Source organism: Burkholderia sp. BCC0419 (assembly GCF_902830285.1).
In the GTDB taxonomy this organism is placed as follows: Bacteria; Pseudomonadota; Gammaproteobacteria; order Burkholderiales; family Burkholderiaceae; genus Burkholderia.
On the sequence record NZ_CADESR010000008.1, the window covers coordinates 228,467 to 284,336 of the forward strand.

Genomic DNA, 55,870 nt, shown 5'->3' on the forward strand with positions numbered 1-55,870 from the left:
CCGACGCAGCGCCCGCGGACGCCGATCCGCGGCCGAGCCATCGGCTGTAGCGGGCGGTGGCCGGGCGCCGCGACCGGCGCGCAGCATACCGTCGATTCCCCGCATCCTGACGATTCGCTGACAGTCGCCGGCGCCATTCGTCATACGTTTCATTGAATTGTCACAACGACCTCAAGTAAGCAGCGGGATTTGCCGTTTACCCGGTGAATTCGTCCACCGGGCGTTCCCGCTCCCTTACCGAGTCGTTGCCATGCTCTCGTCCATCCGCGCCCGCATCCTCGTCGCGTGCGTCGCCATCGTCGTATTCGCGCTCGTCGCCACGACGCTGATCAACTATTTCATCGCACGCTCGTACAACGACGACGCGATCGACCGCAACCTGACCTCGGTCGCCAGCGGCCACGTGGTCGGGATCGCCGACTGGGTCGCGACCCGCAGCCGGATGATCGCGTCGCTGCAGGATGCCGCGCTGACGCCCGATCCGCTGCCGGTGTTCAAGCAGATGGCGGCGGCCGGCGGCTTCACGAACGTCTATGCCGGCTACGCCGACAAGGCGTTCCACTTCTCCGACCCGACCGGCATCCCGCCCGACTACGATCCGACCGGCCGCCCGTGGTACAAGCAGGCCGCCCAGGCCGGCAAGCCGGTCGTCACGCCGCCGTACGTCGATGCCGGCACGGGCAACCTCGTCGTCACGTTCGCGGTACCGATCCTGCGCGACGGCGCGCTGAAGGGCGTGGTCGCCGCGGACCTGTCGATGGACAGCGTGATCGCCAACGTCAAGTCGATCCGCCCGACGCCGGCGAGCTTCGGGATGCTGGTCGACAGCAGCGGCCACGTCGTCGCGCACCCGGACGCGAAGCTCACGCTGAAGCCGGTTGCCGACGTATCGCCCGAACTCGGCTCGCTGGGCGTGGCATCGATCGCGGCGGCGAACGCGCCGGTCGAGGTCGGCGTCGGCGGCGACGCGAAGCTGGTGCGCGCGAAGCCCGTGCCGGGCACCGACTGGTACGCGCTGGTGCTGCTCGACAAGACCGAAGCGACGGCCGGCATGCGTTCGCTGCTGACCGCGTCGCTGATCACGCTGATCGTGATCGTCGGCGTGGCGTCGCTGATCATCGGCGCGATCACCGCGACCGCGTTCCGCCGCCTGTCGCAGGTGCGCCAGGCGATGGCCGCGATCGGCTCGGGCGCCGGCGACCTGACACGGCGGCTGCCGGCCGACGGCCGCGACGAAGTCGCCGACATCGCGCGCTCGTTCAACAGTTTCGTCGACAAGCTGAACGACGTGATGCGCCAGATCCGCGACGCGAGCGAATCGGTGCGCACGGCCGCGAACGAGATCGCGGCGGGCAACCAGGACCTGTCGTCGCGTACCGAATCGGCGGCGGCGAGCCTCGAGGAAACCGCGGCGTCGATGGAAGAGATCACCGCGACCGTCGGTCAGTCGGCGGCAGCCGCCGGCCAGGCCGACGAGCGCGCGGCGGCCGCGTCGCGGATCGCGTCGCACGGCGGCGTGGTCGTGTCGGACGTCGTCGCGACGATGGGGAAGATCGAGGAAGCGTCGGGCCGGATCGGCGACATCATCGGCGTGATCGACGGGATCGCGTTCCAGACCAACATTCTCGCGCTGAACGCGGCCGTCGAGGCGGCCCGCGCGGGCGAACAGGGCCGCGGCTTCGCGGTCGTCGCGCAGGAAGTGCGCAGCCTCGCGCAACGCAGCGCGCAGGCCGCGCGCGAAGTGAAGGTGCTGGTCGAATCGACGGTCGCGAGCGTGTCGGCCGGGTCCGGGCAGGTGCGCCAGGCCGGCGACACGATGCGCGAGATCGTGTCCAACGTGTCGAACGTGACGACCATCATCTCCGAGATCACGCACGCGGCGAACGAGCAGACGCGCGGCATCCAGGAAGTGAACCGCGCGGTCAGCCAGCTCGATGAAATGGTGCAGCAGAACGCGGCGCTCGTCGAACAGTCGACCGCGGCGGCTACCGCACTGCAGTCGCAGGCGAATGCGCTGGCGACGACGGTCGGGCAGTTCAAGGTCGCCTGACGCAGCCGTTGGCTGGCGGCCCGCGGCATGCGGGCCGCGATGCTCACGAGCCGCCCTGGTCGCGCATCAGCGCGAGCCGGTTGTAGAGCGTCTTCAGGCTGATGCCGAGGGCTTTGGCCGCCTGCGGCTTGTTGCCGTCGAAGTGACGCAGCGTCGCCGCGATGAAGCGCTGCTGCGCATGATGCAGCGTCGCGCCGAGCGGCAGCGCCATCGCGCCTTCCGACGTGCTGTCGGCCGCCGGCGTCGGCTGCTTCGGCAGCGCGACGTCGATGCCTTCGTCCGACAGGATGTACGCGCGCTCGATCGTGTTGTGCAGTTCGCGCACGTTGCCGGGCCACGAATACGCGCGCAACGCGGCGATCGCCGCGTCGGTCAGCCGCTTGTGCGAGCGATGCCGCGCGTTCAGCGTATCGACGAATTCCTGCGCGATCGTCTCGACGTCGCCGTCGCGCTGACGCAGCGGCGGCACGTAGATCGCGAACGCGGCGAGCCGGTAGAACAGGTCCTCGCGCAACCGGCCGTCGCGCACGGCGTCGGCCGGATTGTGGCGTGTGGCCGACACGAACCGCACGTCGAGCGGAATCGGTTCGGTGCCGCCCACGCGCATGATCGTGTTCGACTCGATCGCCCGCAGCAGCTTCACCTGCAGCGCCGCGGGCATTTCCGCGATCTCGTCGAGCAGCAGCGTGCCGCCGCGCGCGGCTTCGAAAAAACCTTCGCGCTGCGTGGTCGCGCCGGTAAAGCTGCCTTTCTCGTGCCCGAACAGTTGCGCCTCGGCAAGCTCGGGCGGAATCGCGCCGCAGTTGACGGGCACGAACGGGCCGTCATGCCGCCCGCTCAGATCGTGCAGCCGCCGCGCGACGATATCCTTGCCGACCCCGCTTTCGCCGGCAATCATCACGCTCGCGCGGGTCGGCGCGATTTTCTCGATACGACCGAGCAGCGTGCGCATCGCGGCGGACCGGCCGGACAGCCGGCGACCGTCTGCGCGCTGCTTCGTCCGGTTTGCGGATTCACCCATAGACGTTCGCGGCGCCGTTTTGAAAAACGGCATCACGCGTTCCGTTGATTGCAATATTTATCATCGACAGCGAAACGACCGCGAAGGTGCCGCTGAATAGAAAATTCCAATGTACGGGGCATGGGCGAAAGAGACAGGCCATCGGGCTTTTCGCGCGTCCTGACGCGACGCGACGTTCGCATGAGGACCGGCGCTTTTTTACAGAAACCCGATGAAAAAAAGCGGCCGGCGACACATTGCGGCGGTGTGCGCGGCGATGCCGGCAGCCACCCGCCCGGCCGCAGCCGGCGCGGGCGCAGGCCCCGGCCATCCGTTGCCTCGAACGCGGCCCCGGCCGCCGCCGGGTACGTTGTTTGCGGACCTCTTCACGCTCGCCCGGCGCGCTCGACGGGATGCTGGATGGCCGACACGCGGCATCCCCCGCACGACGGGAGCCGGCGCGATGCAAGGACGCAATGAGGACTCTGACCCGTGAGGTGTTTCGGCAGGGTGTATGGGTCGTGCTGGCCGTCGGGCTGGCGTCCGCGCTGCAGGCGTGGGCGATTCGGGCTGTCGGGGAGCACGCGCCCTTTGCGCCGCTGCCTTTTTATGCGGCCGTGGCGGCCGCCGCGTGGCTGACGTCGTTCGGCGGCGGCCTCGTCGCGACCGCCGCGAGCGTCGGCGTGATCGGCGCAGTGTGGTGGCGCGACGCGCCGCTGGCGACGCTGCTGGCGCAAGCCGGCGCGTTCGTCGCGATCAGTTTCGTCGAATGCGTGCTGGTAACGGCCGTGAAGCCGCTGCTCGCGAACGATCGTCTGCGCGAGATCGGTGACGACGACGGCGATCCGTACCCGCCGCACCGCGAGCCGTCGTCCGTCGCGGGCGGGTCCGACGACGGGCTGCTGCACCGCGTGGTCGATGCGTCGCCCGATGCGATCGTCGGGACCGACGCCGAGCGCCGGATCACCAGCTGGAATCCGGCCGCGGCAAGCATCTTCGGCATCGATACGGCACAGGCGACCGGACGCGACGTCGTCACGATGATCGCGCCGCGCTGGCTGCGCCGGCATGCGGTGCCCGCGTCGTTCGCGGACCTGCGTGCGCCGGTCGGGCCGCTCGACGTACTGTGCGTGCGCCGCGACGGCGGCCGTTTTCGTGCCACCTTCTCCGCGTCGCCGATCGTCGACGCGCAGGGCAACTGCGCGGGCCTGTCGCTGACGCTGCGCGAAGCGGGCGAACGCCGCCGCAACGAACGCTACAACCTTCGCTCGCTGCGCGGCGCGCGCGACGCGCGCCTGCAGGCCGACGCGTCGAACCGGCTGAAGGACCAGCTGCTGGCGACGGTGTCGCACGAACTGCGCACGCCGCTGAACGTGATCTACGGCTGGGTCGAGGTACTGCGCAACGCCGACGGGCAGGGCTTCGCGCAGCAGGCGGTCGACGCGATCGATCGCAGCGCGCGGTCGCTGTCGCACATGGTCGCCGACTTGCTCGACGCATCGTCCCTCGCGACCGGCCGGCTGCGCCTCGAACGCGTGCCGGTCGATCTCGTGCAGATCGTGCGCGACGCCACGCGCGAACTCGACGCGACGGCGCAGGCGAACGGGCTCGTGCTGTCGACGGCGTATGCGATGCCGGCCTGCGTGATCCAGGCGGACGGCGAGCGCCTGCGTCAGGTCCTGTCGAACCTGCTGTCGAACGCGATCAAGTTCACGCCGCCGGGCGGGCGCATCAACGTGTCGCTGACCCGTGCGGGCGAGCGCGTGCGGCTGTCGGTCTCCGACACCGGGCAAGGCATTGCGCCGGAATACCTGCCGCACTTGTTCGACACGTTCAGCCGGCCGGAAGGCGCGTTCACGTCGCCGAAGCGCGGCCTCGGGCTCGGCCTGTCGATCGTGCGCAACATCGCGCAGCTGCACGGCGGCGAGGTCGTCGCGACGAGCGCGGGTGCCGGGCGCGGCATGACCGTCACGGTGACGCTGCCGGCCGGCTGGGACGCCGACGACCCGGTGGAGCAGCCGTCGCGCGCGAAGGGCAGGTCCGATACGGTCGCGCTCGACGGCCAGCGCGTGCTGGTGGTCGACGACGACGCGACGTCGCGGACCAGCCTCGCGGCGGCGCTCGAAACGATGGGCGCGCAGGTATCGACCGCGCGCTCGGGGCACGATGCGCTCGACGCGGTGGAGCGGCAGCAGCCGAGCGTCGTGCTGTCGGATCTCGCGATGCCGGACGGCGACGGTTACTGGCTGCTGGACCGGATCCGGCGCAGGTCGAGCGGCGGCGGCTATCTGCCGGTCGTCGCGGTGACCGCGCACGCCGGCACGGCCGACCGGCGCCGCGTGATGGCCGCCGGGTTCGATGCGTATCTGTGCAAGCCGGTCGACATGCCGACGCTCGCGAGCGTGATCGTCGACGTCGTACCGGACGACGGGGGCGACGGGAAGCCGCGCAAGCGGTAGCGGCGCACACGCGGCGCGGCAGTCCGGCCGCCTGGCCGCCCGGTCGCATACGAGAAAGGAGACACGATGGACGCAACGGAAAGCATGCGGCGCGACGGTACGGGCGGCAAGCCGGCGCGCACCCGACGCAGGACGCCGGTCGTGCCGATCGCAAGCATACTGATGCTGTCGTGTGCATGGATCGCGACACCCCGCTACGCATCGGCCGAGGAGGGCACTCGTGCGAAGCTTGCGAGCCAGGCGTCGGCCGTCGGGGGCCAGATCCGCGATGCGACGCTCGCGTCCCGCGTCAGGGCCGCGCTCGTCGCCGAACGCGGCCTGGCCTCCGGCGACATCGACGTGCAGGTTCGCGGCCGCGTGGTCGAACTGACGGGCAACGTACCCGACGAGCGGCAACGCGCGACCGCGATCCGCGTCGCGCACGACGTCAGCGGTGTGAGCGGTGTGCACGACAAGCTGCAGATCCGCCGGAAGTAACGTGATGCGCGGGCCGGCGCCGGGCCGGTCGGGTGTCGCGCGCCCGCAGCCCTGCGCGTCACCGGGCAGGAGGTTCGACATGAACACCCTCATCGCGGGCCGTTTCTCGCGGCTCGAGCAGGGGGAGCGAGTTGCGCGGCCACGTGATGCATTGGGACGACGTGAAGGTCTTCTTTCTCAATCCGCCCGGACAGCACGCGCTGTTCTGGCTCGGCGGCGACGTCTATGCGGACTCCGCCGCGCGGCCGGCCCGCTCCGTTGCCCGATACGGAGGCCCGGATGACGAAAACGAACCGGATAAAGCAACGCAGGGGTCGGCCGGCGGCAATCGTACTGACTGCCACCGCCGGCGCGCTGACGTTCGCGCTCTCGCACGCGCAGGCGCCGCCCGCTTCGTCCGCGCAGGTCGCGCCGGGCGTCATTCGTCCCGGCCCGACCGCCGACGAGGCCGGCATGACGCAGCGGCCGACCGGCATCGACGCCGAGTTCGTCGACAAGGCAGGCATGATCGGGAAGGTGGAACGGCAAGCTGGCCAGCTCGCGCTCGATCGCTCGTCGAACGCAGACGTGAAGGCCTTCGCCCGCCGGATGGTCGACGATCACGCCCGTATCGTGAACGAATTGCGGCACATCGGTGCGCAAAAGGGCGTGCCGGTCCAGACGCGGATGCTGGTCGATCCGGCGGTGACGGCATTACGAGCGAAGGACGGGCGTGCGTTCGATACGGCGTATGTGGCGCTGGCGGGGCCACGCGCGCACGAAGCGGCGGTCCGGCTTTACGAAACCGAGGCGAAAGAGGGCCGCGACCCGCAGCTTCGCGCCTTCGCGGCCCGCACGCTGCCGACGCTGAATGCGCACCTGAGCGCCGCGCGGCAACTCGCGAAAACGGTGGCCGCCGCCCAGTGACCCACGCAGTGATCCGCTTTCCGGCCGCCAGGCTTCAGTGCTGCCGCGTGCCGTCTTCGGGGCCGCCCGGCGATGCCTCGTACGGCGGCGAATCGAGGGCCGTTTCGCCTTCCTCGATCAGCCAGTACGGCGAACGGCCGTAGTACGCATGCAGCGCTTCGGCCCATTCGGGGTCGGCCATCGTCGGCCACCGGCTCTTGTCGAAGCCGGGCGCCTCGCGCACACGCGCGGTGTCGACCGGCAGCACGAAGCATTGGCGCTCGGCATCGAGGACGAGCGCGCTCCATGGCACCGCGAGCAGCTTGTCGCCGATCCCGAGCAGGCCGCCCGACGACACGACCGCGTAAGCGATTCGTCCGGCGCGCACGTCGAGCATGATGTGAGCGACCTTGCCGATGTCGTCGCCGTCCATCGTCAACACGCGATCGCCTTCGAGCGTGCGCGCGGCCATCACGTCGGGCCCCGGCCCGCCGGCGGCTGGGCGCGGATTCGCGCCGCCGATGCGCGCGGCGTTGCGCGACGGTTTGTCCGTTGTCATCGAAAACCTCCTGGTCGAAGCGGCAACCCGGCCCGCGCGCAAATTCATTGCGCGGGTATTGCGCCGGGGCAGCAGGCCGCGCGGAATGATGGGGACGCCGGTCAGCGGCGGCGCGGCAACGATACGTCTTCGAGCGTATTGGCCAGCTCGTCGCGCGCCGGGCCGCCCGCGCGCGTCGCGATGTCGCCGAGCGACACCATGCCGACCAGCTTCAGATTGCGGTCGAGCACCGGCAAACGGTGCAACTGGACGTCGGCCATCCGCTGCTGGACATCGCCGACGCCGTCGTCCTCGACGCACCATTGCACGGGTCTGGATGCGATCGCCTGCACGGGCGTATCGGGCGAATGACCGTGCGACAGTGCCCGCACCGCGAGGTCGCGATCGGTCACGATCGCGACGAGTTCGGTGCCGTCGCAAACCGGCAGCACGCCGATATCGAAGCGCTGCATCAATTCGGCTGCATGGCGAATCGTGTCGGTCGGCGCGACGCATACGACGTCGCGCGACATGATTTCGTTGACGCGATACATGAACGCCTCCTTCGTGAGCGGGACGATACGGGAGCACCGCGCGTGCCGCGCGCGATGCGCGCACGCCGGGCCCCAGGGCCTGTTCACGCTAGTAACGGGCTTGCGCCGGACAGCCAGCGACGGAGAAATTTGCCAGCCTGCTTGTACATCTTCCACGGCGGCAGCCGCGGCCGTGGACGCGGGACGTCAGTGGCCGATGCCCGTCATCGAGACAATCACCAGGACCACCGCGCTTTCGATCGCGGCCAGCGCCGCGACGCCGGCCGCGCCGCTTATTTCATGCCATCTGCGTTCAAGGACTTTCATCAGATTGCTCCTGATTGGGCCGGCGCGCGGGTGCACGGTCATGCACCGCGCGCCGGCTGCCGCCGTCAGCCGTGATCGCGGGGCGGGGAAGGGGGGACGTGCGGCGCGCGACGTTCGTGCTTGCCGGACGGCTTGGCGGGGTCGATACGCGTCGCACCGCCGACGGCGGGCGGGTCGCTGGCCGGGAACGTCTCCTCGAGCCCTTCGTCGATGCGCTCCTCCGTCTTGTCTTCGGACGGCGGACGCGACGTGGCGAGCCGGAGCAGTCCGGCAGCCGGTGACACGGCGTCGCGGCGGCGGGGGGCGTGAACGGTCATGGTCGAACCTCCTTGTCGATGAGAAGGCGCAAGCGCCGTACCCGCGCCAGCCGCGGCACGGCGTTTGCAAGCCGGCGAGAACCGGCCGGGCATGCGGGTACGACGCGCACGCGTCCGGTATGGACGAGAGGACATCGTGATGAATGCAGTCAAGAAAAGGATACGTTACGACGCGAACGTATGCGGCGGCGATTTCGGCCACGTGCGAGAGCGTTTCGATACGTGGAAGCGCGAATCGCGGGTCTATCGGCCGGAGCGGCGCATGTTCGACGGCAAGGACGAGGTACGTGAACTGAACGACACCGTCTACGACGGGCCGGAGCGCGCGCAGCAGGCGCTCGTCGCGCAATGCGAACCGTCCGACCCGTTCGCGCTCGCCGTGCAACTGACCGCCGAGGGGCGCACGATGTGGCTCGTCATGGCGGCTTACGGCGACTGAACCCAACGGCCAACGGTCTCGGCGTGATAGCGGGCACGGCGCTTGCGAGGGCTCGCCTCGCCATCGAGATGCGCGCGCCGTCGCGCAGGAGTGACATGAAGACGCCATTCACGCTGCACCGTCCCGAACCGACGACACCCGACGTCGACCCGGACCCGCCGCCGCCCGGACATGACGACCCGGTCGATCCGCCCGTGCCCGACGGGCTGCCGCAGGGCGATCCGCCGTCGAACCCGCCGCCGATACGGATGCCGGGCGGGGGCAGTGCGCCACCACCGGCCGCGCGAACCTAGAAAAGGAGGACCGTCATGGACATTCACGTGCAATCACCCGACAAGCGCGCGATCGCTCAGGTACTGGGCCGCTATTTCGAATCGCGTTCGCTGCACTATCACATCGAGGAATTGCCGGGCGGCGTGCTGCAGATCGGCTTTCGCGCCAGTGGCCGCCCGGTCGCCGTCACCGTTTCGTTCGACGATGCCGCGTACGACACCTACACGCACTGGGACGCGAGCCAGAAGCAGCTCGCGCTCGGCCGGCTCGCCGACGGCTTCTCGCGGATGATGTCGACGCGCAGTCCCGCCGCGCTCGCCGGCGACTATCACGTCGAGCGTTTCTGATTCCGCAATCATCCGCCGGCGCATGCCGGATTCCGGCAAAGTGCCCGTGTAGAACGGGCGCTTTGCGTCTGCGCGCGTGTCGCGTAGGATGTCCGTTAATTCAGCGCACGCTACGTTCGCGCAGCAGGCTGCGGGCTGTTGCAGCCGATGAAGCGCGACGCGCTTTCCTTCAGGTTCGTTTCGCGCAACCGACGGAGACCACCTTGGCCACTGTTGCTCGCTTGTTGCTGTCCCCCGGCGCACGCCGGCTCGTATCCGGCCTGTCGGCATTCGCGGCGCTCGCCGCCGCCGGCGCCCGCGACGCGTCGGCCCAGACGCCTTCGCCGCTCGGCGAATGGCAATACACGGCGGGCGTACCGCTCCAGAAACTCTTCGATCCGACTATCCCCACCTGGCAGGTCAGTGTCGGCGCCGCGATGACGCTGCAGCCGCGCTACGCGGGCTCCGACCGCTATCGCGTGATGGGCGGCCCGAATTTCGATATCCGCTATCGCGACCTGTTCTTCCTGTCGACCGGCGAGGGGCTCGGCGCGAACGTGCTGCGCGGGCCGAACTGGCGCGTGAGTTTGTCGGTCGGCTATGACCTCGGGCGCCGCTCGGCCGACGATCTCGGCCACCTGAACGGCCTCGACAACATCAACGCGGCGCCCGTGATGAAGCTCGCGGCCGACTACGTGGTCTCGAAGGATTTCCCGCTCGTGCTGCGCGCGGACGTCCGGCGCAGCATCGGCGGGTCGAACGGCTGGACCGGCGATTTCTCCGCGTACATGCCGATGCCCGGCAGCAACGAGCACTTCTTCTGGTTCGCGGGGCCGACCGTGTCGTTCGCCGACTCCCGCTACATGAACAGCTGGTTCGGCGTGAACCAGGGGGCCGCCGCCCGCTCGGGGCTGCCGGCCTATTCGTCGGGGGCCGGGATCAAGTCGGCCGGCCTCGGCGTGACGATGGTGTGGTTCGTGAACAAGCACTGGTTCGTCACGATGGACGGCGCGATCGAGCAGCTCGTCGGCCGCGCGCGGCGCAGCCCGATCACGCAGCAGTCGACCAACGGCGTGTTCGACATGTCGGTGAATTACCAGTTCTGACCGGGCCGGGCAGCGGAAGGGCGATGCCGCGTGCGGCATTGCCCGTCACATTTGATATGATTGCGACCTGTACAAACGTACAGTGATCGATTCCCGTGACGCCTGCCTCGCCGACGCCTCCGGCGTTTTACTACCTGACCAATTTCGAACGCGCGCTGGCCTGGCTCGGCGAGCGTTACGACGACCTGTTCGACGCGCACGAGCACGCGTTCGTCCGGCAGTTCGCGACACTGCCGCAGGCGTCGCGCGCGCTGCTCGTGCGGATGCTGATGCGCAACGGGTCCGATTTCCGCGCGAGCAAGCTCGTGTACGACGAGATCGGCTGCACGCTCGACGCCGCCGCGCCGCTCGTCGTGCTCGGCTGGGTCGATCCGGCGCCGGCGCTCACGCTCGACGAGCTGTTCGCGCTGTCGACCAAGGCCGATCTGCTGCGCATCTTCCCGTCGCTCGCCGCGCATGCGGGCGAGCGCAAGGCCGACTGGCTCGACCGGCTGCGGCCCGCGCACGACGTCGCGCAACCGCTCGACGCCTGGTGCGCACAGTCCGGCGACCGGGTGCTGCGCGTGACGGTCGGCGCGCTGTGCGACCGGCTGCGGCTGATGTTCTTCGGCAATCTGCATCAGGACTGGAGCGAATTCGTGCTCGCCGATCTCGGCGTGTTCCAGTACGAAAGCGTGCCGATCGCGCCATCGTCGCGCGCGTTCCAGCAGCGCGGCGACGTCGACGCGTATCTCGCGCTGCAGATGTGCCGCGACGCGCTCGATGCATGGCCCGACGATTTGCCGTTCGACGACCTGATCCGCGCGCTGGACGCAGTCGACTGCGCACAGCCGTGGCTCGCGACGCGCCGTGCGAAGCTGCTGTTCGCGCTCGGCCAGGCGTGCGAACGCCGCGCCGACTGGTGCGCCGCACTCGACGCTTACGCGCGCAGCGCATGGCCCGGCAGCCGCCACCGGCGCATCCGCGTACTGGAACGCTGCGGGCGCGACGACGACGCGCTCGCACTGGCGCTCGACGCACGCGGCGGCTTCGAGAGCGACGAGGAGCGTCAGCGTGTCGAGCGCATGCTGCCGCGCCTGCTGCGCCGCGCCGGCCAGCGGGTCGAACGCGCGGCCGCCGCCGCGGACGTACCGCGAGAGACGCTCGTGCTCGCGCGTCCCGACGCGTCCGTCAGCGTCGAATTCGCGGTGCGCGACCATCTCGCGCAGCCGGCGTCGCCGGTCCACTACGTCGAAAACACGCTGATCAATTCGCTGTTCGGGCTGCTGTGCTGGGAGCCCGTGTTCGCGGCCGTGCCCGGCGCGTTCTTTCACCCGTTCCAGCGCGGCCCGGCCGACCTGCACGCACCCGATTTCGCCGTGCGCCGCGCGGCGACCTTCGACGCATGCTTCGCGCAGCTCGATTCGGGCGCGTACCGCGACACGATCCGCCGGCATTTCGCGACGAAGGCCGGGCTGCAATCGCCGTTCGTGTTCTGGGGCGTGCTGACCGACGCGCTGCTCGACGAAGCGCTTGCCTGCCTGCCGCCCGAGCACCTGCGGTTGTGGTTCACGCGCCTGCTCGCGGATATCCGCAGCAACCGGTCCGGCCTGCCCGACCTCGTCCGCTTCTGGCCCGACGAACGCCGCTACGAGCTGATCGAGGTGAAAGGCCCCGGCGACCGGCTGCAGGACAACCAGACGCGCTGGCTCGCCTACTGCCTCGCGCACCGCATGCCGGTGCGCGTCGTCGATGTCGAGTGGGCCGGCGAGAGCGTAGCGCACGCCGAGGCGGCGGGGTTGTCCGCATGAGTTACGTCGTCGCGGTGCGGGCGATGTGCGAGTTCACCGCGCGACGCGGCGATCTCGACCTGCGCTTCACGCCCGCACCGACCGCGCTCGAAGGCATCGCCGGCCACGGCGCGGTCACGTCGAAGCGCGGCGCGCGCTACGAAACCGAGATCGCGCTGACGGGGACGTGGGGCACGCTCACCGTGCGCGGACGCGCGGACGGCTACGATCCCGTGGCGAACCGGCTCGAGGAAATCAAGACCTATCGCGGCAGCCTCGACGCGATGCCGGCCAACCATCGCGCGCTGCACTGGGCGCAGGCGAAGGTCTATGCGCACCTGATGTGCGACGCGCGCGGCCTCAAGGAAATCGACGTCGCGCTCGTGTATTTCGACATCGTGTCCGAGCGCGAGACGGTGCTGACGGAAACGCTGGACGCCGGCACGCTCGCGACGTTCTTCGCCGAGCAGTGCGCGTGCTTCGTCGGCTGGGCCGAACGCGAGACGGCTCACCGCGCCGCGCGCGACGCGGCGCTGCGCGCGCTCGCGTTTCCGCACGGGCAGTTCCGCAGCGGCCAGCGCGAACTGGCGGTGGCCGTCTATCGCGCGGCACGCGACGAGCACTGCCTGATGGCGCAGGCGCCGACCGGCATCGGCAAGACGGTCGGCACCGTGTTCCCGCTGCTGAAGGCATGCGGCGAGGGCGAGCTCGACCACGTGTTTTTCCTGACCGCGAAAACGCCCGGCCGCGCGCTCGCGCTCGAAGCGGCGACGACGCTCGGCGCCGGCACGCCCGCGCTGCCGCTGCGGGTGCTGGAACTCGTCGCGCGCGACAAGGTGTGCGAGCATCCGGACCTCGCGTGCCACGGCGAATCGTGCCCGCTCGCGAAAGGTTTCTACGACCGGCTGCCGGCCGCGCGCGATGCGGCGATCAAGGCCGGGCTGCTCGATCGCGACACCGTGCGCACCGCCGCGCTCGCGCACGACGTCTGTCCGTACTATCTGGCGCAGGAGCTTGCGCGCTGGTCGGACATGATGATCGGCGACTACAACTACTACTACGACGGCAGCGCGATGCTGCACACGCTCGCGCAGCAGAACCAGTGGCGCGTCGGCGTGCTCGTCGACGAAGCGCACAACCTGCTCGACCGCGCCCGCAAGATGTACAGCGCGTCGCTCGATCCGTTCGCGTTCACGGCCGCGCGCGAAGCCGCGCCCGCGGCGCTGCGCAAGGCCTTCGACCGGCTCGCCCGCGCGTGGGGCACGCTCAATCGCGCGCAGGCCGAGCGCTATGCGGCCTATCCCGAGGTGCCGGGCCCGATCGTGTCGGCCGTGCAAAACCTCGTCGCGGCGATCGGCGAACACCTGACCGACGCGCCGCGCGCGAACGGCGACGCGCTGCTGCGCTTTCATTTCGAGGCGATCCAGTTCGGCGTGCTGGCCGAAGCGTTCGACAGCGCGTCGATCTTCGACGCGACGCTGCATGGCGAACCGATGCCGCGCCAGCCCGCGCTCGACGGCGTCGCGACGGCCGGCCGCCGGCGCCGCGTCCAGTCGACGCTGTGCGTGCGCAACGTGATCCCGGCCGCTTTCCTGGCGCCGCGCTACGAAGCCGCGCGCGCGACCGTGCTGTTCTCGGGCACGCTGAGCCCGTTCCATTTCTACCGCGACACGCTGGGGCTGCCCGGCGATACGGGTTGGCTCGACGTCGACGGACCGTTCCGCGCCGAACAGCTGACGGTGCGCGTCGCGAGCCACGTGTCGACGCGCTGGCGGGACCGCGATCGCTCGCTCGAGCCGATCGCCGACCTGATCGCCGCACAATACGCGGCGCGCCCCGGCAACTATCTCGGCTTCCTGAGCAGCTTCGACTACCTCGGGCGCGTGGTCGCGCTGATGCAGACCCGCCATCCGGACGTCCCCGTGTGGGCGCAGGCGCCCGGCATGGCCGAAAGCGAGCGCGACGCGTTTCTCGCGCGCTTCGACGCGGGCGGACGCGGCGTCGGTTTCGCGGTGCTGGGCGGGGCGTTCTCGGAAGGCGTCGACCTGGTCGGCGAGCGGCTGATCGGCGCGTTCATCGCGACGCTGGGGCTGCCGCAGGTCAACGACGTCAACGAGCAGATGCGGCGCGCGATGGACGCGCGCTTCGGCAACGGTTACGACTACATGTACCTGTATCCCGGGCTGCAGAAGGTCGTGCAGGCAGCCGGGCGCGTGATCCGCACCGAGCACGACGAGGGCGTCGTGCATCTGATCGACGACCGTTACCGACGGCGCGAAGTGCGCAACCTGCTGCCGCGGTGGTGGCGGATCGGGTGACGGCGGCGGCGCCGGTCGCTACAGCACGTTGAGCATCGCGAGCGCGGCTTCCTGGAGATGCGGCAGCACGCGCCGCACGGCCGCGTCGGCCGTCTCCGCGCCGATCGGCATGTTCGTGCTCAGCGCGGCGACGACTTCGCCGTGACGGTTCTTCAGCGGCACCGCGATCCCGCGTACGCCGACCTGCAGTTGCTGCTCGATCGCCGCGTAGCCGGCGTCGCGCGCCTGGTCGACCTGTTCGAGCAGCCGCGCCTTGTTGGTGATCGTGTGCGGCGTGAACGGCGGCAGCTCGGTCTCGTCGAGCCACGCGCGCACGGCTTCGCGATCCGGATGATGGGCGAGCAGCACGACACCCGGCGACGTCAGCGGCGCCGGCACGCGCGCGCCGAGCACGAAGCCCGTCGTCATCACGCGCGACACGCCGTTGCGGGCGATGAACACGAGCTCCCAGCCGTCGAGCACGCTGACGTACGCCGATTCGTTCAGCGACGCGCTCAGTTGCTGCAGGTAAGGCTGGACCGTGCGCGGCAGCCGCGCCGAATCGAAGTACGACCAGCCGACCCGCAGCACGCGCGGCGTGAGACCGTACAGCTTGCCGTCGGTGTACACGTAGCCGAGCGACTCGAGCGTCAGCAGGTAGCGCCGCGCGGCCGTGCGCGTGAGGCCGGTGCGCGCGGCGGCCTGCGTGGGCGTCATGCGCGCGTGCTGGCTGTCGAATGCCTCCAGGATCATCAGGCCTTTTTCGAGGCCGGCAATCCAGTCGCGTCGGTCGAGTTCAGGCTTTTTCGTCATCACGGGTGAGCAGTGGCGCGCGGTGTTCGCGCAGGAGTGGGCGATTATCGCGCGAGTCGGGGGGTAACGGGAGATCGGTTGATCCGCCATCCTTGCCCGTTGGATACGAGCAGATATAGAGTCGGCGACATCTATTCAAGGAGGTCGTATGCGGGTTGCAAAGTGGGGAAATAGCCTGGCCGTGCGCCTTCCGGCCGGTCTGGTTGACGAGTTGGGGCTGCGTGAGGGTGACGAAGTCGAAATCGTCGTTCACCGTGGCGGTGCTTTGGCCGAGAGCCGCAACGCGAGCCCCGAGGCGCTTCTGCTGCCGTTGAGGCGTTTCAGAGGCAAGCTGCCGGGCGATTTCAGGTTCAGGCGGAACGACGCAAACGAGTCGGATTGAGTCGACCCATTCAAGCGCCGGAACGCAACTGCGGCGCGGTCCAGCTTACTTGTGTTTGTGGCACAGCGCGGCAATACGCCATCGCGCGCCGGTCACGCACCACTGCTCGACGAAATCGAAGCGGGAATCGATTGCCGGGTTGATCCGTACCGACCCGATGCCCGTTATCGTCGCCCATTGTCCGCGCGTGACGATTTGCATGGTTTCGTCCCGATATGCGATATCCAGTCTGTCCGATGCGCGTTCGGCCGCTACGACGCGCATTCGCGCAAGAAATTGCGCCTTCGTGCGAATGCGAGCGTCGTGCTGGACAAAGAAGTGCGGGCTTGCGACGAAATCGAGTTGTTCGACGTCGGCGTGACGATACGCATCGATCCAGACGTCGCGCATCTGCGCCAGGGTGAACCGGGGTTCCATAGACTGTGCATTTCCTGCTGGAGCGCGGGTGCGCGGTTTTTGGCGGTATCCGCCAGGTCAGGAAGGCAGCCTGTGGCCGGGCTCACGTTTCGGCAATTGGACAAGTCTGAATCTGGTTTTCCGCGAGCGGGAAAAAGCCGGCGGGGCGCGGGAGTAGACGTCCCGATGACGCATCGTCGGGCTGGCGCCGACTGCGGGAAGAGGCGTGAAGCAGCACGCAGTATGCTGACGTGAACAGAGGGCAGCCGATGGCAGAACGCTGCGCGGCCGCCCATAGAGGCGGCCGATACGGCATGAAAAGCGAAGAAACCGGATGCGACGCGACCGTTACGCGCGCCGCATCCGTCATGACCTTACTCGCTGCTCGTCCACTCGACGTTCGCGCCGACCGAACGCAGGTTCTCGACGAAATGGGGATGCGCGCGGCGGATCGGCAGCGCGTTCATGATTTCCGAGCGGCCTTCGATGCTCGCGGCCACCATCAGCAGCGCGATCGCGACGCGAATGATGTACGGGCTCTCGACGCGCGCCGGCGTCAATTGCAGCCCGCCGAACGTGATCAACCGGTGCGGGTCGGACAGCAGCACGTGCGCGCCGAACTTCGACAGTTCGCCGGACCAGCCGAGCGCGCCGTCGTAGACCTTGTTCCAGAACATCGCGCTACCTTCCGCGCGCACGCCGAGCGCGATGAAGATCGGCAGCAGGTCGACCGGCAGGTACGGCCACGGCGCGGCTTCGACCTTGGTCAGGATGTTCTGCGTGAACGGCCGGCGCACGCGCAGCGGGCCGTCGCGTTCCGCGCGTGACCAGCCGTCGCGGTGCGTGACGGTGACGCCGAATTTCGCGAACGTGCGGTCGATCAGCGGGAAATGCTCGGGTGACGAATTGCGCACCGTGATGTCGCCGCCCGTGATCGCGCCGAGCGCGAGGAACGTCGCGATTTCATGGAAATCCTCGGCGAAGCGGAACTCGCCGCCACCGAGCTTGCCGCCGCCCGTCACGCAAAGCCGCGACGTGCCGATGCCCTCGATCGCGACGCCGATCATCGCGAGGAACTGGCAGAACTCCTGCACGTGCGGCTCGGATGCCGCGTTCATCAGCGTGGACGTGCCGCCCGCGGCCGTCGCGCACAGCGCGAAGTTCTCGGTGGTCGTCACCGATGCGTAGTCGAACCAGTGATCGTTGGCCGTCAGCGGCCCGTCGGTACGGACGATCAGCGAATCGGGCGTGCGCTCGATGTGTGCGCCGAAACGTTCGAACACCTCGACGTGCGGATCGATCTCGCGCACGCCGAGCGTACAGCCTTTCACGTCGTTCTCGAGGCGCGCGACGCCGAAGCGCGCGAGCAGCGGCGGAATCAGCATGATCGACGAACGCATCGCCTCGGGCAGCCGATGGACGGCCGGATCGAACTTCGTGTTGCGATGGTGAAGCTCGAGCAGACCCGTCGTGAAATCGACCGACACGTCGCTGCCGAGCGTGCGGAAGATGTCGAGGATCTTGCGCACGTCGGTGATGTCCGGCACGCCGACGAGTCGCAGCGGCTGATCGGTCAACAGGGTGGCGCACAGAATCGGCAGGACGGCGTTCTTGTTCGCGGACGGCTTGATGTCCCCGCGCAGCGGAGTGCCGCCGTGGACGATGAGATTCGACATGATATGGGGGCGTATCGGTGACTGACGTAGGCCCATATGATGCCATTGGTCGGCACGCGGCGTGGAATGTTCAGAGGGGGAAAAGGGGAATCGGCGCGCGTAACTGACAGTGTTTGACGTCGCGCCCGCGATGCAGCAGGTCGAATGCGGCCGGCATGGCTGAATGACCGGCCGCGTGGCCGGCCGCGAATCGGGCCGGCCATCCGGTCAGGCCGTCATTGCGCCGCCCGCATCCGCGCCGCGACCACCAGCGAGATCAGGCAGCCGACCGCCAGATAGCCGGCGACGAGGTGCCACGAACCGCCGGCCACGCTGACGAGGCCGACCGCGATGAACGGCGTGAACCCGCCGCCGACGACGCTCGCGAACTGGTAGCCGACGCCCGCGCCGCTGTAGCGGTATTCGGCGCCGAACAGTTCGGTGAACAGCGGCTGCTGGACGCTCACGACCATGTCGTGCGCGGCGTTCGCCAGCAGGATCGAGAAGATCACGATCCACGCGATCGAGCGCGACTCCAGCGCGACGAAGAACGGCACCGCGGATGCGAGGCCGATCAGCGCGCCGATCAGGTAGATGCGGCGCAGCCCGTAGCGGTCGGCCAGCCACGCGAAGCAGGGGATCGTCACGCAGCTCACCGCGCCCACCAGCAGGCCGATGTTCAGGAACAGGTCGCGCGACATGCCGAGGTTGGTCGTCGAATAGCTGAGCGCGAACGCGGTGACGATATACATCGTGAACAGTTCGGCGAGCCGCAGCGCGACGATCAGCAGGAACGCCTTCGGGTGGCGCGTCAGCGCTTCCAGCACCGGCAGGCGCAGCTTGCGGTTGCCGTGCTCGACCTTCTCGACGAACTCCTGCGATTCGTCCATGTTCTTGCGCACCCACAGCCCGATCAGCACCAGCACGATGCTGAACACGAACGGCAGGCGCCAGCCCCACGACTTGAACGCGGCCTCGCCGAGCGTATGGCTCAGGATCGAGACGATGCCGGTGGCCAGCACGAGCCCGACGCCGTAGCCGACCTGCACGCCGCTGCTGTAGAACGCCTTCTTCTGCTTCGGCGCGCTCTCGACGGCCATCAGCGCCGCGCCGCCCCATTCGCCGCCGACCGCGAACCCCTGGATCGCGCGCATCAGCACCAGCAGCACGGGCGCCCACCAGCCGATCGTCGAGAACCCCGGCAGCAGGCCGATCGCGACCGTCGACAGCCCCATCAGCATCACGGTCAGCACGAGCATCCGCTTGCGGCCGAGCCGGTCGCCGTAGTGGCCGAACACGATGCCGCCGAGCGGCCGGAACAGGAAGCCGACGCCGAAGGTGGCGAACGCCGCGAGCGTGCCCATCGTCGGGCTGACTTTCGGGAAAAACTCGGAATTGAACACCAGCGCGGCGACGATCCCGTACAGCAGGAAGTCGTACCAGTCGACGACGGCGCCGACGAAGCTGCCGATCGCGGCCTTGCGGGCCTGGCTGCGTGCACGGGCGCCGGCGGCGGCGTCGAGGGTGTCGAAGGTGGGGGTCATGGCGATGTCTCCTGGCACGGCGCATCGTGGAATCGTGGCGGCGCCGCGTCCGATGCTGCATTGAAGTCGATGGGTGAACGGAGAATAGGGCGCGGACCGCATGGCGGCAATTGGCCAATCGGATAATGTGCGCGATTATCGTTCAATTCCGTGCGATTATCGAACGATTTTCGGGTTTGCACTAAGCAGCGCGACGATATCCCGTTCGGCCGGGGTGTGCCGCCGTGAACGATCTGGTTAAAATCTGCAGCATCGACAACTCGCCCGTTCGGGGCGGAGGCGAGGCCGCCGCATCGGCCGCGCATGCCGCACGCGACAGGCACCATCCCCCATCGACCGCATGCCCCCGGAGACTGGAATGCCCGGCAATTCCCACCCCTTGTCCAGCGATACGCCGCCCGTTGCCGATCCGGCCGCCAATCCGCTCGGGATGGCCGGCCTCGAATTCGTCGAATTCGCGGCGCCCGTGCCGGAAGCGCTCGCGCAACGCTTCGAGCAGTTCGGGTTCAAGGCGATCGCGCGGCACGTCAGCAAGAACGTCACGCTGTACCGGCAAGGGCAGATGCATTTCCTGATCAACGCCGAGCCCGATTCGTTCGCCGCGCGCTATGCGGAGGAGTACGGAATGGGCGTCTGCGCGATCGGGTTGCGCGTGGCGAACGCCCGGCGCGCGTTCGAGCGCGCGATCCAGCTCGGGGCGTGGGCGTTCGAAGGCGAAAAGGTCGGCGTCGGCGAGCTGAAGATTCCGGCGATCCAGGGCATCGGCGATTCGCACCTGTATTTCGTCGACCGCTGGCGCGGGCGGGACGGCCAGCGCGGCGGCGTCGGCGACATCTCGATCTTCGACATCGATTTCCGGCCGATCGACATCGCGACCGCGCATACCGATCTCGATTGCGCGGGCGTCGGCCTGCAGCAGGTCGACCACTTCACGCAAACGGTCGGCGCGGGCCGCATGCAGGAGTGGCTGGATTTCTACCACGACCTGCTGCATTTTCGCGAGATCCACCAGATCGACGCGCACTGGCATGTGTCGGAGGAATCGCGCGTGATGGTGTCGCCGTGCGGCGCGGTGCGGATTCCGGTCTACGAGGAAGGCACGCGGCGCACCGAGCTGATGCATGCGTACCTGCCCGACCATCCGGGCGAGGGTGTGCAGCACGTCGCACTGGCCACCGACGACATCCTGTCGTGCGTCGATGCGCTGCGTGCGAACGGCGTGGAGTTCATCGAGCCGCCCGCACGCTATTACGACGACGTCGACGCGCGGCTGCCCGCGCATGGTGTCGATCTCGACGCGCTGCGCCGCCGCGCGGTGCTGGTCGACGGCGAGATCGGCAGCGACGGCGTGCCGAGGCTGTTCTTCCAGACCTTCATCAAACGCCGCCCCGGCGAGATCTTCTTCGAGATCGTGCAACGCAGGGGGCACCACGGGTTCGGCGAGGGCAACCTCGCGGCACTCGCCCGCGCGCGCGACGCCGGCTGAATGGGCAGGCGCAGGCGGCCGGCACGCGGTTCGGGGCGGGGGCGTTCGATGTCCGTATCTGCGTCGGCGTAGCGGTTTCGGTCCTGTTGGGACTGCCCTCGACCGAGGGCTGAAGTATTGAAGAGAAGACCGACAGCCCGTTGCGGCCGGTCGATTCGTCACGCCGGATCGGCCGCCGCGAGCTTGCGGCTTTGCCGACGCATGCCCGCGAAGATCGCGTCTGCCACGTCCGCCGGAAAATCCGCCGGGATCTGCGCGGCGGCTTCGGCAATCGCGGGCTCCGTCCGTGCGGCGACGGCCGCCATTGCGGCGCGCACATCGTCTTCGGTCAGGCCGACGCGCCGGCCCTGTGCGACCCAGTGGCGCGGCTGGATTTCGCCGATCACGTAGTGCCGGTTCTTCCCGCAGACGGCCATCGCAAGACGTGCGCGGCGCGGCGGAATCTGGTTGCGGCGCGTACCGATGATCGGATGCGCGGACAGCACGTCGTACAGCGGCGTGCTGCGATAGGCATTACCGGGCAGGTGCGCGATGCTGAAATTCTTCGCGTGGCCGTCGATCGCCGCCAGCACCCAGAACACGAGCTGTGCGACGAAGAAATTCATCCGGTCGCGGGAAGCATCGGCCGAATTCGCGAGGATGCCCATGATCGTCTCGATGCCGGGGCCGCCGTCCGATTCGTATTTTGCCCCCGACGGCGTGCCGGTCGCCTGGCACATGTCCTCCTGCGGCAGTCGCAGAATCCACGAGCCGTCGCGCGACGGACGCCGGTCGAAGCGCTCGACGATCAGCGCCTTCTGGTCGTCGAACCGGCCGATCTCGCACGGCGCGACCGACAGGCCGTACGCGGCGACGAGCTTCGAACACAGCCATTCGTTTTCGACGGACGTGCGCATGTCGGCCTGCATGTTGCCGACGCGCCCGAGCGGAAGCTTGAAGATGTGTGTCGTCGGCGTGCTGCCCGACGGCCGCAGCCAGCGGTTGCGCTGACGCAGCAGCGCGGTCTTTTCCTGCGCGCCGGCAATCGACAGACGCAGGTCGGCGTCCTGCTCCGCGCGGCCGGGCAGCGGCGTGGCGGTCGCATGGCGCAGCACGTCGGCAACGGCTGCGTCGTCGAGCATCGCGCCTTCGATTGCCTCGAGATCGACGGGGGTCTCCCCGGGCGGCAGCATCTGGATCGCGCCGACGCAATCGCGGCCGATCGACGCGAGCAATTCGAACGGCGCCGTCGATCCGAGCCGGTAACGCTGCGCGATGCGGCGGCGGATCGGCTCGCTGTCCGGCAGCAGGTTGTCGAAGTAGTCAGCCACGATCGCGCCCTGGTGCGGCTGGTTGCCGGGCGTGAAGGGCAGCGACAACGACAGGGGCCGGCCCTGGGGATCGTCGAGCCACTCCGGCAGATAGACGAGACGCTCGACCCCGCGCCGGATTTCCCAGTACCCGACAGGAATGCCGTTCATCCACAGGTCGAGCCGGTCGTGGCGGGCGCGTGCGGCCATCGTCACCAGTCCTCCCGCTTCGACACGCGTGGCCTCGCCCGAGTCGTCGCTGCCGGGCGCTTCCGCGTGGCGTCAACCGCGGCTCCGGTCGGGGCTTTGGCGGCCGTCGTGCCACGCTTGCTAGCGACCGGCTTGCGCGCCGCCGGCTCGGCACCGGAGGCCAAATCAGCCGCTTCCGCCGGCGCATCCCGTTCGTCCAGGCGGAGCATCATGCGAACGCCGAGCGCATTCAGCACCTTGAAAAGCCGTTCGATGCTGACCGCCGACGGGTTGGCTTCGAGCTGGGCATAGGATTGCTGGGTGATGCCGAGGCGGGCGGCCAGTTGCGCCTGCGTGAGCCCCGCGGATTTCCGGAAGCCGACGAGTATCGGACGCAACTGGGTCAGGGTCTGAACAGGAAAGGCCATCGGGCGCTCCGCGAGATGACAGGCGATCGTTTGTAATCGGAAAATACAGTCTATGGTATGTATTGTAAAAATACAAATCATAGCCTGTATTAACAAAAAACAAGCGGAAGCCTGTTACGCGGAACCAGATCGGTCATCCGCCCGCGGAGGCGCACACGACGCCCGCGCATCGGCCCATCATGCCGCACGCAGCGAATTCACCTGCACCGCCCTGCACGCTTCCCGGATCGTCGTCTCCGAGCGGAATGAACGTCATGATCTCCAGGTCGTGCCCCGGCAACGCCGGCAGCCGAAACGGGCTCGACAGCACGTTCAGCCGCCGCGCGCGAGGTCGCGCAGGATCTGCGCCCCGAACCCCGTCGCGCATGCGGCGCGGCTACCCGCATTCACGACCCGCGCGTCGATCGATTCGCCCAATCGGCCAATGCCGGCCACTGCGCACAGCCGCGCCGGATGAATCCGGCGCCCGTGCGGATCACGAGCGCGCCGATCGCGAGCGCGGCCAGATCGTCGAGACGACCGAAGCCGAGCAGCGCCGCACTCATCGCGAGCGCCGCGAGCAACGACGACAGCGCATCGGTCCGCACGTGCCAGCCGCTCGCCTCGAGCAGCGCGGAGCCGGTCTCGCGCGCCTTGCGCAGCATCCAGTACGACAGCACGGCCTTGCCGGCGAGCGTGACGGCAACCAGCGCGAGCGCGGTCGCGCCCGGCTGCACGACGGGCGGCGTATCGAAGCGGGTCAGCGCATGCCAGATCATCTGCGCGCCGGTCGCGGCCAGCAACGCGCCGAGGCCCGCGAGCGCGAGCGGCTCATAGGTCGGGCGACGCTCCGGCGGCAGGCGCGCGTCGAACCGGCAAGCGACGAGGATCAGCGCATCGGCCGCAAGATCGATCGCGGCGTGCGCGACGTCCGCGAGCAGACCCGACGAATGCGCGGACCATGCCGCCGCCGTTTCGACGGCGAGCAGCAGCAGGTTGATCGCGAGGCTGACGGCGAGGGCGCGGGACGTGGCTGCGTAAACGTGGGGCGTGGCGCGCGACGGGCGCTGCATGGCGGATCGCTTGTCGGAATCGGGGACGGCTTCGAACGTTACCGGCCGACGGTGGCACGCGAATGACAGGCGAAACGGAGGCGCTGGGTGAGGCGATCCCCTTACCGATAACCCGTAGCGCTCACCGCTTTCGATCGTGCTGAAAAATTACAGCGCGTGTTCATGGGTAGCGAATTCGGCGGCCTCGCATGAGGCTGCCACGCCATCGACGCAGGCCGCTCAAGCGAGGCCGGAATTGCACGTCTCCCACCGAACAACTCTCGACATTATAGAAATAATGTCAAACTCACCGCGCCGAATGGTTAAATATCTAACGGTTTACGTTATATTATTTACGAAATTTCCGACGAAACCCGCCATGTCCGATCCCGCTGCCGACGAACCCCGCCTGACCGCCGAAATCGAGCGCCTCAAGGCCGATTTCCCGAAAACGCGCGAGCTGTACCGCGAAGCCTGCGCGCTGCTGTTCTTCCGCTTCGGCATCACGCCGACGGCGAACCGCCTGTACCAGCTCGTTCGCAAGGGCAGCATGAGCACGCCGACGGCTGTTCTCGGCGAGTTCTGGGCCGAGCTGCGGGAAAAGAGCCGTGTGCGCATCGAGCATCCGGACCTGCCGGCCGATCTGCAGGCAGCGGCGGGAGAACTGGTCGCGGCGCTATGGAATCGGTCGAGCACCGACGCGGCCGCCGCCCTCGACGCGCTGCGCACGGAAGTCGAAGCCCAGCGGGCTGCGGCTCAAGCGGAGGTAGCGACGTTGCAAGCCGAGCTGGCCCGCACCGAAACCGCGCTGGAGCAACGCACGGCCGCGCTGCTGGCCGCGCAGGTCCGCATTCAGGAACTGGAGCAGGCGAGGGCGGCGGACGATGCATCGCGGCAAGCGCTGCAAGCGGATATCGAACGCCTGAAGGCCGACAACGCGGAGGGCGACCGTGCACTCGCCGAGGCCCGCGCGGATTTCACCACCCAGCTCGACCGGTTGCGCGACGATGCCGGCCGCGCCGAGGAGCGGCTGCGTGCATCGGAGAAGCGGGCGCTTCAGGAAATCGATCGCGAGCGGCTCGCCGCCGCGCGATTGCAAAAGGAACTCGATGCAGCGACATCGCGCGCGGAACAACGCGATACGCAGCAGCGGAAGGACATGACCGCGCTACAGGCACAGCTCGGCGACGCGCTGCATCGTTGCGGCGTGCTTCAGGGGCAGCTCGACGGCGCACTGGCGACCGAGGCGGCGCGCGGCAACGAACTCGAGGCGCTGAGGCGCGAGATGGCGGCGCTGGTACGCCGGCCGCCGTTGCGCGGCGTCAAGACCGTCCCGGCCGCCGAGCGGAGCGAGCGGCGGGCGCGCACGAGAAAGCGCGCCGACGAAGCGCCGCGCTAGCCGCAAGGCCCGCCGGCGTCCCGCGCGTGAAGCAACGCAGGGCGAAAAGCCTGTCACCTGCGCGCCGGCGTCCCCACTCAACTCAACTCAACTCAACACATACCGCGACGGCAGCGGCGGCGCGTCCGCCGGAATCGTCACGAGCGACGTATTCAGCCAGCCTTGCGGCGTGCCGTTCGACTGCGCATACGCGCCGACGTACGGCATCATCCGCGTCGTCTGATAGACCTGCGGCGTCCAGCCGGGCGGCGCGAGGAAGATCGACGTCGCGCGCTTCTCGCTGTACGCGGATGCGCCGTACGTCGAGATGTTCCACAGCGTCTGCTGATACGTCGCGTAGTCGGCGTTGTGACGCGAGCCGCCGGCCTGCCAGCCTTCGAGCTGGATGAACGTGTTGTACGTGCCGGCGCCCGCAAGCAGGTCGTTCACCGTGCGCCCGTACAGGAACGACAGAATCAGCCCGCAGTTCGCCGGCGCGAAATCGTTGCCGACGCTCAGGTAATAGCGGCCCGTCGTGTTCACGACCGATGCGTAGTGCGAATTGCCGATATCCGTCGACGTCGACAGCCCGCTCGCACCCATGAAACTGTCGAAGGCCTGCATCGTCACGCCCGCCGGCAGGTCGCTGGTCGCGCTGATGGCGACGAGGTGCGAACCGGCCCCCAGCAGCGTCAGGAACGCGGACAGCGTCGCCGCAACCCAGTTGCCTTGCGCATCGACGAACGGAAACGCGCGATACCCGGTCAGCGAGAAAACCGCCGGATCGGAACCGGCCTGCCACACGATCTGCGGCACCCACATCGTCAGCGGGCCGGCGTTCGAGGCGCTCGACACGTACTGCTTCAGCGCATCGATCAGTTGCGCATCGGCGCCGGGCAGCACGGTGTACGACGCGCCGTTCTGCCAGCGCCGCACCCATTGCGCGACGAAGCCCGCGAGCTGGCCGCCGGTGAAATCGGCCGGCGGCACGTAGCCGAGCGAGCCCGTGCCCTGATAGGCGGACTGGATCGCCGCGGCCGTGCGCACGTTGCTGCCGAACATGCTGTTCGCGAAATCCTGGCAGTTGTTGGCCGGCGGCGTCGCGAGCTGCGCGAGCGGGACGACCCATGCACCGTTCGCGGTCGCGACCCCGCGATACAGGTTGAGATTCGCGATCGAGTCGTGACCGGGAAACGTCGCGGCGTCGGCGCCTGACACGTAACCGGCCGACGGCGTGACGCTGACGGTGGTCGGCTGCGAGCCGAACGGATGCGTGTACGCGATCGCAAACGATGCGTCGCCGCCGGCGAGGCTGAACGACCCCGTGCAATCGCCCCAGCTGTTCGACGCGCTGACGGCCGTCGATTGTCCTGTCGCGACCCGCGCTTGCGATGCCTGCGGCGTCGAGCCGCTCTGGCTCGCCGCATTGCCGAACGCGAGCGTCGTCGACGGAATCGCGTTGACGACGTTGATCGTGATCGAGCGGTCGGCAATGCCGTAGCTGCGTGCGGACGTATCGGCGGCGCAGGCGGCAGCGAACGACGACGCGGCGGCCGGACTGCCGTCGCCGCCGCAGGCAGCCAGCGAGCCGACGAGCGGCGACAGGGTCAGCGCGGCGCCGCGCTGGATGAAGCGCCGGCGGTTCGGCGCGGCCGGGCGGGCAGGTTTCGAAGCGGTCATGGGGCGTTCCTGGTCACGGGTTCGAGAGGCGGTAACGGTCCGGCGCATTGCACACGTGTGCAATGCCGGCCGCATCCTCGCGGTCGCCGGCACATGCGCCGCGCATATTTATGCGGGAGATCGATGAAATGCCCGCGACGAAACCGAGTCGCTGATGTGACGCATCGCGCGCCGACGCCACGGACAGGCAAGGGAAGCGCCGGCCAGGCATTGGGCCCGCGACGGGGATCGGGTAAAGTGCCGCTCAACATGCCGGTTCGACGTTACTAGACGACCGGTCTAATCGTTGCTACCATACGCCATCATGAATGCATCTTCAGGCGCCGAAGTCCGCCAGCACATCCTGAACATCGCGAAGCCGATCATGCTCCACAAGGGGTTTTCGGCGGTCGGTCTGAACGAGATTCTCGCCGCGGCGGGCATCCCGAAGGGCTCGTTCTACCATTACTTCGGCTCGAAAGAGGCATTCGGCGAAGCGCTGCTCGAATCGTATTTCGAAGGCTATCTCGCGCATCTCGACAACCTGCTCAAGCAGCAGGCCGGCACGGGCGCCGAGCGCCTGATGACGTACTGGGGCAACTGGCTGCACACGCAATGTGCGGACGATCCGGAAGGCAAGTGCCTCGCTGTGAAGCTCGGCGCGGAAGTGTCGGATCTGTCCGAAGCGATGCGCGCGGTACTTCGGCAAGGCACCAGCCAGATCATCGAGCGGCTCGCGGGCGGCATCGAGGCCGGGCTCGCCGACGGTTCGCTGAGCGGAGTCGACGATCCGCCGCACACGGCCGCGATCCTGTACGAGCTGTGGCTGGGCGCGACGCTGCTCGAAAAGATTCACCGCAACCGCAAACCGCTCGAAAGGGCGATGGTCGAAACGCGGCGCATGCTGAACCTGCCGCCGGCCGCGCCCGACGGCGCGCAGTCGTAACCCGGGCGCGCATGGGCGCGCCTTGTTTTTGCCGCGATCCTAGACGACTGGTCTACTCAATCATTCATGACGAACGCTTCACGCCGCGTTACGCTGTCCCGATCGTTCCAACCGCCTGCCTGCGACCGCACGGCCCGACCGCCGATGCCGCCGCGGGCGCGCACTTCCCGCTGGTCCATCCCTGATCCGCTCGTGCCCACGAAGCACGTTCATTCCTGTTGACGGAGGCTCACATGCCGCAAAGCAAGACCGCAAACCGCCAGATCGTCCTGAATTCGCGCCCGGTCGGCGCACCGACGCCGGACAACTTCCGCGCGGAAACCGCTGACGTGCCGGTGCCCGGCGCCGGCCAGGTGCTGCTGCGCACCGTCTGGTTGTCGCTCGACCCGTACATGCGCGGCCGGATGAGCGACGCGCCGTCCTATGCGCCGCCGGCCGAACTGGGCCAGCCGATGGTCGGCGGCACGGTCAGCCGCGTGGTGTCGTCGAACCTGCCGGCGTTTCGCGAAGGCGATCTCGTCGTCGCCGGGGCCGGCTGGCAGGACTATGCGCTGTCCGACGGGCGCGACCTGATCCCGCTCGGCCGCGACTTCGCGCACCCGTCGTACGCGCTCGGCGTGCTCGGCATGCCGGGCTTCACCGCGTACACGGGACTGCTGAAGATCGGCGAACCGAAGGCCGGCGAAACCGTGGTCGTCGCGGCCGCGAGCGGCGCGGTCGGCGCGGTGGTCGGCCAGATCGCGAAGCTGAAGGGTTGCCGCGTGGTCGGCGTCGCGGGCGGCGCCGACAAGTGCGCGTACGTGACCGGCACGCTCGGCTTCGACGCGTGCGTCGACCATCGCGATTCGGCGTTCGCCGCCAAGCTGAAGGACGCGTGCCCGAACGGCATCGACGTTTATTTCGAGAACGTCGGCGGCGCCGTGTTCGACGCGGTGTGGCCGTTGCTGAACGACCATGCGCGCGTGCCCGTCTGCGGGATCATCGCGCATTACAACGACGCGGCATACGACGACAAGGCTTTGTCGACCGGCCGTGACCGCGTGCCGGCGCTGATGGGCGCGATCCTGCGCAAGCGCATCCGCGTGCAGGGCTTCATCATTCTCGATCACTATGCAACCGGCTATGCGCCGTTCCTGAAGGACATGAGCGAGTGGGTCGCGCAGGGCAAGGTGAAGACGCTCGAGGACGTCGTTCCCGATCTCGCCGACGCGCCGCAAGCGCTGATCGGCTTGCTCGCCGGCAAGAATTTCGGCAAGGTCGTCGTGCGAGTCGGCCCGGACGAGCTGGCCTGACCTCTCCGCTCGGCGACATACAACCGCTGCACGCTGGCGTCGCGAGACGCCGGCTTGTGGCATGCTCGTTTCCGTTTTCAAAGGAGTCGAAAAAATGGCGCTTCACGTGATTGCTTCGCTGTTCCTGAAACCCGAACACGCGCAGGCCGCCGAGGCCGAACTGCGCAGCATGGTCGCCAAGACGCGCACCGAACCGGGCAACCGGCGCTACGACCTGTTCCGCGAGCAGGACGGTTCGCCGAACCTGCATCTGTATGAGATCTACGACGACCAGGCGGCTTTTGACGCGCACCTCGCGAGTCCGTATTTCGGCGAATTTCGCACGAAATCGGCCGACTGGTTCACCGCACCGCCGGTCATCAAGGTGCTGTCGGGCATCGACGTGGCCGAGTAACGACGCAGGCAGGCAGCACCACCGCCGCGGCTCGCCCGCTCCCGGGCCGCGCGGCACCCGTTGCGCACGACGCAACGGCGACGACGACCATACGGCGCAGCGCGCCCCGTTCGCGCCGCTTCCCCAATACAACGGCCCCGGAGGCTGAATGATCACCCTCAACATCAACGGCGAGACCCGCTCGGTCGACGCCCCCGACGACATGCCCTTGCTCTGGGTGCTGCGCGACGTCGTCGGCCTGACCGGCACCAAGTTCGGCTGCGGGATCGCACAATGCGGCGCGTGCACCGTGCATCTCGACGGCGTGGCCGCGCGTTCGTGCGTGCTGCCGGTCGCGGCCGTCGCGGGCCGCAAGATCACGACGATCGAAGCTGTCGGCGCGACGCCGGCCGGCCACAAGGTCCAGCAGGCCTGGCGCGAGCTCGACGTCGTCCAGTGCGGCTACTGCCAGTCGGGGCAGGTGATGGCCGCCACCGCGCTGATCGCGTCGAACCCGAACCCGAGCGATGCCGACATCGACGCGGCCATGGCCGGCAACATCTGCCGCTGCGGCACGTACCACCGGATTCGCGCGGCCGTCAAACAAGCCGCGAAGGAGGCCTGACATGTCGAGAGGACTGATCGAAGCAGGCCGGGCCGGCGCTGGTGTGTCGCGCCGCGGATTTCTGAAACTCGGGATGTCGCTCGGCGCGGCGGCCGGCGGCGGCTTGCTGCTCGGCTTCAGCGTGCCGGCAGCGGGCGACGATACGCGCCGCTCGGTGATCGGCGGCGACGCAGCCGAACCTGCGCCGCCCGGCGTGTTCGCACCGAACGCATTCGTGCAGATCGACCGCGCCGGCAAGGTCACGCTGGTGATGCCGAAGGTCGAGATGGGGCAGGGTGTCTATACGGCGCTGCCGATGCTGATCGCGGAAGAACTCGAAGTGCCGCTGTCGAGCGTGACGCTCGACCATGCGCCGCCGAACGAGAAGCTGTTCCTCGACCCGCTGCTCGGCGGCCAGCTCACCGGCGGCTCGACGTCGGTGCGCTACGCGTGGGAACCGATGCGCCGGGCGGGCGCCACGGCGCGCACGCTGCTGGTCGCTGCGGCCGCGAAGCAATGGAACGTCGATCCGGCCAGCTGCCGCGCGGCGAACGGCGAAGTGCAGCATCCGCCGAGCGGCCGGCGCGCATCGTACGGCCAGTTGGCCGACGCCGCGGCGAAGCTGCCGGTGCCGAAGGACGTCGTGCTGAAGAAACCGGCGGATTTCAAACTGATCGGCACGCCCGCGAAGCGCCTCGATTCGCCGGAGAAGGTCGACGGCACCGCGCAGTTCGGGCTCGACGTGCGCCTGCCCGGCATGCTGTACGCGGTGATCGTGAACAGCCCGGTGTTCGGCGGCACGGTCGCGAGCGTCGACGACACGGCCGCGAAGAAGATCCCCGGCGTGCGCCAGATCGTGCGCGTCGACAATGCGGTCGCGGTGGTCGGCGATCACACGTGGGCCGCGAAGCGCGGCGCATCGGCGCTCGTCGTGAAGTGGAACGAAGGCGCGGACGCGAAGGTGTCGACGAAGGATCTGTTCGCGGATCTCGCGCATGCGGCGGCGAACGGCAAGGGCGCGGTCGCGCGCAAGGAAGGCGACGTCGGCAAGGCGTTCGCGAACGCGAAGACGCGCGTCGACGCCGTCTACGAACAGCCGTTGCTCGCCCACGCGACGATGGAGCCCGTGAACTGCACGGTGCACGTACGCGGCGACGGCTGCGAAATCTGGGTCGGCACGCAGGTGCCGACCCGCGCACGCGACACGGCGCAGCAGTTGACCGGGCTGTCGCCGGACAAGATCGTCGTGCACAACCATCTGCTCGGCGGCGGGTTCGGCCGGCGGCTCGAGACCGACATGGTCGGCCAGGCCGTGAAGGTCGCCAAACAGGTCAATGCGCCGGTGAAGGTGATCTGGACGCGCGAGGAAGACGTCCAGCACGACATGTACCGGCCGTGCTACTACGACACGATCTCGGCCGGCCTCGATGCGAACGGCAAGCCGGTCGCGTGGCAGCACCGGATCGTCGGTTCGTCGATTCTCGCGCGCTTCGCGCCGCCCGCGGTCAAGGACGGCGTCGATCCCGACGCGGTCGAGGTCGCGGCCGAGCTGCCGTACGACCTGCCGAACCAGCTCGTCGACTATGTGCGCCAGGAGCCGCGCCACGTGCCGACCGCGTTCTGGCGCGGTGTCGGGCCGACGCGCAGCACGTTCGTCGTCGAGAGCTTCATCGACGAACTGGCCGCGCAGACCAAGACCGACCCGGTGCAGTACCGCCGTGCACTGCTCGACAAGACGCCGCGCGCCCGCAACGTGCTCGACGTCGCGACGAAGGCGGCCGGCTGGGGCGGCGCGTCGCTGCCGAAGGGGCAAGGGCGCGGCGTGTCGGTCATGCATGCGTTCGGCAGCTTCTTCTCGATCGTCATCGACGTCGCGGTGGACGGCGGCGAGGTGCAGGTCAAGCGCGTCGTGTGCGCGGTCGACTGCGGGATGGTCGTCAATCCGAACACGATCGAGGCGCAAGTGCAGGGCGGCATCATCTTCGGGATCACGGGCGCGCTGTACGGCGAGATCACGATCGAGGACGGCCGCGTGGTGCAGACCAACTTCAACGACTACCGGATGATGCGAATCAACGAGACGCCGCCGATCGAAGTCCATCTGGTGAAGAGCGGCGAGGCGCCGGGCGGGATCGGCGAGCCGGGCACGGCCGCGACCGCGGCGGCGCTGTCGAACGCGATCTTCGCGGCCACCGGCACGCGGCTGCGCAAGCTGCCGGTCGGCAACCAGCTGAAAACGGCCTGAGGGGAGGGGACGACCATGCGACATCTCACCCTGAACCTGAACCTGAATGCGCTCCGCGCGTCGTTGCTCGCGCTGTCCGCACTGGTGGCCGGCTCGGCCGCGCACGCCGCGCAGACGGCGCCCGCCGACAGCGCGCTCGTCGCGCGCGGCGCGTATCTCGCGAAAGCCGGCGACTGCGTCGCGTGCCACACCGCGCCGCGCGGCACGCCGTTCGCGGGCGGCCTGAAGATGGTCACGCCGATGGGCGCGATCTACACGACCAACATCACGCCCGACCCGGACACGGGCATCGGCGGCTATACCGAAGCCGATTTCGCCAGCGCGTTGCGCAAGGGCGTCGCGAAGGACGGTCACAACCTGTATCCGGCGATGCCGTATCCGTCGTACGCGAAGCTGAAGGACGACGACGTGAAGGCGCTGTATGCGTACTTCATGCATGGCGTCGAACCGGTGAAGCAGGCGAACCGTCCGTCCGACATCCCGTGGCCGCTCAACATGCGCTGGCCGCTCGCGTTGTGGAATAAGGTGTTCCTCGACACGACGCCGTACGCGGACAAGCCGGCGAAGGATGCGATGTGGAACCGCGGCGCGTATCTCGTGCAGGGGCTCGGTCACTGCGGGTCGTGCCACACGCCGCGCGGCGTCGGCTTCCAGGAGAAGGCGCTCGACGAAAGCGGCGCGGCGTTCCTGTCCGGCGCGGCGATCGACAACTGGTTCGCGTCGAACCTGACCGGCGAGCACAACACCGGGCTCGGCCGCTGGAACGAGGCCGACGTCGCGCAGTTCCTGAAGACCGGCGCGAATCAGCACGCGACCGCGTTCGGCTCGATGGTGAGCGTGATCAACCACAGCACGCAGGAACTGACCGACGACGATCTGGCCGCGATCTCGCGCTACCTGAAATCGCTGCCGGCGGCAGGCGGCACGGGCGCGCCGCCGTACCGCTATGATCCGAAGGCGACGCAGGCCGCGCTGGGCCGACCGGCAACCGATCCGGGCGCGAAGGTGTATAACGCTTACTGCCTGCATTGCCACGGAGTGGACGGGCGCGGTTACGCGCCGCTGCTTGCGCCGCTCGCCGGCAATCCGAACGTGCTCGAGGCCGATGCGTCGTCGCTGATCAACGTGACGCTGAACGGCAGCGACACGCTCGTGATCGGCGGCGTGCCGTCCGCGTATCCGATGCCGGCGTTCTCGAATCAGCTGAACGACCAGCAGATCGCCGACGTGCTGACGTTCATGCGCGCCGGCTGGAACAACGGCGCGCCGGCCGTGCAGGCGGCGGACGTCGCGAAACTCCGCAAGGCGACGGCGGCCGCGCACTGAGCGCGGTGCGCGGCGGAACGATGGCGGGCCGCCGTGCCTGCCGTCGACACCGCCGGGTGCGTGCCTGCCCCGGCGGCCTGGCTTTTTCTGTCAACCGGCGCGCGGCCGTTCGCGGCAGCGCGCGTTTTATCGACGCAATGTAGGGGTGTCTGGATGGCTAACGTGACTTATACGGATACGCAACTGCTGATCGACGGCGAGTGGGTCGACGCCGCGAGCGGCAAGACGATCGACGTCGTGAACCCGGCGACCGGCAAGCCGATCGGCAAGGTGGCCCACGCGGGCATCGCCGATCTCGACCGTGCGCTCGCCGCCGCGCAGCGCGGCTTCGAAGCATGGCGCAAGGTGCCCGCGCACGAGCGCGCGGCGACGATGCGCAAGGCGGCCGCGCTGGTGCGCGAACGCGCGGACACGATCGCGCAGCTGATGACGCAGGAGCAGGGCAAGCCGCTCACCGAAGCGCGCGTCGAAGTGCTGTCGGCGGCCGACATCATCGAATGGTTCGCGGACGAAGGCCGCCGCGTGTACGGCCGGATCGTGCCGCCGCGCAACCTCGGTGCGCAGCAGACGGTCGTGAAGGAGCCGGTCGGCCCGGTCGCGGCGTTCACGCCGTGGAATTTCCCGGTCAACCAGGTCGTGCGCAAGCTGAGCGCCGCGCTCGCGACCGGCTGCTCGTTCCTCGTGAAGGCGCCGGAAGAAACCCCGGCATCGCCGGCCGCGCTGCTGCGCGCGTTCGTCGACGCAGGCGTGCCGGCCGGCGTGATCGGCCTCGTGTACGGCGATCCGGCTGAAATCTCGTCGTACCTGATCCCGCACCCGGTGATCCGCAAGGTCACGTTCACGGGTTCGACGCCGGTCGGCAAGCAGCTGGCCGCGCTCGCGGGCCAGCACATGAAGCGCGCGACGATGGAACTGGGCGGCCACGCGCCGGTGATCGTCGCCGAGGATGCGGATGTCGCGCTCGCGGTGAAGGCTGCCGGCGGGGCGAAGTTCCGCAATGCGGGGCAGGTCTGCATTTCGCCGACGCGCTTCCTCGTGCACAACAGCATCCGCGACGAATTCACGCGCGCGCTGGTCAAGCATGCGGAAGGGCTGAAGATCGGCAACGGCCTCGACGAAGGCACGACGCTCGGCGCGCTCGCGAACCCGCGGCGCCTGACCGCGATGGCGTCGGTCGTCGACAATGCGCGCAAGGTCGGCGCGAGCATCGAGACCGGCGGCGAGCGGATCGGCGCGGAAGGCAACTTCTTCGCACCGACCGTGATCGCGAACGTGCCGCTCGAAGCGGACGTGTTCAACAACGAGCCGTTCGGCCCGGTGGCGGCGATTCGCGGCTTCGACAAGCTCGAGGATGCGATCGCCGAGGCGAACCGTCTGCCGTTCGGGCTGGCCGGCTACGCGTTCACGCGTTCGTTCGCGAACGTGCATCTGCTGACGCAGCGCCTCGAAGTCGGGATGCTGTGGATCAACCAGCCGGCGACGCCGTGGCCGGAAATGCCGTTCGGCGGCGTGAAGGATTCGGGCTACGGGTCGGAAGGCGGGCCGGAAGCGCTGGAGCCGTATCTCGTCACGAAGTCGGTGACGGTCATGGCCGTTTGATGACCGCTTGACCACGTGCGTGCCGCTTTGAGTGCGGCGCCCACGTTGCGTAGCTGCAGGCCGGGCGTTGTGCCCGGCCTTTTTTCTGCTTCGCTCGGCATCGACATCCGCCGCGCCCGCCGCTCAATGCCGGCTGCTGCCGCGATAGCTTTCCGCTTCCGCGTCGTAAGCCGCGATTGGTACGCGGCCAGTGTGCGACGAAAGCGGCGGGCCGGGCGGCCGCGTCCTATCCTTCGTTCTGTGGCGCGCGGACGGTGCGCAACCGGAAGGGAGGGGGCATGGACGTGCGACAAGGGTTTGTCGACTGCGTAGGGCGCACGCCGTTGATCCGGCTGGCGAAGCTCAGCGCGGAGACGGGCTGCGAGATCCTGGGCAAGGCGGAATTCATGAATCCGGGCGGATCGGTCAAGGATCGCGCGGCGCTTTACATCATCCTGGACGCCGAGCGGCGTGGCACGCTCAAGCCGGGCGGCACCGTCGTCGAGGGCACGGCGGGCAACACGGGCATCGGTCTCGCGCATATCTGCGCGGCGCGCGGCTATCGCTGCGTGATCGTGATTCCGGAAACGCAATCGCCGGAAAAGATGGCGATTCTACACACGCTGGGCGCCGAGGTGCGTCCGGTGCCGGCGGTGCCTTACCGCGACCCGAACAACTATCAGAAGATTGCCGGGCGGCTTGCCGACGAACTCGACAACGCGGTATGGGCCAACCAGTTCGACAACGTCGTCAACCGGCAGGCGCACTACGAGACGACCGGGCCGGAAATCTGGCGCGATACGGCGGGCACGGTCGATGCCTTCGTCTGCGCGACCGGCACCGGCGGGACGCTGGCCGGCGTGAGCCGCTACCTGAAGGAGCAGAATCCGGGGGTCAGCATCGTGCTCGCCGATCCATGCGGCAGCGGGCTGTACAGCTACGTGAAGACCGGCGAAATCAAGGCAGAGGGCAACTCGATCACCGAGGGCATCGGCTCGACGCGCGTCACCGCCAATCTCGCGGGCGCGCCGATCGACGATGCGGAACGGATCGACGATGCGCAGTGCGTGACGATGCTCTACCGGCTGCTGCGCGAAGAAGGGCTGTACGTCGGCGGCTCGAGCGGCATCAACGTCGCGGCGGCGGTTTCGCTGGCTCACCGGATGGGGCCGGGACACACGATCGTGACGCTGCTATGCGATCGTGGCGACATCTATCGGGCGCGGCTCTTCAATCGCGAATGGCTGCGCGAAAGAGGACTGGACCCGGGTTAGTCCCAGGGGGGAGTCTGCTTGAGACAAGGGCGGGCGAGGATTTCCATCCGCACGAATGCGACCTATTCTGAACAAGTCCGGTGCGAACGCCGTTCGCCCGATTCGCCCCGACGAGGTGTGCCATGTCCATGTCTGCCACGTTGCAGGATTGCCTGCGCCAGAAGTCCTCGAGGTACGAAGTCGTGTACCACCCTTATAGCCATACGAGCATGGAGACGGCTGCGGCCGCGCAAATCCCCGGCGATCGCCTCGCCAAAACCGTGCTGCTCGAAGACGACGACGGCTACGTCGCGGCCGTGTTGCCGACGACGCATGCGGTGCGTTTGTCTGATCTTTGGACGAAAACCGGCCGTCATCTCGTGCTCGCGAAGGAAGTCGAACTGCGCGAACTGTTCAAGGATTGCGATGCGGGCGCGGTGCCGCCGGTCTGCATGGCCTACGGCATGCAGACGTTCCTCGAGGACACGCTGGCGATGCAGCCGGACGTCTATTTCGAGGCCGGCGACCACGAAGCGCTGATCCATATGACGCAGGACGAATTCCTGTCATTGATGGAAACGGCCGAGCGCGCCCATTTCTCGCACAAGATGCAAGGCATGGTGTCCTGACGGGCGACAGCGGCCGCCAGCGCAAGCGCTCCCTGCGCCCGGGTTCGGGCGCAGGGAGCGCTTGCGCGTGCGGATGAACGGATGATGTGGACATGCATCCGTCATCGCGTTGACGCTGCAGTGCGATGACTTTTTCCGTCACGACGCGGCGTGCCGGCGATTCCGCGGCCTCCGATCGCGCAGTATCCGCGCGCATATCTGCAAACCGACGGAAGCATCGCACGAGGCCTGGCTATCGATGCGCGATCAGCGCCAGAATTGCTCCACCCACTGGCAAACACGTTGCCACTCGGCGGTTCTCATGTACGCCTGGGTTTCCTTCTCCAGTTCCGGCGCCTTTTGCCAGTCGTCGAGGCCGACGGATTGACTGAGCACGAAATTTCCGCGCTGGTAGTGGGTGTTCAGGATCTGCCCGGCCTGTTGTGCGGCGATCGTCGCCGTCGTATCCATCGTCAGCCCGAGCAGGGCTGCTGCCGGTACGCGACCGCTTTCGATCGGCCACAGCCATTTCGAAACACCCCAGGTCAACGGGTTGCCGACAGCGTCCGGGGGAATGCCTGCGGGGCTGGTTCCGGTGCCAAGCGACAGCAGGCGCACATCGTCCAGATTGCCTGCGCGACGGCTGGTCAGCGCCTCGGCAATGGCGGACACGGAAGGATTGTTCGCAAACACGCCGCCATCGCCGAAATAGCCGAGCCCGGCGATTTCGTACGGCGGGAAATACGTCGGTGCAGCCGACGTGGCAAGCGCGGCATCGAACAGGCTGACGTTGCGATAGGCGTTGCCGTTTCCGTTGGAGAGGGTGCACGGAGCCCAGCTGTTGGTTGGCGGATCCCACAGGCGCGCCGAGTTGATTACGACGAAGCGGGACAGATCGGCCAGCTTGCCGTTGCCGACCAGCGACTTGGCTATCTCCTGTAGCCCGGTGTTGACATACTGGCATTCGAACACGCCGGGTCCAGCCAGGACCGTGTCCTGTTCGAGCGCTTGCTTTTGTGCCAGCCACGCCCCGTTTTCCCGAAAGATCACCGAACCCTTCGTCCTGTAGATATCGACGATCTCGGAAATGGATACGCCGCGCGCGAGCCCCAGGGCGATCAGGCCGCCCGTGGATGTGCCGGCAAAGCCGTCGGCGCTCGCGATGATCCGACTGCGCCGGTCCAGGTCCTGGATGAGCAGGGCGGTGATCAATCCCCGGATACCGCCGCCATCGCAACTGAGAATCTTGAAGGTCATCGTGTTGCCCTTTTTGATGGTGGGATGAATACGAATGGCGCAACCCGGCGAGCATCCCGCCCGTGTCATCGGGGGGATGCCCGCTTCCTGCGCTGTGTCGAAGCCGGAAACTCAAGCCAGCGGGCGAAGCGTCATGCGTTATTGCTCGTCGAGCCTCACATCGAGCACGGTATAGGCATCCCACGCATACAAATACGCGTTGTCCTTGGAATAGAGCGACAGTTTCTGGTGATTGAAATCGGAAATCAAAATCGAGCCCTGGCGCGTCCATCCGCGCGCGCCTATCCAGTTATAGAAACCGACGTAGGCGTTATTGCTGACGGACATATATCGACTGGTGCCGAGGATCCGGTAATACGTCACGCCGTTATAGGGGTACTGTTCGAGCGTCAACGCTTTCGCGGCGGTATCGACGAGAATGGCCCATTCGCCGCTGTTTTGGCCAAGCCAGCCCAACTGCACGCCGTCGTGATAGAGCGCCATTTTGAATGTATCGACCACACTGGCAGAAACAGGGGCAGAGTTGGCGAATTCGGCAAAGGTCCCGTGTGGCTGATTTTCAATCGGATCGAGATTCATTTTTTCACCTTGACCTTGAAGAGGTTGGATGCTTCCCCGTGCCTTCGAGAACAGCTTCATGCGCTTCGGACGCATGGCGCGCCGGCATCGTCGAAGGCCGCGATTCCGGCGAATTCCGTGGTGCTCCGACCCGGCCGGGCGATGGCGGATCGACCATGACGGCGCCGGACGACGCCGGCGATCACGGCCGCGACGGCAGGACATGCCGGAGCATTGGTTCATTGAATGCCAGGTATTCGATTTCCTTCTATTGGCGTGATTGTCTTGAGTGCCGCCGTTTCATTCTCGATCGATTAGGCACCAGTGATTTATAGGAAATTAAATTCCGGATAACAAGGCATGCGAAATAGGAAAATTTAATCGAAATTAAAACAATGCTGATCGAATTGCACATATCTGAAACATTCGAACCCATCCGGCTCATGGATGGTTACGCATGCTTCGGATGGCAGGGATGGCGGGAGACGCGATGACACGCTAAGCGTCTGCGCGCGTCCTGTCGAACGACGCTGGCGCTCCGAGAATCTGGGGTGCCAGCTTATTTTGTTGCCTTGCCAGATTCGTTTAATGTTAGCCAAACGGTCGGCGGCGACGGATTCATTCAACTCTTGCGGGTTTGCTACGAATGTCTGAAGAATACGAAGTTCATGGTCCTCACGACCATGCGGTCGAACATCATGCGGCTCACGGTGGCGATCAAGGTACGTCGCGCATCGCGGTGCTGACAGCCGTGCTTGCCTGCTTCGGCGCGATATCTGCCTATCAGAGCGGTGCCGAGGAGAGCCTCGCGCTGCTCTACAAGAATGACGCCGCGATCCGGAAAACCGAGGCTGCGAACCAGTGGGCCTACTATCAAGCGAAGGGTGATAAGCAGAACCTCGCCGAACTCGGTGCGGCGTTGAGCCCGGAAACATCGCCGCAGCGAAAGCGGTTCGAGACGGACGCCGCGAGATACCGCGCCGATAAGGAACCGATCCGGGCACGTGCCGAGGTGCTCGAAAAGGAAGTCGAGAAGAACAACGCGGCGAGCGAGGCGCGGATGCACCGACACCATCGATGGTCCCAGGCGACGACCGTCATCCAGATCTCGATCGCACTTGCGGCTATCACGATCCTCACGCGGCGGTCATGGATGCAGGGGCTGTCGATCGGCGTGGCCGCGATTGGTATCGTGGTGGCGGGGTTGGCGTTCTTTGGGGTTTGATTTGTGAGGCCGTCATGGCTAGCGACTTTAATTTTACATAACGGTAATTATCGATGATTCATGTGTAGGTCCCAAGTTCAGATGTCGCGTTTCCGCTACATAGAAATGTCCGCTTTCGGGCCGCGTAAGCTGTCCGGCTGCCGGTTTCCCGGCGCCGGAGGCTGCGATGGCTGCAACGGAACGGATCACGATGACGATGCGCGAGCTGGACCGATTCAAGGTCATTCAGGACGTCGCGGACGGCAAGCTTCAGCCGTGGCGCGCGGCCGAGCGACTCGGGCTGACGACGCGGCAGATCCGGCGACTGGTCGGCCGATTGCGTGGCCAGACCGGCCACGCCGGCACCGGCGATGAAGACCTTGGCCGGCGGAACCTTGCCGGCCGCCGTGACCTGACCGTTCAGGAAGCGGCCGAACGCGTGTGCGGCCTCGATCACCGCACGGTAGCCGCTGATGCCGGCCATCGACGTGAGCGCGTCCATCTTCTGCGCGCGCGACAACGTGCGCGGCAGCGAATCGATCACGAGCACCGTGGCGCGCTTCGCCGCCAGTTGCTGCATCAGCTCGGGGTTCTGCGCCGGCCAGACGAAGCCGATCAGCGTGCCGCCTTCGCGCAGCAGCGCGACTTCGTCAGCGCTCGGCGGGCGGACCTTGAACACGATGTCGCTGCCGGACCAGAGCTCGGCTACCGTTGCGGCGATGCTCGCGCCGGCTGCGCGGTACGCATCGTCGTCAAAATTCGCGCCGGCACCAGCTCCGCTTTGGACGGCGACCGAAAACCCCAGCTTGATCAGCTTCTCGACCACTTCGGGCACGGTCGCAACGCGCCGTTCGCCGGCGGCAGCTTCTAGAGGAATTCCAATCAATAGTGTCATCGGACAATTCTATTTTTCGCCCGACGGTAATGACGAAGTCAGGCCAGCCGAGCGATCTGTCAATCGTCCGCGCAGAAAATCGTCGGGGTGATAGTGGTGAAGTTTTTCATGTCACCCATTACCTCGGCAGTTTTGGCGGAAGACAGGGCCATATTGATCCCGGCCTGATCGTTGAAACGCAGTATCGCGACGCATGCGAAGGGTTGTGCTTTCGTTGATGGAAACAGGACTTCGGCCGATTGCAGACCGAACTCGCTCCACGCCGAGCCGACAAGGGGAGCATGCTTCGAAAGGTAATACTCACGGTCAAAGGTCGCACCTTCCGTGCTTGGGTAGTTCACGATCAGGGTAGTCATATTCAATCCTGTGTTGAGATACGTTTGAGAGTTGTGCTAGGTGGTCACGCCAGAACGGGCGGCGATAAACCATGGCCGTCTTCCGCGCGGGGGAATGCGCGGGCCAGGCGCCCTGCAGGGCCGCACGCTTTTCGGGCAAGGGCGGATCGAACTGCGCTTGCCCGCTCAAATTGACGACGTCAACTCCGGCACGAGCGTGAACAGATCGCCGACGAGGCCATAGTCGGCTACGCTGAAGATCGGCGCTTCCGGATCCTTGTTGATCGCGACGATCACCTTCGAATCCTTCATGCCGGCCAGATGCTGGATCGCACCCGAGATGCCGACCGCGATGTACAGCTGCGGTGCGACGATCTTGCCGGTCTGGCCGACCTGGTAGTCGTTCGGCACGTAGCCGGCGTCGACTGCCGCGCGCGAGGCGCCGAGTGCTGCCGACAGCTTGTCGGCCAGTGGCTCCAGCACCTTCGTATAGTTCTCGCCGCTGCCCAGACCGCGGCCGCCCGACACGATGATGCTGGCCGACGTCAGTTCCGGGCGGTCCAGCTTCGTCACTTCACGGCTCACGAACTGCGACTTGCCTGCGTCGGCCGCCGCTTCGATCTTGTCGACCGACGCGCTGCCGCCTTCCGCTGCGACCGGATCGAAACCCGTCGCACGCACCGTGATGACCTTGATCGGATCGCTCGACTGCACGGTTGCGATCGCGTTGCCCGCGTAGATCGGGCGCTCGAACGTGTCGGCCGAATCGACCGCCGTGATGTCCGAGATCTGCGCGACGTCCAGCTTCGCGGCGATGCGCGGCGCGATGTTCTTGCCGTAGGCGGTGGCCGGCGCGAGGATGTGCGAGTAGTCCTTCGCGATGTTCAGCGTGGTCGCTTCGACGTTTTCCGCCAGGCCTTCGGCCAGTTGCGGCGCGTCGGCCAGCAGCACCTTCGACACACCTGCGATTTTTGCTGCCGCGTCGGCAACCGCTTGCGCGTTGTGGCCCGCGACCAGCACGTGGATATCGCCGCCGATCTTCGCGGCCGCCGCCACCGTATTCAGCGTCGCGGCCTTGATCGACGCGTTGTCGTGTTCTGCAATCACCAGAATCGTCATTTCTTTCCGCTCCCTCTTACAGAACCTTGGCTTCGGTCTTCAGCTTCTCGACCAGCGTCTTCACGTCCGGCACCTTCACGCCGGCCGCGCGCTTCGGCGGCTCGACCACCTTCAGCGTCTTCAGACGCGGCGCGACGTCCACACCGAGGTCTTCCGGCTTCACGGTTTCCAGCGGCTTCTTCTTCGCCTTCATGATGTTCGGCAGCGTCACGTAGCGCGGCTCGTTCAGGCGCAGGTCCGTGGTGACAACTGCGGGCAGTTGAAGCGACAGCGTTTCCGCGCCACCGTCGACTTCACGTGCGACCGTGGCCTTGCCGTCGGCCACCGTTACCTTCGACGCGAACGTCGCTTGCGGCAGGCCGGCCAGCGCGGCCAGCATCTGGCCCGTCTGGTTCGAATCGTCGTCGATCGCCTGCTTGCCGAGGATCACCAGTTGCGGCTGTTCCTTGTCGACCAGCGCCTTCAGGATCTTCGCGACGGCCAGCGGCTCGACGCTGTCGTTCGATTCGACGAGGATCGCGCGATCCGCGCCGATCGCCAGCGCCGTGCGCAATGTCTCTTGGCATGTGCTCGCGCCACACGAAGCGACAATCACCTCAGTCGCGACGCCGGCCTCCTTCAGCCGCACCGCCTCCTCGACCGCGATTTCGTCGAACGGATTGATGCTCATCTTCACGTTCGCCAAATCGACTCCCGATCCGTCAGCCTTGACGCGAACTTTCACATTCGCATCAACGACACGCTTCACCGCTACCAGCACTTTCATTTCGTCTCCTGATTCAATCCTCGACGCTGCTTACTGGCTCGCGCCAGGAAGCACTCCGTCGTCTTTCCACGCCTGCTCGAGTCGCAGATATCGCGCGCGATTCCGTGAAATCGTGTCCGCGTTCGGCGGGTAGTCGAAACCACGCGACGGAAGCATCCCCGCCTCTCCTGCCTGCAGGATTTCCGCTTGCACTTGAGCCCGGGTCTTTCCGGATACCGGACCAGAGCTTGCAGCTTGAGCCTTGCTCACGTTTTCTGTCGCGGTCACTGCGTCCGACTCGGCCGAATTCTCACTGGACAAGGCCAACGAATGCGGAATCGAGCGGTCAGGACGAGATACCCCGCCTCCACGGGCTTGCGCAACACCAGCCGCGGAAGCCAACAGAACCGCAATCGAAATATATTTCGAAATGCTAATCATATTCATCATGACCTCCTCACTGGAATCCTCATTTCGTGCCATGCTCAATGACTGGAATCGTCGGGCATGGTCGCCACACTGTTCAAATACAGCGTCGTATTACACCGGCCTCTCAAAAAAGCCGACCGAAGTGCTCGACCGCTGCCCGTCGCGCAATCCAGAGATGCGCCGCCCACTCCAACCCGAGAGCGACAGCGCGTCTCGCTTATTCCTTCGTCCAGCCGTTCTGATAGAGCCGGCTTGCGAGCACGCCAAGGCGCATCGTGAGGTGGTAGTTTTCGCCATCCTCGATCAACGCGGACCGGACGTCGCGGAAGAGCTTCTCGATCGGATACTCGCGCGTGGTCCCGTTGCCGCCGAAGAGCTGGAATGCCTCGTGCGTGATCTTCATGGCTTCCTCAGTCACGCTGACCTTGGCCTGCGCAGTCGCGTAGGGATGGGTTTGCGGCGACATCCGCGCGAACGCGAGACTGCGACGGGCAATGGCGCGTGCCATCTCCAGCCGGCGCAGCATGTCGCCCAGGCGCAGTTGCGTCATTTGGTGCTCGATGAGGAAGCCGCCGCCCTGCTTGCGTTCGTGGCAATAGGCCAGCGCCATTTCGAACGCGGCGCGAGCCACGCCGGTAAAGACCTGGCACATATGCGTTCCGCCGAATGACCACGTCGAGGTCAGGTTTCCGAGGTATTCATCCTTCATCGCAATGGCGAAACGCTTCGGAACCCTGACGTTGTCGAAGAAGATCTCGCCCTGCGGCAGCGCACGCTGACCGATCTTGTCCAGCGGCTTGCCTCGCGAGATGCCTGGCAGATCGAGCGGAATGATCATGCCAATACCGTTCGTCTGGGCAGCGTTCTCCCCGGTACCGTAGAAACCATCCCCATAGTCCGCTGCCATGTAGGCGAGCGCGACCTGTGCCACCGATCCGTTCGACACCCACGACGAGTACTGCCCGTTGATGATGATCTCGTCTGCACCGACCTTGGCGTGGACGTTCCCGACCGGCTGCTTGCCGTGCGCGCTGATCTCTTCGCGGTAGAGAATCGCCCCGTCAGAACCGCGATCGGGCTGCGTATTCGCCCAGCAGCCGATCTTGCCGGTACACATGTCGATCAGTTCCTGATTGCCGGCCGATTGAGCCATCATCAACGGCATGCCCGCAACGCCGAGCGAAACCGCCAGACCGGAGTCCCCCCAGCCGAGCTCTTCGCCGATAATCGACTCGATCCGCACACCCATCTCCGGCGGGAATTGCGCAATCAATTGCGGGTCGAGCCCGAGCTTTGCGCTCTCGATCATGGCCGTCCAGTATGGCGACCCAGCGGCAATCACATCTTCCGGCGTCATGCGGTCGAGCTCGCGGCCAATCGGACGAAGCACGTCGCGCGCAAAGCGGTGGACGCTGCTCTGGATCGCACTTTCCTCTTCACTCAGCGGCGTCTCGAAACCGGTCAGCCCGGCCGCTGGCAACTCCACGTTTTTCTTCAGGCGAATCATGTTGTGCTCCTCCTTTCCTTTTGCAGTCAAAAAGCGCTTGCCTTTATGCCTTGGCGCCTCTCACCTTACTGTTTACCCAGTCGTCCATAATGGCCGCGCCAGCCAGCGCCCCTTTCATGGCACACCATCGAAATGGTTCGGGAAGCGTCGAGGGCGACTCATGGCGCACCGCTGTGAGCAGCGGCGGCTCGGTACCGAGAATCCGTTGGGCAATCATGTGGCCGACCATGGATTGGGCCGCCACACCATGCCCCGAACACCCGGCGGAGTAGTAAATGTTCTGGTTCGATCCGGTCGTGCCGACCACAGGGAGCGCATCGTTGGCGAAGCTGATGTAGCCGCTCCAACATGCCCGCACCGCAACATCCTTCAAGGTCGGGAAACGATCGCGCATGGCGATCCTCAGCTCACGGTACTGATCGTAGTCAGGTACGTTCGGCGTCTTCGATCCGTACGGATAGTTGAGTCGCTTGGTGGTCACCAGCAGCGTGTTTTGCGCTGTCACCCGATGGCTTTCCATGACCCAATGTGCAGTCATGATGCCTTCGCGTCGCGCCCAGCCCAACAATTTCAGTTGTGCCGCGGAAAGCGGTTCAGTCTCCATGGCTGATACCCGCAAGGGCACCACCTTGTCCGCAAGCAGGCCGAGTTGCGGGGTATAGGCGTTCGTGGCGAGCATCAGCACTGGAGCGCTTGCGGTACCGTGTGGCGTTTTCACCTGAATCACAGGCCCTTCCGTATAGGACAGCAGCGGTGTGTTCTCGTAGAGCTTCACACCCGCCCGAAGTGCAGCACGCCGCAACCCCATCACGTACTTGCCCGGGTGGAGCGTGCCGCCGCGCGGTGTGTACTCGCCAAACAGGAACGCCGGGGGAATGCCTCGTGCCCGCATCTGAGCCTCGTCCAGAAACGCTGACTGGACACCAAACTCCGCGCTCGCCTGTACGCCCTCGCGTACTTTTTTTTCTTGTGACGAGTCAATGCCCGCGCGAATCAACCCGGACGGGTTGTAGTCGCAGTCGATGCCGTGCTCCTTGAGCTTGCCTTCAACGAAGGGGACGGCATCTTCGTAGTAGCGGACGATCTCCTGCGCGCGTTCTTTGCCGACATCCTTGAGGAACAGATCGTATTCAAGCGCGATGGCACCGCCCAGATAACCGGCATTGCGCCCACTTGCGCCAAAGCCGGCAAACTCACGCTCGAGGACGATCACTTTCGCCCCCTGCCTGGCAAGTTCCAGTGCAGCGGAAAGGCCCGCGAAGCCAGCGCCCACGACGATCACATCCGCGCTGACATCGCCCGCAAGCGCGGGTTGCATGTCATCGGGCTTCTCGACCCATCCACCCAGCGCCCGATACTTTTCGAGGTCGGCGACTTCTTTGGCGTCCTCCCGCGGCGCCGTGAGCGCACTCTGCATGGCAGCGGCGGCCGGGACGACAACGGCGGTCGCTACTGCACCTTTTACGAAAGTACGCCTTGTCAGTCCGGATTGACCGGCCTGCCCCGTCTGCTTGGTATCGACGCACTTGCTCATTTCAAACTCCGTCAATCTTTACTCAAAATATGAACGGCAAGCGCTGCTTCTTCGATTCCCTGGAAGCCTCCCCCGTTTTCCTGAATCGCATGCCGCGCGCCGAGCACCTGGCGTGCACCGGCCTCCCCGCGCAATTGCGTGACCAGTTCATAGAGTTGACCGATGCCGGTCGCGCCGATCGGATGCCCCTTCGATTCGAGACCACCGGACGTATTGATGGGCATACGTCCACCGATCGTGAAATCGCCTCGTTCGGCAGCGGGGCCACCTTGACCGAGCGCGACCAACCCGAGGTTTTCGGCCTGGATGATTTCGCCCATGGCCGAGGCATCGTGGACCTCGGCTACATCCATGTCCTCGGGGCCCAGCCCAGCCTGCTCGTATGCCTGTAGGGCCGCCAAGCGACCGATGTGTTTTTCCGGCTCTTCGATGCGCCGATGCGTGAAGCTGCGGATCACACTTGCCGCGATCCGGATGCAACGCTTGCGATCGGCACCGATGCGGCGCAGGCCCTCTTCCGTGCAGAGGATGGCCGCGGCAGCCCCGTCCGTCACCGGCGCGCACATCGGCAGTGTGATCGGATAGGTGATCGGCGGCGCCGCGAGTACCTCGTCGATCGTGAACGGCTTGCGGAATTGCGAAAGCGGGTTGTGCACCGAGTGTCCGTGGTTCTTTGCCGAGACCGCAGCGATCTGACGCTGCGTCGTGCCGTAGGTCTTCATGTGATAGCGGCACATCGCCGCGTAGACCGACATGAAGCGGCTGTAGGGCCGGTCGGATTCCGAGCCGGGTGGCGGCTCAACGCCCTCGCCCATCCTCATCAGGTGGGCAAAGTTTTCCTCGACACGCGACACGTCCCACCCGCCCTCGAACAGCGCGAAGGATTTCGCCTTGTCCGGCACGTTCATCTTTTCCGCGCCGATGGCCAATGCCACATCGCATACGCCCGCTTTCAGGCTTTGCGCAGCCAGGTGCACGGCGGTGCTGCCGGACGCACAGGCGTTCTCGACGTTGAAAACCGGAATGCCTTCCAGACCGATCTTGCTGAACACAACCTGTCCTGGAATCGACAGTTGACCTTGCAACGGACCATTGGTAATGCCGCCATAGTAGGCCGCACCGATCGCATCGGCGTTGCAGCCTGCGTCCTGGAGCGCACCGCGCAGCGCGTCGCCAGCGAGGTCGTCGATTGTGCGCTCGAGGTGACGGCCGAACACCGTCATGGCGATGCCGGCAATGTAGATGTTGCTCATTCGTCTATCGCTCGTCTCAGATTTTGCGTTGCTGACCTTGCCAGTACTGCTCGCGCAAGTCTTTCTTCAACACCTTGCCGATCGTGCTGCGCGGCAGTGCGCCGACAAAGTCCACGCTCTTCGGCGCCTTGACCGAACCGAGCTTTTCCTTGCACAGCGCAACCAGTTCGTCGGCGCTCACGGTGTGGCCCGCGTTGAGCTCCACCACTGCCTTCACGGCCTCGCCCCACTTGTCGTCGGGCACGCCGATCACCGCGCAGTCCTGCACCGCCGGGTGCGCCCAGATCACCTGCTCGACTTCACTCGGATAGACGTTGAAGCCGCCGCTGATGATCATGTCCTTCTTGCGGTCGGTGATGTGCAGGTAGCCGTCGGCGTCGAGGTGGCCTATGTCGCCCGTATGCAACCAGCCGTCGACGATGGTCTCGGCGGTCTTGTCCGGCGCCTTGTAGTAGCCCTTCATGATGAGGTCGCCGCGCACGCAGATTTCACCGGTCTCGCCTTGCGGCAGCGCCTCGCCCTGATCGTTCATGATCTCGACTCGGATCAGCGGGTTCGGTCGGCCCACCGACGAGAGCCGTTCATCGGACGCGATCTTGCCGTCGACGAAATGCTCGGCGGGCGCCATGTTGGCGATCGATGCCGCGGCCTCGGTCTGCCCGTAACCGCCGGCCATGACCGGACCGAATACTTCGATGGCGCGCTTGAGCTTCTCCACCGACATCGGTGCGGCGCCGTACAGGAAATACTTGAGCGACGAGAAATCCTGCTGATCGATGCCCGGGATGTCGAGCAGGCGATAGATAACCGTGGGGGGCAAGAAAAACTCGGTGACGCGATGCTTGGCAATGGCGGCGAGCAGCAGCGCGGGATCCGGTTTCGGGAGCACGACCACCGTGCCCCCGCGTGCGGTACACGGCAGCGACATCATCCCCGCGGTATGCGTCATGGGCGCAGCGGCAAGATTCACCGGGCGCTGCGTTCCATATGGGAACGCGATCATGAATTGTGCGAAGTACGTCTGGAACGCACGGTGCGTGTTCATGACGCCCTTCGGGGCACCCGTGGTACCACCCGTTGCCGACAATGTGACGATATCGTCCATGTCGTACTCGACGCGCGGCATGGTGGTCGGGTGACCGTCGCTCCAGGTGGCGAGCGACGGTGCCCACGGGAGTTCAGCGTCAACGCACACCCACAGCTTGATCTTGGGCAGGCTGAACCGCAGTTCTTCCAGAATCGGAGCAAACGCCTGGGTGAAGAACAGCGCTTCACAGTCGAAAGCGTCCAGTACGTATTGGTTCTCGGCCGCCGCGTTACGCCCGTTGACGGGGATGTACACCATGCCGGCGCGCCACATGCCGAGTGCGCAGCCCCACCCCATTACGTCGTTGTCCGCCCACACCGCTGCCTTGGCTTCCTTTTCGAACCCGGCAGCCAGCAGCCCGTTGGCGATGCGGCACGAAAGCTCGCCGATCTCCTGGTACGAAAAGCTGCGTTCGCCCTGGATATAAGCAATGCCGTCGGGATTGATGCGCCACCCTCGGTCGAAAAAATCAATGATTGCCATTTTCGTATTCCTCTGGAGCCGTACCAGGTCGATGACGGAACGGCTCCTGCCTGCCGCATACGGGTCGAAATTGATGTTCGGTGCCGCCCCGAGATAGCATCCGGGGCGTGCTTCGTGTGTCCTGCCACGGACTGACGTTCAAGTCAGAGCCCCATGACGATTTGATTACAGCTGCGAGATCGTGGCGCGCGCCAAGCCGCGCTGCTCAAGGAAACCGAGCAGGTAGCGATGCCCGAACGCCTTCGAGCCGGACGCGAACCCAACCTTGGCGGTGTCACCGTCGATCAGCTTGATCGCGCCGGCGGCCTGAATAGCACCCGTCGAGATATACGGCGTGATCCCGTGCACGGTCGCGCGCACCGCAGCGAGCTGACCCCGGCCAATTGCAAAGTCAACGGTACGGTGAGACGACGTGCGCTCGCGCGGCGGCATGATCGGCGTAGTCGAATCGACAAGCTTGGCCAGCACCGCGTCCTGCTGCTCGCGCGGCAGGTGCGCGTACTCGGCATCCCACTTTTGGCCGAGCTCATGGACCATTCGCATCGCGTTGTTGTCGTAGAAGCCAACGCTCGAGATGCAGCTGCGCACGCGCGAATCGTCGCGGAAGTACACCGGCAGCGAAGTGCCACCCCACGGCAGAGCGAATACCGGCTGCAGGAAATCGGGGGAGACGACGGAGAACGAAGCGTGCTTCTCGTGCGGCACCAGTTCCTTTTCCCACAGATAGCAGGATTCCTGGCGATAGCTTTCGAAGATGGTGGCTGCGGAGCCCACGCTCACACCAGCACCGGCGCCACGCAGTCCGCGCGCCAGGGTCGCGGTCTCCAGCGCATCGACACCCGGCGTCTCGAGCGCCAGTTCGGCCGCAATTTCAGCGAACGTGTACATATACGCGTTCGACGGCGACGCTAGCAACCCGGCCTGACGGAACTGCTCGCCAAACCGATCGCGCACCTGACGGATGTAGTGCTGCTCGCCGGTGGTATCAAGGTAATGGCACCCTGCCTTGAGTGCCGCCTCCACCGCAACCAGCCCGAAATTGAAGAACGGACCAACGGTATTGCACACGACCTTTGCGCCACTGAATGCCTTCGCGAGCGAATCCACGTTGTGTTCCACTTCGAGGATTTCGTATTTGGCCGACTCGAGGCGCACGACACGCTGCGCCATCATCTCCTTCGCCCGGCCTGCATTCCGAGCGATGGCGGTGAACGGGATGTTCTGGTCGATCAGCCAGTCCATGATCAACATGCCGGTGTAACCGCTTGCGCCATAGACGACGACGGGGTGCTTTGCCATGGTTGTCTCCTGATACCTCTGTTGTTGAAGATCGGGTTGATCGAACGTGAATCGATGCGGGAAGCTGTGCGTCAGTCGCCCGAAGCCGGTGCGGTATGCCTGCTCGATCTCGAGATCGAAGGAGCATCCCATCCAGCATTCGTCGCCACATATAACGTTTGTTCGGCCTACAAAGTACATCTGAATGGCCAAATATTAGCGGCGATGCGGCCTATAATCAAGGCGCTTGAGATAGGGAAAACACCAACCAAGCCCGGCACGAACGATGTCGAATCGACGCGGTTCCGCGTGTTGCAGGAGACCGGCTGGCGAGCTGCGGAAGCGTTCAGTACGTATGTAACCGGGATGGACACTGGTCTTCCGAAGGACTGCGCCACGGAACGTCGGCCGAAAGCCGGACTTCCTGGGCGCACCTCCGGTCAAGGGCACCCACTATGTACGCGCCCAAGCACGGAAAATCGGAGCTGCGTTTCCCTCTTCCATCGTATCGGCCTATAATTCGGACTGACTTTTGATGTGATAGGAGAGCCAACGTGCAAAATGGCGCGGTCAAGCAAAGCAACCCTGACCATTCCGAAGAAACCAAGCAGCCGTCAACGCGACGAAATCGGGAGCGGCGTATCCGGGAGATTCTTGGTACTGCGCGCCAGGTATTTCAGGAGGATGGCTATGCCGGATTCGCGACTCGCCGCGTGGCGGATCGCATGGGCATCACACACGGAAATCTGCAGTACTACTTTCGAACGAAAGATGAATTGCTGAGCACGGCGCTGCGGGCATACATTAGCCAGGTCATGGCGGACTACACTGCGATCGCGAGTCGCCCGGGCACCGGTGCAGCGCAGCGTTGCACTGCGCTGGTCAACCATATTTTCCAGACCATCAACGAGACCGATCTGCCGAAGTTCATGGTGGAACTCATGGCGTTCGCCTCACATGAAGCCTATGCCACTGAGTTGCTGAACGAGGTTCAGGTGCGATTTCGAGGGATCCTTGCGAAGTTATTGTCGGAACTCCATCCGACGCTGACCGACGAAGAATGCCTGGTGCGTGCGGCTGTGATCGTCGCCCAGATCGACGGCATGACTATATTCGCCTCCCACGGCGATTACCTCGGAAAGGACTATATCGAGTTCGTTCGTGTGACGAAACGCACCGTCAAGATGGTGGTGAACGCGCCCACAGAGATGCTGGAAAGCGAAGCGCTGGTTCGTACCGCTCACGGCTGTGGCGATACCGAAGGAGGCATCTTTGTGGGGGGGGGACGGTTCCCGCCAGAACTGCTGGATCTGCGGGTGCAGCATACGGCTCAGGATGCCTTCCATTACCGACCGACGGCGCAGGGAAAGCGTAGAGAAACCAAGATCAACGAGATTATCTCTACCGCCGGCAACCTGCTCGCGGCAGAAGGCTATGCGAACTTCTCGCTGGCGCGGGTGGCGAGAGAGCTTGGCATCCTGCCGTCCGCGCTCCAAAACTACTTCCCGACCCATGATGACCTGCTCCGCTCGACAATTGGCGCGCTGACGCAGGCGTATCTGGACAACTACGCGGAGGTCGGCAAGCCGAGTGGCAAACCTGCTGTAGAACGTCTGTGCGATATCGCCGCGTCCGTCGCTGCGGAAGCTGCGGATCCTGCAGTGTATCGACTCTGGGCAGAGATGTTTGCGCTAGCCCAGCATTCGGACATCACGCGTGAAATCGTGGTAGGCGTCTATGCCGCCTACCGGGTAAGTTACGCTGATCTCATCCGTGAGATTGATTCGTCGGCGACCGCGCGCGAATGCCTCGCTCGCGCGACACTTATCGCAGCACTGATGGATGGTGTGTCACTTCTGAGGTTTGGCGCACAAGCGCAAGGTGTGAGCATGAACCGCGTAGTGGATCTGATGATAGCGATCACGCCTCGCATCGCCCGCGGACACCTTGCCACAAGCGACACGGCATCCGATTGATTGGGGCAGAACGCCTCATCTAGGTGGCGTGCCTGCGGCGCCCTCGCAGTGCGCCAGGCGCGAACATCTCAGCCCCTCCCGGCAAATCAGCGAGCAGCGATGCCCTCCCGGACCGGCGACACGCCGGCCAGGTAGTGGGCAACTGCGGAAATGTCTTCGCTCGACAGTGTTGCAGCGATGCTGTTCATGGCGGCGGTCGGGTCCTTGCGTGCGCCCGCCTTGAACTCCGCTAGCTGCTTCGCGAGATAGTCTCGCCCCTGTCCTGCCAGACGTGCCGCCGAGTCCTTGCCCATCAGGTTCGCGCCGTGGCACGCCTGGCAACTTCGGGCTTGGACCAACGCCAGCCCGCGCGTTTCGAGCTTTGCATCGGCCGGGACATCCTCGTTTCGGGCTGGCGTCTGCTGCGCGAAATAGGTTGCGAAAGCGTCGATCTGCGCATCGGTGAGGCCTTTTGCGAGCGGTCCCATGTATGGGTTGGGCCGCTGGTCATTGGCAAACGCGCGCAACTGGGCTGCGATATAGGCCTTGGGCTGGCCCGACAGCGCCGGATACCAAGCGTTGAGCGACTGGCCCTGTGGGCCGTGACAGACGAAGCAAGTCTCCTGCGGCTGCGGCCACGGGCCGGCGTTGGCCTTGCTTGCGTCGCCGATATGGGTCATGGCCTTTTCATAGCGCATGCCATTCGTCAAATCGCGTCCGTAGAGGACGCCCGCGCCGACCGCCGCCGCAACTGCCACGATGGTGACCATGAATAAGGTCCGCTGCATTTACGCCACCTCGCCTTGATGGGCCAGAGCCGCCAGTGCTTGCAACGCGGCACGGTGACCGGAGCGCACCGCACCGTCCATCGCGCCGGCCCAGATGTCGGCCGTCTCGGTACCCGACCATATCAGCTTGCCGATCGACGGATGAAGGAACTTCCCCCACGTCGTCAGAAAGCCGGGCGGCAAAGGATGAATGCATTGCAGCGTCCACGGATCGACTTTGCCCCAGTCCTGGTCGTGGAACTGCTTCGGGTGCAGCGCCTTGTCTCCGAATGCCTTGGCGTAAATCGCCGATAGCATCTGCTCTGCCGCCTTGGGATGACTTGGCAGCGAAGCCGGCGGCACGAATGCGCTGATGATGCCAACCGACAAGTCGGGAGGCGAGTTGTCATACGCCATGGAGACGGGGCCACCGACCTGGAAGATCTGGCCATTCAGGCCGTCGTCCCGCCAGAACGGCTTCTCGTAGACATGCACCGTCTTGCGCATCGGCGCGTTCGCGGGCCAGCGCCGCTGCAATTGCGTGCGCCCTTCGGGCAACGGAGGATCGTAGACGACCTGGTTGCACAGCGCCGGATTCATCGCAATGATGACACGGCGCGCGCGCACCACACCCTGGTCGGTGTGGACCTCGACAACGTCACGATTCCAGCCGGCGATCTTGCGTACCGGGCAGGCCAGCCGGACCTTGTCGCCCAGGCCCTTCGCCATCTTGATGCTGAGGATCTGTGAGCCGCCTACGAAGCGCGTTTCCTGGGCCCCCCCCTTGGTCGATTCGAGCTGGTCCAGGCTGTTGCTCGCGCTATTGATCATCGACAGATAGAACAGCAGCCCAAGCTGTGCGGGGGCACCGCCCGTCGTCAGCTTCGCGGCCAGGCCCATGAAATATCCATCGTCGTACTTCAAGCCTTGTTTCAACAGCCAGTCACCGTATGTCAGCTTGTCGAGCTCGGCCGCATCCTTCGCTCTCCACGGTGCATCGGAAGGCACGCCGCGCGCGAGTTCTCCGAGCTTTGCGCCGATCGCATCGTCAGTGCCGATGCCACCGTGAAAATCCTGCGTCACCCTGACATCACCAGCCAGCACCGTGGTCTTGCCCGCGTAGAAGGTCGGGAAGGTATCGACTTCAAGCTCGCGTGCCAGATCGGCAATGGCCGTCTGGCCGGGGCCGATCCACTGACCGCCGGCTTCCGACACCACACCGTTTCCAAGGTCATGGTTGTATGTGCGTCCGCCGACGCGGTTGCGCGCCTCCAACACGATGAACGATTCGCATCCGGCGCGCTTCAAGTCACGCGCGGCCGTCAGCCCCGCCAGCCCGGCACCGATGATGGCGACGTCCAGGATGCTTTGATCCGCCGATGCCGTGACAGCACCTTCAGCCATCGATACCTTGCCCGCCACCAGCGATGCGGCGCCCACAGCCGCCATGTGCAGGAATTGACGCCGGGTCGGTACATCCGATTGTTTTTTCGGCATTGCACTCGATGCCATATCGTCCTTCATTTTCTTTTTCACTCTTCTGGTATGGCCAGGGCGCCTGATGCGCCTGGACCAGAATCAAAAGCCTGCTCAAAGCCCGGTCAGTACACCATCCTGCGAAAACAGCACCGGTTTGCCGCGCGCGTCGATCAGTGCGGCGGTGAGCGTCGCGCGATCCGCGCGCTGCACGACTTCGAACGGGCCGCCCGCGACGCGCTGCGTGAACGTCAGTCCGTCGAGCCCGACGCCCACCAGCCCGCCGCCGGTCGCGACGAGATCGGTGATCGAGCTGCGCGTGCCGGTGGGCTGCGCGGTCCACGTCGTGCCGCCGTCGTGGCTCTCGAACAGGCTGCCGAGCAGCCCGCCGACCACGATCCGGCCGTCCGGCATCGCGACGCCCGACCACAACGTGCCCTTGCCGCCCGTCGGCAGATAGGTCCAGTTCGCGCCGTCGTCGGCCGACTTGAGGACCATTCCCTGCTCGGACACGACGTAGAGCGCATGGGCGGGATCGGAAAACACGTGATAGAGATTGCGGTCGGCCTTGCCGCCGCCCGGCGGTTTCGGCAGCGTCGTACGCGCCCACGTCTTGCCGCCGTCATGCGTCTGCAGCATCAGCGACCACAGGCCGACGGCAATGCCGTCCCGCGCATTCGTGAACAGCACCGAGAACAGCGGCTGGTCGACCGACGT

General features: G+C 66.2%; 52 protein-coding genes and 2 pseudogenes (1 of these 54 only partly in view). 26 read left to right on the top strand and 28 right to left on the bottom strand.

What is annotated here, in order from left to right; translation table 11 throughout:
• Positions 1–50: the end of a DUF3562 domain-containing protein gene (locus tag HWW87_RS29275; protein WP_175823224.1), read on the top strand. It extends 205 nt beyond the left edge of the window; 50 of the gene's 255 nt are visible here — the last part of the coding sequence; its start codon lies beyond the left edge, outside the window; it ends in the stop codon at positions 48–50.
• Positions 51–250: 200 nt separating this feature from the next.
• A complete protein-coding gene (locus HWW87_RS29280; protein ID WP_175823225.1) occupies positions 251–2,050 on the top strand; it encodes a methyl-accepting chemotaxis protein in 1,800 nt (599 codons plus the stop codon).
• A gap of 43 nt (positions 2,051–2,093) precedes the next feature.
• Here HWW87_RS29280 and HWW87_RS29285 read toward each other — a convergent pair whose 3' ends face one another.
• Positions 2,094–3,071 (bottom strand): sigma-54 dependent transcriptional regulator, encoded by a 978-nt coding sequence (locus tag HWW87_RS29285; protein WP_175823226.1) that lies wholly within the window; start codon positions 3,069–3,071, stop codon positions 2,094–2,096.
• A gap of 455 nt (positions 3,072–3,526) precedes the next feature.
• Here HWW87_RS29285 and HWW87_RS29290 point away from each other — a divergent pair, with 455 nt between their 5' ends.
• The 3 genes from HWW87_RS29290 (at position 3,527) to HWW87_RS29300 (ending at position 6,892) form a co-directional block, all read left to right on the top strand.
• Entirely contained in the window at positions 3,527–5,509 is a 1,983-nt protein-coding gene (locus HWW87_RS29290; RefSeq protein WP_175823227.1) for an ATP-binding protein, read from the top strand.
• Positions 5,510–5,575: 66 nt separating this feature from the next.
• Positions 5,576–5,986 carry a BON domain-containing protein gene (locus HWW87_RS29295; RefSeq protein ID WP_175823228.1) on the top strand — a complete coding sequence of 137 codons (411 nt, stop codon included), beginning with the start codon at positions 5,576–5,578 and terminating at the stop codon, positions 5,984–5,986.
• A 279-nt stretch (positions 5,987–6,265) separates the two neighbouring features.
• Positions 6,266–6,892, top strand: coding sequence for a DUF4142 domain-containing protein (locus HWW87_RS29300; RefSeq protein ID WP_175823229.1), 627 nt, complete (start codon positions 6,266–6,268; stop codon positions 6,890–6,892).
• A 34-nt stretch (positions 6,893–6,926) separates the two neighbouring features.
• On the opposite strand, the gene HWW87_RS29305 is transcribed toward HWW87_RS29300, so the two are convergent.
• The 4 genes from HWW87_RS29305 to HWW87_RS29320 all read right to left on the bottom strand — a co-directional run bounded on the left by HWW87_RS29305 (position 6,927) and on the right by HWW87_RS29320 (position 8,586).
• The gene (locus HWW87_RS29305) at positions 6,927–7,430 is read right to left on the bottom strand and encodes a PRC-barrel domain-containing protein (RefSeq protein WP_175823230.1); all 504 of its coding nucleotides are present in this window, start codon (positions 7,428–7,430) and stop codon (positions 6,927–6,929) included.
• Between the two features lie 101 nt (positions 7,431–7,531).
• A complete protein-coding gene (locus HWW87_RS29310) occupies positions 7,532–7,963 on the bottom strand; it encodes a CBS domain-containing protein (RefSeq protein ID WP_175823231.1) in 432 nt (143 codons plus the stop codon).
• A gap of 186 nt (positions 7,964–8,149) precedes the next feature.
• Entirely contained in the window at positions 8,150–8,311 is a 162-nt protein-coding gene (locus tag HWW87_RS29315; RefSeq protein WP_175823065.1) for a hypothetical protein, read from the bottom strand.
• Positions 8,312–8,334: 23 nt separating this feature from the next.
• Positions 8,335–8,586, bottom strand: a complete 252-nt coding sequence (locus tag HWW87_RS29320; protein ID WP_175823232.1) for a hypothetical protein — start codon at positions 8,584–8,586, stop codon at positions 8,335–8,337.
• A gap of 139 nt (positions 8,587–8,725) precedes the next feature.
• On the opposite strand from HWW87_RS29320, the gene HWW87_RS29325 reads away from it, so the two are divergent.
• The 6 genes from HWW87_RS29325 (at position 8,726) to HWW87_RS29350 (ending at position 14,817) form a co-directional block, all read left to right on the top strand.
• On the top strand, positions 8,726–9,025 hold the full coding sequence (locus HWW87_RS29325; protein WP_175823233.1) for a hypothetical protein: 300 nt from the start codon (positions 8,726–8,728) through the stop codon (positions 9,023–9,025).
• A gap of 95 nt (positions 9,026–9,120) precedes the next feature.
• Entirely contained in the window at positions 9,121–9,318 is a 198-nt protein-coding gene (locus HWW87_RS29330) for a hypothetical protein (RefSeq protein WP_174388259.1), read from the top strand.
• A 15-nt stretch (positions 9,319–9,333) separates the two neighbouring features.
• A complete protein-coding gene (locus HWW87_RS29335; RefSeq protein ID WP_006479035.1) occupies positions 9,334–9,645 on the top strand; it encodes a hypothetical protein in 312 nt (103 codons plus the stop codon).
• A 203-nt stretch (positions 9,646–9,848) separates the two neighbouring features.
• Complete coding sequence (locus HWW87_RS29340) at positions 9,849–10,730, top strand: MipA/OmpV family protein (RefSeq protein WP_175823234.1); 882 nt, start codon at positions 9,849–9,851, stop codon at positions 10,728–10,730.
• A 95-nt stretch (positions 10,731–10,825) separates the two neighbouring features.
• A complete protein-coding gene (locus HWW87_RS29345; protein ID WP_175823235.1) occupies positions 10,826–12,520 on the top strand; it encodes a VRR-NUC domain-containing protein in 1,695 nt (564 codons plus the stop codon).
• Positions 12,517–14,817 carry an ATP-dependent DNA helicase gene (locus HWW87_RS29350; protein ID WP_175823236.1) on the top strand — a complete coding sequence of 767 codons (2,301 nt, stop codon included), beginning with the start codon at positions 12,517–12,519 and terminating at the stop codon, positions 14,815–14,817. Before HWW87_RS29345 ends, HWW87_RS29350 begins: the two co-directional genes overlap by 4 nt.
• Before the next feature lie 18 nt (positions 14,818–14,835).
• Here HWW87_RS29350 and HWW87_RS29355 read toward each other — a convergent pair whose 3' ends face one another.
• Positions 14,836–15,609, bottom strand: a complete 774-nt coding sequence (locus HWW87_RS29355; protein WP_126369857.1) for an IclR family transcriptional regulator C-terminal domain-containing protein — start codon at positions 15,607–15,609, stop codon at positions 14,836–14,838.
• Between the two features lie 148 nt (positions 15,610–15,757).
• Here HWW87_RS29355 and HWW87_RS29360 point away from each other — a divergent pair, with 148 nt between their 5' ends.
• Complete coding sequence (locus tag HWW87_RS29360; protein WP_175823237.1) at positions 15,758–15,991, top strand: AbrB/MazE/SpoVT family DNA-binding domain-containing protein; 234 nt, start codon at positions 15,758–15,760, stop codon at positions 15,989–15,991.
• A gap of 45 nt (positions 15,992–16,036) precedes the next feature.
• On the opposite strand, the gene HWW87_RS29365 is transcribed toward HWW87_RS29360, so the two are convergent.
• The 3 genes from HWW87_RS29365 to shiA form a co-directional block, all read right to left on the bottom strand.
• Complete coding sequence (locus HWW87_RS29365) at positions 16,037–16,408, bottom strand: DUF4440 domain-containing protein (RefSeq protein WP_175823238.1); 372 nt, start codon at positions 16,406–16,408, stop codon at positions 16,037–16,039.
• A gap of 353 nt (positions 16,409–16,761) precedes the next feature.
• Positions 16,762–18,063, bottom strand: a complete 1,302-nt coding sequence (locus tag HWW87_RS29370) for a UDP-N-acetylglucosamine 1-carboxyvinyltransferase (RefSeq protein WP_174434282.1) — start codon at positions 18,061–18,063, stop codon at positions 16,762–16,764.
• Positions 18,064–18,278: 215 nt separating this feature from the next.
• Entirely contained in the window at positions 18,279–19,586 is a 1,308-nt protein-coding gene (gene shiA, locus HWW87_RS29375; RefSeq protein WP_174388252.1) for a shikimate transporter, read from the bottom strand.
• 358 nt (positions 19,587–19,944) lie between these two features.
• On the opposite strand from shiA, the gene HWW87_RS29380 reads away from it, so the two are divergent.
• Entirely contained in the window at positions 19,945–21,072 is a 1,128-nt protein-coding gene (locus tag HWW87_RS29380; RefSeq protein ID WP_175823239.1) for a VOC family protein, read from the top strand.
• A gap of 158 nt (positions 21,073–21,230) precedes the next feature.
• Here HWW87_RS29380 and HWW87_RS29385 read toward each other — a convergent pair whose 3' ends face one another.
• From HWW87_RS29385 to HWW87_RS29395, 3 genes are all read right to left on the bottom strand, one after another.
• Positions 21,231–22,571, bottom strand: coding sequence for a type II toxin-antitoxin system HipA family toxin (locus tag HWW87_RS29385; RefSeq protein ID WP_175823240.1), 1,341 nt, complete (start codon positions 22,569–22,571; stop codon positions 21,231–21,233).
• A gap of 2 nt (positions 22,572–22,573) precedes the next feature.
• The gene (locus tag HWW87_RS29390; RefSeq protein ID WP_175823241.1) at positions 22,574–22,978 is read right to left on the bottom strand and encodes a helix-turn-helix transcriptional regulator; all 405 of its coding nucleotides are present in this window, start codon (positions 22,976–22,978) and stop codon (positions 22,574–22,576) included.
• Positions 22,979–23,364: 386 nt separating this feature from the next.
• The gene (locus HWW87_RS29395; protein WP_175823242.1) at positions 23,365–24,030 is read right to left on the bottom strand and encodes a cation diffusion facilitator family transporter; all 666 of its coding nucleotides are present in this window, start codon (positions 24,028–24,030) and stop codon (positions 23,365–23,367) included.
• A gap of 358 nt (positions 24,031–24,388) precedes the next feature.
• On the opposite strand from HWW87_RS29395, the gene HWW87_RS29400 reads away from it, so the two are divergent.
• On the top strand, positions 24,389–25,408 hold the full coding sequence (locus HWW87_RS29400) for a DNA-binding protein (RefSeq protein WP_175823243.1): 1,020 nt from the start codon (positions 24,389–24,391) through the stop codon (positions 25,406–25,408).
• A gap of 87 nt (positions 25,409–25,495) precedes the next feature.
• Here HWW87_RS29400 and HWW87_RS29405 read toward each other — a convergent pair whose 3' ends face one another.
• Positions 25,496–27,067 (bottom strand): hypothetical protein, encoded by a 1,572-nt coding sequence (locus HWW87_RS29405; protein WP_175823244.1) that lies wholly within the window; start codon positions 27,065–27,067, stop codon positions 25,496–25,498.
• A gap of 304 nt (positions 27,068–27,371) precedes the next feature.
• On the opposite strand from HWW87_RS29405, the gene HWW87_RS29410 reads away from it, so the two are divergent.
• The 9 genes from HWW87_RS29410 to HWW87_RS29450 all read left to right on the top strand — a co-directional run bounded on the left by HWW87_RS29410 (position 27,372) and on the right by HWW87_RS29450 (position 37,292).
• Positions 27,372–27,992 carry a TetR/AcrR family transcriptional regulator gene (locus HWW87_RS29410; RefSeq protein WP_175823245.1) on the top strand — a complete coding sequence of 207 codons (621 nt, stop codon included), beginning with the start codon at positions 27,372–27,374 and terminating at the stop codon, positions 27,990–27,992.
• A gap of 233 nt (positions 27,993–28,225) precedes the next feature.
• A complete protein-coding gene (locus tag HWW87_RS29415; RefSeq protein ID WP_175823246.1) occupies positions 28,226–29,284 on the top strand; it encodes an NADP-dependent oxidoreductase in 1,059 nt (352 codons plus the stop codon).
• Between the two features lie 94 nt (positions 29,285–29,378).
• Positions 29,379–29,678 carry a putative quinol monooxygenase gene (locus HWW87_RS29420; RefSeq protein WP_006482784.1) on the top strand — a complete coding sequence of 100 codons (300 nt, stop codon included), beginning with the start codon at positions 29,379–29,381 and terminating at the stop codon, positions 29,676–29,678.
• A gap of 148 nt (positions 29,679–29,826) precedes the next feature.
• Positions 29,827–30,282 carry a (2Fe-2S)-binding protein gene (locus HWW87_RS29425; protein ID WP_006479019.1) on the top strand — a complete coding sequence of 152 codons (456 nt, stop codon included), beginning with the start codon at positions 29,827–29,829 and terminating at the stop codon, positions 30,280–30,282.
• Position 30,283: 1 nt separating this feature from the next.
• Positions 30,284–32,506, top strand: a complete 2,223-nt coding sequence (locus HWW87_RS29430; protein WP_175823247.1) for a xanthine dehydrogenase family protein molybdopterin-binding subunit — start codon at positions 30,284–30,286, stop codon at positions 32,504–32,506.
• A 15-nt stretch (positions 32,507–32,521) separates the two neighbouring features.
• On the top strand, positions 32,522–33,832 hold the full coding sequence (locus HWW87_RS29435) for a cytochrome c (protein WP_175823248.1): 1,311 nt from the start codon (positions 32,522–32,524) through the stop codon (positions 33,830–33,832).
• Between the two features lie 153 nt (positions 33,833–33,985).
• Positions 33,986–35,431, top strand: coding sequence for an NAD-dependent succinate-semialdehyde dehydrogenase (locus HWW87_RS29440; protein WP_027783045.1), 1,446 nt, complete (start codon positions 33,986–33,988; stop codon positions 35,429–35,431).
• A 278-nt stretch (positions 35,432–35,709) separates the two neighbouring features.
• A complete protein-coding gene (locus tag HWW87_RS29445; protein WP_175823249.1) occupies positions 35,710–36,684 on the top strand; it encodes a cysteine synthase A in 975 nt (324 codons plus the stop codon).
• Between the two features lie 122 nt (positions 36,685–36,806).
• Positions 36,807–37,292: a YbaK/EbsC family protein gene (locus HWW87_RS29450; protein WP_175823250.1), complete on the top strand. Its 486-nt coding sequence runs from the start codon at positions 36,807–36,809 to the stop codon at positions 37,290–37,292.
• Positions 37,293–37,538: 246 nt separating this feature from the next.
• Here HWW87_RS29450 and HWW87_RS29455 read toward each other — a convergent pair whose 3' ends face one another.
• Entirely contained in the window at positions 37,539–38,528 is a 990-nt protein-coding gene (locus HWW87_RS29455; RefSeq protein ID WP_175823251.1) for a patatin-like phospholipase family protein, read from the bottom strand.
• A 138-nt stretch (positions 38,529–38,666) separates the two neighbouring features.
• Positions 38,667–39,329: a hypothetical protein gene (locus tag HWW87_RS29460; protein ID WP_244107359.1), complete on the bottom strand. Its 663-nt coding sequence runs from the start codon at positions 39,327–39,329 to the stop codon at positions 38,667–38,669.
• 403 nt (positions 39,330–39,732) lie between these two features.
• Here HWW87_RS29460 and HWW87_RS29465 point away from each other — a divergent pair, with 403 nt between their 5' ends.
• The gene (locus HWW87_RS29465; RefSeq protein ID WP_175823252.1) at positions 39,733–40,311 is read left to right on the top strand and encodes a DUF4337 domain-containing protein; all 579 of its coding nucleotides are present in this window, start codon (positions 39,733–39,735) and stop codon (positions 40,309–40,311) included.
• A 166-nt stretch (positions 40,312–40,477) separates the two neighbouring features.
• Positions 40,478–40,633 (top strand): annotated as a pseudogene (locus HWW87_RS37290) (helix-turn-helix domain-containing protein); the annotation flags it as partial.
• Here the strand turns inward: HWW87_RS37290 and pntA are convergent.
• The 10 genes and pseudogenes from pntA to HWW87_RS29515 form a co-directional block, all read right to left on the bottom strand.
• Positions 40,634–41,185, bottom strand: a pseudogene (gene pntA / locus HWW87_RS29470) (NAD(P)(+) transhydrogenase (Re/Si-specific) subunit alpha); the annotation flags it as partial.
• 59 nt (positions 41,186–41,244) lie between these two features.
• A complete protein-coding gene (locus HWW87_RS29475) occupies positions 41,245–41,541 on the bottom strand; it encodes an EthD family reductase (RefSeq protein WP_175823253.1) in 297 nt (98 codons plus the stop codon).
• A 165-nt stretch (positions 41,542–41,706) separates the two neighbouring features.
• The gene (locus HWW87_RS29480; RefSeq protein WP_175823254.1) at positions 41,707–42,639 is read right to left on the bottom strand and encodes an electron transfer flavoprotein subunit alpha/FixB family protein; all 933 of its coding nucleotides are present in this window, start codon (positions 42,637–42,639) and stop codon (positions 41,707–41,709) included.
• A gap of 16 nt (positions 42,640–42,655) precedes the next feature.
• A complete protein-coding gene (locus tag HWW87_RS29485; RefSeq protein WP_175823255.1) occupies positions 42,656–43,405 on the bottom strand; it encodes an electron transfer flavoprotein subunit beta/FixA family protein in 750 nt (249 codons plus the stop codon).
• Positions 43,406–43,435: 30 nt separating this feature from the next.
• Positions 43,436–43,831, bottom strand: a complete 396-nt coding sequence (locus HWW87_RS29490; protein WP_175823256.1) for a DUF4148 domain-containing protein — start codon at positions 43,829–43,831, stop codon at positions 43,436–43,438.
• A gap of 199 nt (positions 43,832–44,030) precedes the next feature.
• The gene (locus HWW87_RS29495; RefSeq protein WP_175823257.1) at positions 44,031–45,320 is read right to left on the bottom strand and encodes an acyl-CoA dehydrogenase family protein; all 1,290 of its coding nucleotides are present in this window, start codon (positions 45,318–45,320) and stop codon (positions 44,031–44,033) included.
• Between the two features lie 43 nt (positions 45,321–45,363).
• A complete protein-coding gene (locus HWW87_RS29500; protein WP_244107361.1) occupies positions 45,364–46,737 on the bottom strand; it encodes an FAD-binding oxidoreductase in 1,374 nt (457 codons plus the stop codon).
• Between the two features lie 128 nt (positions 46,738–46,865).
• Entirely contained in the window at positions 46,866–48,107 is a 1,242-nt protein-coding gene (locus HWW87_RS29505; protein WP_106285742.1) for a thiolase family protein, read from the bottom strand.
• A gap of 16 nt (positions 48,108–48,123) precedes the next feature.
• Positions 48,124–49,677, bottom strand: a complete 1,554-nt coding sequence (locus tag HWW87_RS29510; protein ID WP_175823259.1) for an AMP-binding protein — start codon at positions 49,675–49,677, stop codon at positions 48,124–48,126.
• 165 nt (positions 49,678–49,842) lie between these two features.
• Positions 49,843–50,976, bottom strand: coding sequence for a DUF5938 domain-containing protein (locus tag HWW87_RS29515; protein WP_175823260.1), 1,134 nt, complete (start codon positions 50,974–50,976; stop codon positions 49,843–49,845).
• Positions 50,977–51,509: 533 nt separating this feature from the next.
• On the opposite strand from HWW87_RS29515, the gene HWW87_RS29520 reads away from it, so the two are divergent.
• Positions 51,510–52,931 carry a TetR/AcrR family transcriptional regulator gene (locus HWW87_RS29520; protein ID WP_175823261.1) on the top strand — a complete coding sequence of 474 codons (1,422 nt, stop codon included), beginning with the start codon at positions 51,510–51,512 and terminating at the stop codon, positions 52,929–52,931.
• 86 nt (positions 52,932–53,017) lie between these two features.
• Here the strand turns inward: HWW87_RS29520 and HWW87_RS29525 are convergent, their stop codons facing one another.
• The 3 genes from HWW87_RS29525 to HWW87_RS29535 all read right to left on the bottom strand — a co-directional run.
• Positions 53,018–53,698, bottom strand: coding sequence for a c-type cytochrome (locus HWW87_RS29525; protein WP_175823262.1), 681 nt, complete (start codon positions 53,696–53,698; stop codon positions 53,018–53,020).
• Positions 53,699–55,174 carry an FAD-dependent oxidoreductase gene (locus HWW87_RS29530; RefSeq protein ID WP_175823275.1) on the bottom strand — a complete coding sequence of 492 codons (1,476 nt, stop codon included), beginning with the start codon at positions 55,172–55,174 and terminating at the stop codon, positions 53,699–53,701. It abuts the gene before it with no gap.
• A gap of 93 nt (positions 55,175–55,267) precedes the next feature.
• Positions 55,268–55,870: YCF48-related protein (locus HWW87_RS29535; protein ID WP_244107360.1), on the bottom strand; the 603-nt coding region annotated here is incomplete at its 5' end.

Excerpts from the sequence above, each read along its gene's own strand:
- HWW87_RS29335 (WP_006479035.1), top strand. The coding sequence starts at position 9,334 with ATGGACATTCACGTGCAATCACCCGACAAGCGCGCGATCGCTCAGGTA.
- HWW87_RS29500 (WP_244107361.1), bottom strand. The coding sequence starts at position 46,737 with ATGCAGAGTGCGCTCACGGCGCCGCGGGAGGACGCCAAAGAAGTCGCC.
- HWW87_RS29440 (WP_027783045.1), top strand. The coding sequence starts at position 33,986 with ATGGCTAACGTGACTTATACGGATACGCAACTGCTGATCGACGGCGAG.
- HWW87_RS29330 (WP_174388259.1), top strand. The coding sequence starts at position 9,121 with ATGAAGACGCCATTCACGCTGCACCGTCCCGAACCGACGACACCCGAC.
- HWW87_RS29495 (WP_175823257.1), bottom strand. The coding sequence starts at position 45,320 with ATGATTCGCCTGAAGAAAAACGTGGAGTTGCCAGCGGCCGGGCTGACC.
- HWW87_RS29355 (WP_126369857.1), bottom strand. The coding sequence starts at position 15,609 with ATGACGAAAAAGCCTGAACTCGACCGACGCGACTGGATTGCCGGCCTC.
- HWW87_RS29400 (WP_175823243.1), top strand. The coding sequence starts at position 24,389 with ATGTCCGATCCCGCTGCCGACGAACCCCGCCTGACCGCCGAAATCGAG.
- HWW87_RS29465 (WP_175823252.1), top strand. The coding sequence starts at position 39,733 with ATGTCTGAAGAATACGAAGTTCATGGTCCTCACGACCATGCGGTCGAA.
- HWW87_RS29390 (WP_175823241.1), bottom strand. The coding sequence starts at position 22,978 with ATGGCCTTTCCTGTTCAGACCCTGACCCAGTTGCGTCCGATACTCGTC.
- HWW87_RS29405 (WP_175823244.1), bottom strand. The coding sequence starts at position 27,067 with ATGACCGCTTCGAAACCTGCCCGCCCGGCCGCGCCGAACCGCCGGCGC.
- HWW87_RS29415 (WP_175823246.1), top strand. The coding sequence starts at position 28,226 with ATGCCGCAAAGCAAGACCGCAAACCGCCAGATCGTCCTGAATTCGCGC.
- HWW87_RS29370 (WP_174434282.1), bottom strand. The coding sequence starts at position 18,063 with ATGTCGAATCTCATCGTCCACGGCGGCACTCCGCTGCGCGGGGACATC.
- HWW87_RS29280 (WP_175823225.1), top strand. The coding sequence starts at position 251 with ATGCTCTCGTCCATCCGCGCCCGCATCCTCGTCGCGTGCGTCGCCATC.
- HWW87_RS29505 (WP_106285742.1), bottom strand. The coding sequence starts at position 48,107 with ATGAGCAACATCTACATTGCCGGCATCGCCATGACGGTGTTCGGCCGT.
- HWW87_RS29385 (WP_175823240.1), bottom strand. The coding sequence starts at position 22,571 with ATGGCCGCACGCGCCCGCCACGACCGGCTCGACCTGTGGATGAACGGC.
- HWW87_RS29305 (WP_175823230.1), bottom strand. The coding sequence starts at position 7,430 with ATGACAACGGACAAACCGTCGCGCAACGCCGCGCGCATCGGCGGCGCG.
- HWW87_RS29435 (WP_175823248.1), top strand. The coding sequence starts at position 32,522 with ATGCGACATCTCACCCTGAACCTGAACCTGAATGCGCTCCGCGCGTCG.
- HWW87_RS29360 (WP_175823237.1), top strand. The coding sequence starts at position 15,758 with ATGCGGGTTGCAAAGTGGGGAAATAGCCTGGCCGTGCGCCTTCCGGCC.
- HWW87_RS29490 (WP_175823256.1), bottom strand. The coding sequence starts at position 43,831 with ATGAATATGATTAGCATTTCGAAATATATTTCGATTGCGGTTCTGTTG.
- HWW87_RS29365 (WP_175823238.1), bottom strand. The coding sequence starts at position 16,408 with ATGGAACCCCGGTTCACCCTGGCGCAGATGCGCGACGTCTGGATCGAT.
- HWW87_RS29350 (WP_175823236.1), top strand. The coding sequence starts at position 12,517 with ATGAGTTACGTCGTCGCGGTGCGGGCGATGTGCGAGTTCACCGCGCGA.
- HWW87_RS29310 (WP_175823231.1), bottom strand. The coding sequence starts at position 7,963 with ATGTATCGCGTCAACGAAATCATGTCGCGCGACGTCGTATGCGTCGCG.
- HWW87_RS29380 (WP_175823239.1), top strand. The coding sequence starts at position 19,945 with ATGCCCGGCAATTCCCACCCCTTGTCCAGCGATACGCCGCCCGTTGCC.
- HWW87_RS29510 (WP_175823259.1), bottom strand. The coding sequence starts at position 49,677 with ATGGCAATCATTGATTTTTTCGACCGAGGGTGGCGCATCAATCCCGAC.
- HWW87_RS29290 (WP_175823227.1), top strand. The coding sequence starts at position 3,527 with ATGAGGACTCTGACCCGTGAGGTGTTTCGGCAGGGTGTATGGGTCGTG.
- HWW87_RS29485 (WP_175823255.1), bottom strand. The coding sequence starts at position 43,405 with ATGAAAGTGCTGGTAGCGGTGAAGCGTGTCGTTGATGCGAATGTGAAA.
- HWW87_RS29430 (WP_175823247.1), top strand. The coding sequence starts at position 30,284 with ATGTCGAGAGGACTGATCGAAGCAGGCCGGGCCGGCGCTGGTGTGTCG.
- HWW87_RS29395 (WP_175823242.1), bottom strand. The coding sequence starts at position 24,030 with ATGCAGCGCCCGTCGCGCGCCACGCCCCACGTTTACGCAGCCACGTCC.
- HWW87_RS29410 (WP_175823245.1), top strand. The coding sequence starts at position 27,372 with ATGAATGCATCTTCAGGCGCCGAAGTCCGCCAGCACATCCTGAACATC.
- HWW87_RS29480 (WP_175823254.1), bottom strand. The coding sequence starts at position 42,639 with ATGACGATTCTGGTGATTGCAGAACACGACAACGCGTCGATCAAGGCC.
- HWW87_RS29450 (WP_175823250.1), top strand. The coding sequence starts at position 36,807 with ATGTCCATGTCTGCCACGTTGCAGGATTGCCTGCGCCAGAAGTCCTCG.
- HWW87_RS29420 (WP_006482784.1), top strand. The coding sequence starts at position 29,379 with ATGGCGCTTCACGTGATTGCTTCGCTGTTCCTGAAACCCGAACACGCG.
- HWW87_RS29530 (WP_175823275.1), bottom strand. The coding sequence starts at position 55,174 with ATGCCGAAAAAACAATCGGATGTACCGACCCGGCGTCAATTCCTGCAC.
- HWW87_RS29325 (WP_175823233.1), top strand. The coding sequence starts at position 8,726 with ATGAATGCAGTCAAGAAAAGGATACGTTACGACGCGAACGTATGCGGC.
- HWW87_RS29315 (WP_175823065.1), bottom strand. The coding sequence starts at position 8,311 with ATGACCGTGCACCCGCGCGCCGGCCCAATCAGGAGCAATCTGATGAAA.
- HWW87_RS29425 (WP_006479019.1), top strand. The coding sequence starts at position 29,827 with ATGATCACCCTCAACATCAACGGCGAGACCCGCTCGGTCGACGCCCCC.
- HWW87_RS29525 (WP_175823262.1), bottom strand. The coding sequence starts at position 53,698 with ATGCAGCGGACCTTATTCATGGTCACCATCGTGGCAGTTGCGGCGGCG.
- HWW87_RS29475 (WP_175823253.1), bottom strand. The coding sequence starts at position 41,541 with ATGACTACCCTGATCGTGAACTACCCAAGCACGGAAGGTGCGACCTTT.
- HWW87_RS29460 (WP_244107359.1), bottom strand. The coding sequence starts at position 39,329 with ATGAACCAATGCTCCGGCATGTCCTGCCGTCGCGGCCGTGATCGCCGG.
- HWW87_RS29320 (WP_175823232.1), bottom strand. The coding sequence starts at position 8,586 with ATGACCGTTCACGCCCCCCGCCGCCGCGACGCCGTGTCACCGGCTGCC.
- HWW87_RS29300 (WP_175823229.1), top strand. The coding sequence starts at position 6,266 with ATGACGAAAACGAACCGGATAAAGCAACGCAGGGGTCGGCCGGCGGCA.
- HWW87_RS29445 (WP_175823249.1), top strand. The coding sequence starts at position 35,710 with ATGGACGTGCGACAAGGGTTTGTCGACTGCGTAGGGCGCACGCCGTTG.
- HWW87_RS29285 (WP_175823226.1), bottom strand. The coding sequence starts at position 3,071 with ATGGGTGAATCCGCAAACCGGACGAAGCAGCGCGCAGACGGTCGCCGG.
- HWW87_RS29515 (WP_175823260.1), bottom strand. The coding sequence starts at position 50,976 with ATGGCAAAGCACCCCGTCGTCGTCTATGGCGCAAGCGGTTACACCGGC.
- HWW87_RS29455 (WP_175823251.1), bottom strand. The coding sequence starts at position 38,528 with ATGACCTTCAAGATTCTCAGTTGCGATGGCGGCGGTATCCGGGGATTG.
- HWW87_RS29295 (WP_175823228.1), top strand. The coding sequence starts at position 5,576 with ATGGACGCAACGGAAAGCATGCGGCGCGACGGTACGGGCGGCAAGCCG.
- shiA (WP_174388252.1), bottom strand. The coding sequence starts at position 19,586 with ATGACCCCCACCTTCGACACCCTCGACGCCGCCGCCGGCGCCCGTGCA.